The 57,671-nt window shown below is 61.8% G+C and carries 48 protein-coding genes, 4 tRNA genes and 3 pseudogenes (2 of these 55 cut by a window edge); 24 read left to right on the top strand and 31 right to left on the bottom strand.

The window, feature by feature from the left end:
- From J7655_RS09520 to J7655_RS09485, 8 genes and pseudogenes are all read right to left on the bottom strand, one after another.
- Positions 1–467, bottom strand: the start of a protein-coding gene (locus J7655_RS09520) for a M24 family metallopeptidase (RefSeq protein ID WP_230927540.1). It extends 781 nt beyond the left edge of the window; 467 of the gene's 1,248 nt are visible here — the first part of the coding sequence; it begins with the start codon at positions 465–467; its stop codon lies off the left edge, out of view.
- 87 nt (positions 468–554) lie between these two features.
- Positions 555–926, bottom strand: coding sequence for an ethanolamine utilization protein EutQ (locus J7655_RS09515; protein ID WP_045735386.1), 372 nt, complete (start codon positions 924–926; stop codon positions 555–557).
- Entirely contained in the window at positions 923–2,251 is a 1,329-nt protein-coding gene (locus J7655_RS09510) for an NAD(P)/FAD-dependent oxidoreductase (protein ID WP_230927539.1), read from the bottom strand. The genes J7655_RS09515 and J7655_RS09510 overlap by 4 nt, the downstream gene beginning before the upstream one ends.
- Before the next feature lie 10 nt (positions 2,252–2,261).
- Positions 2,262–3,515: an FAD-dependent oxidoreductase gene (locus tag J7655_RS09505; protein ID WP_230927706.1), complete on the bottom strand. Its 1,254-nt coding sequence runs from the start codon at positions 3,513–3,515 to the stop codon at positions 2,262–2,264.
- A pseudogene (locus tag J7655_RS09500) lies at positions 3,504–3,668 on the bottom strand (rubredoxin); the annotation flags it as partial. The gene J7655_RS09505 and the pseudogene J7655_RS09500, both read right to left, overlap by 12 nt.
- 5 nt (positions 3,669–3,673) lie before the next feature.
- The gene (locus tag J7655_RS09495; RefSeq protein ID WP_230927538.1) at positions 3,674–5,119 is read right to left on the bottom strand and encodes an aldehyde dehydrogenase family protein; all 1,446 of its coding nucleotides are present in this window, start codon (positions 5,117–5,119) and stop codon (positions 3,674–3,676) included.
- Between the two features lie 10 nt (positions 5,120–5,129).
- Positions 5,130–6,320 carry an aromatic ring-hydroxylating oxygenase subunit alpha gene (locus J7655_RS09490; RefSeq protein ID WP_230927537.1) on the bottom strand — a complete coding sequence of 397 codons (1,191 nt, stop codon included), beginning with the start codon at positions 6,318–6,320 and terminating at the stop codon, positions 5,130–5,132.
- Between the two features lie 414 nt (positions 6,321–6,734).
- Positions 6,735–7,661 (bottom strand): LysR substrate-binding domain-containing protein, encoded by a 927-nt coding sequence (locus J7655_RS09485; RefSeq protein WP_230927536.1) that lies wholly within the window; start codon positions 7,659–7,661, stop codon positions 6,735–6,737.
- A gap of 240 nt (positions 7,662–7,901) precedes the next feature.
- On the opposite strand from J7655_RS09485, the gene dusA reads away from it, so the two are divergent.
- The gene (gene dusA / locus J7655_RS09480) at positions 7,902–8,903 is read left to right on the top strand and encodes a tRNA dihydrouridine(20/20a) synthase DusA (protein ID WP_230927535.1); all 1,002 of its coding nucleotides are present in this window, start codon (positions 7,902–7,904) and stop codon (positions 8,901–8,903) included.
- 284 nt (positions 8,904–9,187) lie between these two features.
- A complete protein-coding gene (gene tal, locus J7655_RS09475; protein ID WP_230927534.1) occupies positions 9,188–10,114 on the top strand; it encodes a transaldolase in 927 nt (308 codons plus the stop codon).
- A 130-nt stretch (positions 10,115–10,244) separates the two neighbouring features.
- Here tal and rssC read toward each other — a convergent pair whose 3' ends face one another.
- Positions 10,245–10,727 carry an anti-sigma factor antagonist RssC gene (gene rssC / locus J7655_RS09470; protein ID WP_230927705.1) on the bottom strand — a complete coding sequence of 161 codons (483 nt, stop codon included), beginning with the start codon at positions 10,725–10,727 and terminating at the stop codon, positions 10,245–10,247.
- An 8-nt stretch (positions 10,728–10,735) separates the two neighbouring features.
- Entirely contained in the window at positions 10,736–11,920 is a 1,185-nt protein-coding gene (gene rssB, locus J7655_RS09465) for a two-component system response regulator RssB (RefSeq protein WP_230927533.1), read from the bottom strand.
- Positions 11,921–12,132: 212 nt separating this feature from the next.
- Between rssB and J7655_RS09460 the strand changes: the two genes are divergently transcribed.
- Positions 12,133–12,432 (top strand): PilZ domain-containing protein, encoded by a 300-nt coding sequence (locus tag J7655_RS09460; RefSeq protein ID WP_230927532.1) that lies wholly within the window; start codon positions 12,133–12,135, stop codon positions 12,430–12,432.
- Between the two features lie 134 nt (positions 12,433–12,566).
- On the opposite strand, the pseudogene J7655_RS09455 reads toward J7655_RS09460, so the two are convergent.
- Together J7655_RS09455 and J7655_RS09450 are read right to left on the bottom strand one after the other, a co-directional pair.
- Positions 12,567–13,992 (bottom strand): annotated as a pseudogene (locus J7655_RS09455) (IS1182 family transposase).
- A 109-nt stretch (positions 13,993–14,101) separates the two neighbouring features.
- Complete coding sequence (locus J7655_RS09450; protein ID WP_230927531.1) at positions 14,102–14,806, bottom strand: MlaA family lipoprotein; 705 nt, start codon at positions 14,804–14,806, stop codon at positions 14,102–14,104.
- Between the two features lie 103 nt (positions 14,807–14,909).
- Here J7655_RS09450 and J7655_RS09445 point away from each other — a divergent pair, with 103 nt between their 5' ends.
- The 3 genes from J7655_RS09445 (at position 14,910) to J7655_RS09435 (ending at position 16,474) form a co-directional block, all read left to right on the top strand.
- Positions 14,910–15,320, top strand: a complete 411-nt coding sequence (locus J7655_RS09445) for an acyl-CoA thioesterase (RefSeq protein WP_230927530.1) — start codon at positions 14,910–14,912, stop codon at positions 15,318–15,320.
- Between the two features lie 51 nt (positions 15,321–15,371).
- Positions 15,372–16,088: an HAD superfamily inactivated hydrolase PcrP gene (locus J7655_RS09440; protein WP_230927529.1), complete on the top strand. Its 717-nt coding sequence runs from the start codon at positions 15,372–15,374 to the stop codon at positions 16,086–16,088.
- A 119-nt stretch (positions 16,089–16,207) separates the two neighbouring features.
- Positions 16,208–16,474: a DUF4404 family protein gene (locus J7655_RS09435; protein WP_230927528.1), complete on the top strand. Its 267-nt coding sequence runs from the start codon at positions 16,208–16,210 to the stop codon at positions 16,472–16,474.
- A gap of 187 nt (positions 16,475–16,661) precedes the next feature.
- On the opposite strand, the gene queF is transcribed toward J7655_RS09435, so the two are convergent.
- From queF to J7655_RS09405, 6 genes are all read right to left on the bottom strand, one after another.
- A complete protein-coding gene (queF, locus tag J7655_RS09430) occupies positions 16,662–17,492 on the bottom strand; it encodes an NADPH-dependent 7-cyano-7-deazaguanine reductase QueF (RefSeq protein ID WP_230927527.1) in 831 nt (276 codons plus the stop codon).
- 169 nt (positions 17,493–17,661) lie between these two features.
- A complete protein-coding gene (locus J7655_RS09425) occupies positions 17,662–20,730 on the bottom strand; it encodes an efflux RND transporter permease subunit (RefSeq protein ID WP_230927526.1) in 3,069 nt (1,022 codons plus the stop codon).
- Complete coding sequence (locus J7655_RS09420) at positions 20,727–21,749, bottom strand: efflux RND transporter periplasmic adaptor subunit (protein WP_230927525.1); 1,023 nt, start codon at positions 21,747–21,749, stop codon at positions 20,727–20,729. Before J7655_RS09420 ends, J7655_RS09425 begins: the two co-directional genes overlap by 4 nt.
- Positions 21,750–22,017: 268 nt before the next feature.
- A complete protein-coding gene (locus J7655_RS09415; protein WP_230927524.1) occupies positions 22,018–22,812 on the bottom strand; it encodes an ABC transporter permease in 795 nt (264 codons plus the stop codon).
- Entirely contained in the window at positions 22,809–23,741 is a 933-nt protein-coding gene (locus tag J7655_RS09410) for an ABC transporter ATP-binding protein (RefSeq protein ID WP_147812108.1), read from the bottom strand. Before J7655_RS09410 ends, J7655_RS09415 begins: the two co-directional genes overlap by 4 nt.
- Positions 23,742–23,895: 154 nt before the next feature.
- Positions 23,896–24,558: a transglutaminase-like domain-containing protein gene (locus tag J7655_RS09405; protein WP_230927523.1), complete on the bottom strand. Its 663-nt coding sequence runs from the start codon at positions 24,556–24,558 to the stop codon at positions 23,896–23,898.
- 138 nt (positions 24,559–24,696) lie between these two features.
- Here J7655_RS09405 and J7655_RS09400 point away from each other — a divergent pair, with 138 nt between their 5' ends.
- Both J7655_RS09400 and J7655_RS09395 read left to right on the top strand, forming a co-directional pair.
- The gene (locus J7655_RS09400) at positions 24,697–27,144 is read left to right on the top strand and encodes an acyl-CoA dehydrogenase (RefSeq protein ID WP_230927522.1); all 2,448 of its coding nucleotides are present in this window, start codon (positions 24,697–24,699) and stop codon (positions 27,142–27,144) included.
- Positions 27,145–27,287: 143 nt separating this feature from the next.
- Positions 27,288–27,695, top strand: a complete 408-nt coding sequence (locus J7655_RS09395; protein ID WP_230927521.1) for a PA2817 family protein — start codon at positions 27,288–27,290, stop codon at positions 27,693–27,695.
- 111 nt (positions 27,696–27,806) lie between these two features.
- Here the strand turns inward: J7655_RS09395 and J7655_RS09390 are convergent.
- The 5 genes from J7655_RS09390 to J7655_RS09370 form a co-directional block, all read right to left on the bottom strand.
- Positions 27,807–27,882 (bottom strand) — tRNA-Gly (locus tag J7655_RS09390).
- A 14-nt stretch (positions 27,883–27,896) separates the two neighbouring features.
- Positions 27,897–27,972: transfer RNA gene (locus tag J7655_RS09385), tRNA-Glu, on the bottom strand.
- Between the two features lie 45 nt (positions 27,973–28,017).
- Positions 28,018–28,093: transfer RNA gene (locus J7655_RS09380), tRNA-Gly, on the bottom strand.
- A 14-nt stretch (positions 28,094–28,107) separates the two neighbouring features.
- A tRNA-Glu gene (locus tag J7655_RS09375) sits at positions 28,108–28,183 on the bottom strand.
- 325 nt (positions 28,184–28,508) lie between these two features.
- A complete protein-coding gene (locus tag J7655_RS09370) occupies positions 28,509–29,594 on the bottom strand; it encodes an IS5-like element ISPst12 family transposase (RefSeq protein ID WP_011913346.1) in 1,086 nt (361 codons plus the stop codon).
- A gap of 169 nt (positions 29,595–29,763) precedes the next feature.
- On the opposite strand from J7655_RS09370, the gene J7655_RS09365 reads away from it, so the two are divergent.
- Together J7655_RS09365 and J7655_RS09360 are read left to right on the top strand one after the other, a co-directional pair.
- Positions 29,764–30,510, top strand: a complete 747-nt coding sequence (locus J7655_RS09365) for a hypothetical protein (protein WP_230927520.1) — start codon at positions 29,764–29,766, stop codon at positions 30,508–30,510.
- Between the two features lie 64 nt (positions 30,511–30,574).
- Positions 30,575–31,237, top strand: coding sequence for a glutathione S-transferase family protein (locus tag J7655_RS09360; RefSeq protein WP_230927519.1), 663 nt, complete (start codon positions 30,575–30,577; stop codon positions 31,235–31,237).
- Positions 31,238–31,341: 104 nt separating this feature from the next.
- Here J7655_RS09360 and J7655_RS09355 read toward each other — a convergent pair whose 3' ends face one another.
- Complete coding sequence (locus tag J7655_RS09355; RefSeq protein ID WP_230927518.1) at positions 31,342–31,824, bottom strand: GAF domain-containing protein; 483 nt, start codon at positions 31,822–31,824, stop codon at positions 31,342–31,344.
- The gene (locus J7655_RS09350) at positions 31,821–32,711 is read right to left on the bottom strand and encodes an ATP-binding protein (RefSeq protein WP_230927517.1); all 891 of its coding nucleotides are present in this window, start codon (positions 32,709–32,711) and stop codon (positions 31,821–31,823) included. The genes J7655_RS09355 and J7655_RS09350 overlap by 4 nt, the downstream gene beginning before the upstream one ends.
- Before the next feature lie 109 nt (positions 32,712–32,820).
- Between J7655_RS09350 and J7655_RS09345 the strand changes: the two genes are divergently transcribed.
- The gene (locus J7655_RS09345; protein ID WP_230927516.1) at positions 32,821–35,142 is read left to right on the top strand and encodes a response regulator; all 2,322 of its coding nucleotides are present in this window, start codon (positions 32,821–32,823) and stop codon (positions 35,140–35,142) included.
- Here the strand turns inward: J7655_RS09345 and J7655_RS09340 are convergent.
- From J7655_RS09340 to pdxB, 3 genes are all read right to left on the bottom strand, one after another.
- A complete protein-coding gene (locus tag J7655_RS09340; protein ID WP_230927515.1) occupies positions 35,132–35,590 on the bottom strand; it encodes a MarR family winged helix-turn-helix transcriptional regulator in 459 nt (152 codons plus the stop codon). The two genes, J7655_RS09345 and J7655_RS09340, sit on opposite strands and share 11 nt — an antisense overlap.
- Complete coding sequence (locus tag J7655_RS09335) at positions 35,587–36,072, bottom strand: glutathione peroxidase (protein WP_230927514.1); 486 nt, start codon at positions 36,070–36,072, stop codon at positions 35,587–35,589. The genes J7655_RS09340 and J7655_RS09335 overlap by 4 nt, the downstream gene beginning before the upstream one ends.
- A gap of 277 nt (positions 36,073–36,349) precedes the next feature.
- Complete coding sequence (gene pdxB, locus J7655_RS09330; protein ID WP_230927513.1) at positions 36,350–37,480, bottom strand: 4-phosphoerythronate dehydrogenase PdxB; 1,131 nt, start codon at positions 37,478–37,480, stop codon at positions 36,350–36,352.
- Between the two features lie 149 nt (positions 37,481–37,629).
- Here pdxB and J7655_RS09325 point away from each other — a divergent pair, with 149 nt between their 5' ends.
- Together J7655_RS09325 and J7655_RS09320 are read left to right on the top strand one after the other, a co-directional pair.
- Positions 37,630–39,003 carry an MATE family efflux transporter gene (locus J7655_RS09325; RefSeq protein ID WP_230927512.1) on the top strand — a complete coding sequence of 458 codons (1,374 nt, stop codon included), beginning with the start codon at positions 37,630–37,632 and terminating at the stop codon, positions 39,001–39,003.
- Positions 39,004–39,042: 39 nt separating this feature from the next.
- Complete coding sequence (locus J7655_RS09320) at positions 39,043–40,116, top strand: DUF3080 domain-containing protein (protein ID WP_230927511.1); 1,074 nt, start codon at positions 39,043–39,045, stop codon at positions 40,114–40,116.
- 90 nt (positions 40,117–40,206) lie between these two features.
- On the opposite strand, the gene tusA is transcribed toward J7655_RS09320, so the two are convergent.
- Positions 40,207–40,458, bottom strand: a complete 252-nt coding sequence (gene tusA, locus J7655_RS09315; RefSeq protein ID WP_147809841.1) for a sulfurtransferase TusA — start codon at positions 40,456–40,458, stop codon at positions 40,207–40,209.
- Positions 40,459–40,526: 68 nt separating this feature from the next.
- Positions 40,527–41,582 carry a 23S rRNA (cytidine(2498)-2'-O)-methyltransferase RlmM gene (gene rlmM, locus J7655_RS09310; RefSeq protein WP_230927510.1) on the bottom strand — a complete coding sequence of 352 codons (1,056 nt, stop codon included), beginning with the start codon at positions 41,580–41,582 and terminating at the stop codon, positions 40,527–40,529.
- 267 nt (positions 41,583–41,849) lie between these two features.
- Here rlmM and acnA point away from each other — a divergent pair, with 267 nt between their 5' ends.
- From acnA to tnpC, 5 genes and pseudogenes are all read left to right on the top strand, one after another.
- Positions 41,850–44,591, top strand: a complete 2,742-nt coding sequence (gene acnA, locus J7655_RS09305) for an aconitate hydratase AcnA (protein ID WP_230927509.1) — start codon at positions 41,850–41,852, stop codon at positions 44,589–44,591.
- Between the two features lie 180 nt (positions 44,592–44,771).
- A complete protein-coding gene (locus J7655_RS09300) occupies positions 44,772–46,337 on the top strand; it encodes a methyl-accepting chemotaxis protein (protein WP_230927508.1) in 1,566 nt (521 codons plus the stop codon).
- 252 nt (positions 46,338–46,589) lie between these two features.
- Positions 46,590–47,129 (top strand): annotated as a pseudogene (locus J7655_RS09295) (IS30 family transposase); the annotation flags it as partial.
- Positions 47,130–47,196: 67 nt separating this feature from the next.
- Positions 47,197–47,556: an IS66 family insertion sequence element accessory protein TnpB gene (tnpB, locus tag J7655_RS09290; RefSeq protein ID WP_230927507.1), complete on the top strand. Its 360-nt coding sequence runs from the start codon at positions 47,197–47,199 to the stop codon at positions 47,554–47,556.
- An 18-nt stretch (positions 47,557–47,574) separates the two neighbouring features.
- Entirely contained in the window at positions 47,575–49,131 is a 1,557-nt protein-coding gene (gene tnpC / locus J7655_RS09285; protein ID WP_230927506.1) for an IS66 family transposase, read from the top strand.
- 47 nt (positions 49,132–49,178) lie between these two features.
- Here tnpC and csiR read toward each other — a convergent pair whose 3' ends face one another.
- Entirely contained in the window at positions 49,179–49,871 is a 693-nt protein-coding gene (gene csiR / locus J7655_RS09280) for a DNA-binding transcriptional regulator CsiR (protein WP_230927505.1), read from the bottom strand.
- A gap of 170 nt (positions 49,872–50,041) precedes the next feature.
- Between csiR and glaH the strand changes: the two genes are divergently transcribed.
- The 6 genes from glaH to J7655_RS09250 all read left to right on the top strand — a co-directional run.
- Positions 50,042–51,019, top strand: coding sequence for a glutarate dioxygenase GlaH (glaH, locus tag J7655_RS09275; RefSeq protein WP_230927504.1), 978 nt, complete (start codon positions 50,042–50,044; stop codon positions 51,017–51,019).
- Positions 51,020–51,112: 93 nt separating this feature from the next.
- A complete protein-coding gene (gene lhgO / locus J7655_RS09270) occupies positions 51,113–52,354 on the top strand; it encodes an L-2-hydroxyglutarate oxidase (protein WP_230927503.1) in 1,242 nt (413 codons plus the stop codon).
- Positions 52,355–52,513: 159 nt separating this feature from the next.
- Complete coding sequence (locus J7655_RS09265) at positions 52,514–53,884, top strand: aspartate aminotransferase family protein (RefSeq protein ID WP_230927502.1); 1,371 nt, start codon at positions 52,514–52,516, stop codon at positions 53,882–53,884.
- Positions 53,885–53,953: 69 nt separating this feature from the next.
- A complete protein-coding gene (gabD, locus tag J7655_RS09260; protein WP_230927501.1) occupies positions 53,954–55,402 on the top strand; it encodes an NADP-dependent succinate-semialdehyde dehydrogenase in 1,449 nt (482 codons plus the stop codon).
- Positions 55,403–55,743: 341 nt separating this feature from the next.
- Positions 55,744–57,105 (top strand): purine-cytosine permease family protein, encoded by a 1,362-nt coding sequence (locus tag J7655_RS09255; protein WP_230927500.1) that lies wholly within the window; start codon positions 55,744–55,746, stop codon positions 57,103–57,105.
- Between the two features lie 134 nt (positions 57,106–57,239).
- Positions 57,240–57,671 carry the 5' portion of a porin gene (locus J7655_RS09250; RefSeq protein WP_230927499.1) on the top strand. The gene runs 747 nt beyond the window's last position, so the window shows 432 of its 1,179 coding nt (coding positions 1–432); the start codon lies at positions 57,240–57,242; the stop codon falls past the right edge of the window.

Genomic DNA, 57,671 nt, shown 5'->3' with positions numbered 1-57,671 from the left:
TCCAGGTCGGCCTTGTCCACCGCCAGGCGCACCTTGTCGCCGGCATGCCGACGAATCACCGTCTGTATATCGTCGGCCCAGGCCAGCACCTTCTCGCCGATGCGCGAGCCGGCACCGAAATAGCTCCAGTTGATCGCTTGGCGTATCTCGTCGAGCAGCTCGTTGCCCTCGTGCAGGTGCTCGCAATTGTGGAACTCGAACAGCACCACAGGCCCATCGGCGAATACCAGCGCATAGCGGGCGTAGTTATGCAGCGTCCACACCTGCATGTTGGAGGTGTCGGTGGCGTAGCGGATGTTCACCGGGTCATACAGCAGTATGGCCGCGCAATCGGCGGCCTTGAGTTGCTGACGCACTCGCTGCAAACGATAGCCGCGAGCAGCCCTGTGGGTCTCGCCGCTGACCGGATTGCGCAGTGGCTGCGTGGCGACCTCGTCGGCTAGATACTTATTCTTGTTTTCGAACATGGCTAGACTTCCTGAGGGATGAAAGTGGACGCCGCCGGAGCCTGAGTGCTCCATCTGCGCGCAGAACCATCGGCAACGCTCCCCTGGCTAAGCCAGACCATGCCGTTGCTTCCAGTCACCCGGATGGACCACATAACCGAACAGCGCATGTCCGCCGTAGACCAACTCGGTGCCTTCGGGAATCCACAGCAGTTGCCCTGGCTTAACGCGATACAGCTCGCCGTTGGCCTTGAGCTCGAAGCAGCCCTCGATCACGAAGATCACCTCGTCATACAGCAGGGTCCAGGCCACCTCGGCGCCCTCCCAGCGAGCGAAGCCGATGCCGATATTCGGCGAGATCTCGTTGCTGATCGCCCGCGCCACGAAGGCTGCGCCGGGCGGTCCGCCGCGCGGGAGGAACTCCAGATCATGGTGATCGACCAGCAGCACCGGGCCCTTCCCGGAAACGGCCTGGTTCATAATTCGCTCCGACTGTTCCAGGCCGCCAGGCGAATGCGCGAACGCACGCCCAAACCGAGGAACGGCTCCGGAGGATTGAGCGACGGCATGCCGGTGACCGCCTGGATATCGCGCAACTGCGCCGAATCGCTGCCCACCGCCATTTCCGCCAGCAGCGTGCCGGAGATGGTGCCCCAGGCCGCGCCGACGCCGTTGTCGCAGGCCGAGGCGAACACGCCCGGCTCCAGCTCGCCGAAGAAGTTGGTGAAGTTGCGCGAGATCGCGTAAACGCCACCCCAGGTGTGGCTGAACGGTACATCGGCCAGTTGCGGGAAGCGCGCCAGGAAGGCCTTGCGATGATCGGCGCGCACCGACTCGCGCATGCCGTCGCTGGTGCTCTTGCCGTACTTGGGCACGTGCTTGTAGGTGTTACGGATGATCAGGCGGCGATCCTGAGTCATGCGCACCGTGGTGCCAGCGTGATCGGCCGGGGTCAGGCCCCAGTCGAGCTGACCGCCGTAGGCCGCCAGCTCGGCATCGCTCAGCGGACGCGTCCAACTGGCGAAGGTCATCACCGGCAGCAGGCGGTTGCGCAGGTAACCGAACTCCTGGGTGAAGATGCTGGTGCCGAGCAGCAACTGCTCGGTGCGAATCGTGCCCTGACTGCCCTGCAGCAGCCAGCCGCCGTGACCGTCGCGTTGCAGACCGGTGATGGGCGACTCCTCCAGCAGCTCGACGTTGTCCGGCAGCGAACGTGCCAGCCCAGTGACCAACGCCGCCGGCTGCATCAGGTAGCAACCTGGAGTGAAGATCGCGCGGCTGTAATAGTCATTGCCCAGCACCTGCGCCAGCTCGTCGCGCTCGACCAGGCGGAAGGGTTCGCCAAGGTTCGTCAGCAACTGCTCGAAGTGCTGCAGATACGCCAGGCCGCGCTGGCCCACGGCGCCCTGATACTTGCCGGCATGCGACCATTGGCAGTCGATGCCGTGACTCTCGATCAACCCCTGCAGCTGGGCGATGGCAGCGCGGTTGAGCGACAGCAGACGCTGTTTGTGTGCCGGGTCGGGATGTTCCAGGGCGAACTTGTGCGGCAGGTCGATGACGAAACCGGAGTTGCGTCCGGAAGCGCCCTGGCCAACACGCTGGGCGTCGACCAGGATGATGCGTTTGTCCGGCAGCAACTCGCCAAGGCGGCGCGCAGCGGCCAGGCCGGCGAAACCGGCGCCGATCACTGCGTAGTCGGCGCGTTGCTCGCCGTGCAGGCGCTTGCAAGCGGGTTGCTGCGGCAGTGCGGCGTACCAGCCGCAACTGCTGTCGTCATGGGGCAGATTGATTTGCTTGCTCATGTGCGTGCCCTCAGGCCACTGATCGTTGTGCGTTCTGGCAGCTTTGCAGCCAGCTGTTGCGTTGGGTCTGTGCCTGTCGTCCGAGCAGGACGAAGCCGCACGCCAGCCCCTGAGCATCGTAGAAACCGGCGCTCAGACCATCGGCGCTCGGTGTGCAGCGCCACTCACCGGCGGTGCCAGGTGCCGGCGCCAACAGGCACAGCGGCGCGGCCGGGGTTTTCACCGTCACCGGCATCAGCGGATAGCTCACCGCCGTCGGCTGGCCGAGCAAGGTCTTGCTCAGCGCGGCGATGCCCTGGTTGATTGGCGCCAGATAAGGCAGCAATTGCCCATCGACCTCGATGCAGTCACCCAGCGCGTAGATGCCCGGCTGCGAGCTTTGCAGCTGAGCATCGACCTGAATCCCACGGCCCACGGCCAGCCCGGCACACTTGGCCAGGCCCAGATTGGGCTGCAGGCCGACGGCCGAGAGCACCAGATCGGCCTCCAGGCTTTCGCCATTGGCCAGGGTCAGGCAGTAGCCCTGCTCCAGCGCATTGACGCGGCGCAGGGTGTTCTGCAAGTGCCAGCTGACGCCCAGCGCGGCCAGCGCACTTTGCAGATGTTGCCCAGCTTCGGCCGGCAGCAGGCGCTCCATCGGCCATTTACCGAGGCCGATGACGCTGACCTGGAAACCGCTGGCCGCCAGGTCGTTGGCGAACTCGCAGCCGATCAGGCCGTCGCCGAGAATCGCCACGCGTCGCACGCCGACCAGGCGTTCGCGGAAGCTGCGGTAGTCATGCAGATTGTTGACGCTGATCAGCGCGTCGCTGGCCCCTTCGATGGGCAGGCGAATCGGCGCCGCACCGCTGGCCAGCACCAACTGTCCGTACTCCATCTCACCGATATTGGTGTGCAGGCGCCGCGCCGTGGTGTCGATGCGCTCCACCGTGCAATGCGGGTAGACACGAATCTTCAGGCGCTTCTCGATGGCCAGCGCCGACTCACCGGCCAGCGCGTCGGCGCTCTTGCCCTGAGCCAGGCCGATGGACAGCGCCGGCTTGGAATACAGGTGCCCGGATTCCTGAGTCAGCACACGTATTTCTACCTCGGCATCGGCGCGGCGCAGGGCCTGGGCCAGGCCATAACCGGCATAACCGCTGCCGATGATGACGATGGGCTGACGCACGTCGGCCGCCAGCGCCTGCAGCGGTTGCGGCGGCACCGGCAGCGGCGTGCTGAGCGGCGCTGCGGCGGCAGCGACGACCGGGCTGATATCGAGCATCTCGAAATCTTCCTTGCCGACTTTGCATTCCGGGCACTTCCAGTCCGCCGGTACGTCTTCCCAACGGGTGCCAGCGACAATGCCGTCGTCCGGCCAGCCCAGGGCCTCGTCGTAGATGAGGCCGCAAACCACACACAGCCAGGTCTTGAACATTGCGCTCACTCCCCCGCCACGCGAATGGCGATGTTCTTGGTGCGTACGTAGCTGTACAGCGCTTCCTGGCCCTTCTCGCGGCCGAAGCCTGACAGGCCAACACCGCCGAACGGCGTTTCGATGCCACCGGCATACCACTCATTGACGAATACCTGGCCAGCGCGCAGGCGCCGCACGCAGCGCATGGCGCGGCTGATGTCCTGAGTGAAGACGCCGGCGACCAGACCGAAATCGGTGCCATTGGCAATCTCGATGGCCTGCTCTTCACTGTCGAAGGGGATGACCGCCAGCACTGGGCCGAACACCTCTTCCTGGGCGATGCACATGTCCGCGCGCACATCGCGAAATACTGTCGGGCGCATGAAGTGCCCGGCCAGTTCGCTATGAGCCTCGCCACCGGTGGCCAGTACCGTGCCTTCATCGACTGCGCGCCGACACAGGGTTTCGATTCCAGCAAGTTGAGCAGCACTGACCACCGGGGTGAGGTCCGGGTTGTCCTGACCGAGGCCGACGCTGAGCCCTTCGGCCAGCTCGACCACCGCCTGGACGATGTCTTCGTAGATCTCGCGCTGCACCAGCAGGCGCGACATGGCCGAGCAGACCTGCCCGGCATTGAAGAAGATGCCGTTCTTGACACTGGCCAGTAGTTGCTTGCGGTCGACGTCGGCGAAGGCGATGGCGGCCGACTTGCCGCCCAACTCCATGACGCTGGGAATGGCGTTGGCGGCCGCATCACGGAGGATCGACTGGCCGGTGGGCACCGAGCCGGTGAAGACGATCTGGTCGACCTTGGCGCTGCTCACCAGATGCGCCCCGACCTCGCGACCGCGGCCGCAGATCAGGTTGATCGCCCCCTGCGGCAAGCCAGCCTTGACGATGGCGCGTACCAGCACGCACATGCCCAGCGGCGACAGCTCCGGCGACTTGATCACCACCGCGTTGCCGGCAGCCAGCGCCGGCGCCAGGGAACGCGCGCAGATGGACACCGGAAAATTCCACGGCACGATCTGCGCCGATACGCCCATGGGGTCGTAAACGGTGAAGTCCATGTAACCGTTGCCCAGCGGGATCGAGGTGCCCTCGATCTTGTCCGCCATACCGGCGTAGTACTCGAAGTAGCGCGCGGCTTCGATGAACTCATCGCGGGCATCGTTGATGCTCTTGCCATTTTCCTGGCACAGCACCCAGGCGCCCTCATCCGCCACCGCTCGGATTTCCTCGGCGATACGCAGCAACCAGCTGACCCGTTGCGCCGGGCGGGCGCGGGTCAGCTCACCGTTGTCGGCGCAGCGACGCGCCGCCAGCAGCGCGCGCTCGGCGTCTTCGACGGTGGCCTGGGCAATGGTCGCCAGCGGCTCGGCAGTACCGGGGTTGTTTACGCTCAGGTGCTGGGCGCTATCGACCCAGGCACCATCGATGTAATTGAGCCAGTGAGAGGCGATCGGATACATGACGGCCTCCTCAGGCGTTCTGCGCGATGGTCAGCAACTTGCGCGCGGCCCACTGGTGGAAGTAGTGCGTCGGAATGTCCATCTCCGGGGAGAACGCGCCGCCGCCGTAACCCGGCGAATGACGGCCCTTCTGCATGCCTTCGACCGAGGCGATGTCCTCGGCGAACACCACTTTCCACGATTCCAGAATGGCGTTGCGGCAGGCGGCGTACTCGTCGCTCAGTGCCTCGTCACCGACATAGAACAGGCGCAGGTGCTCGATGGTACGACCCGGTGCGACCGGTTCCAGCTGCATGGCGAAGGCGTGGTCGGCCTGGATGCCCAGCAGCACGTTGGGGAAGAAAGCCACGTACTCGGCGTTGCGCAGGCGGTCCTGCGGCCAGCTGGGGAACTGCGGCAGGTGGGTGCCGGCAACGTCGGAGAGGTTGTAGGCGTAGCTGCCCTGGCCGGCGAACTGCTCGTCGAACAGGATGTTGTAGTGATCTTCCAGGCGCGAGTATGTGTTCAGGCTCGGGTGCACCCACGGCAAGTGGTACGCCTCGCAGTAGTTCTCCACGGCCAGCTTCCAGTTGCAGGCGATGTCCAACGTGGTCGAGTCCATGTTGGCGCGGCGGCGCATCAGGCTCATGCCGTCATCACCGAGGAACTGGCTCCAGCGCGCGGTCAGCGGCGCCAGCATCTCTTCCAGCGGCTGCGCGTCGCCAGACAGGTTGACGAACACCATGTCCATCCAGATGGCGCTGCGGATGGCCTTGAGGCCGTGCTTCTCGCAGGCGAAACGCTCGTCCTTGTGCTTTTCGATGCCGCCCACGTGCGGCGTGCCCTTGAGGCCGCCATTGAGGTCGTAGGTCCAGGAGTGGTAGGGGCAGCGAATCACGCCCTGCACGGTGCCGGCCTCTTCCACCAGCTTCATGCCACGGTGGCTGCAGACGTTGTGGAACACCTGCACCAGGCCTTCGCGGTTGCGCATCAGCAGCAGCGGCAGGCCCATGAAGTCGACCGGTTTTACCGAGCCGTTCTGGCTGAGGTCGCTGGCGAAGCCGACACAGGCCCAGGTCTTGCCCATGATCTGGTCGCGTTCGAGCTCGAACAGCTTCTGGTCGGTATAGAACTCGTTGGACAGGCCGGTAGCTTGGTGGATCGGCGCGAGTACGGTTTCCAGCTGGTGCACTGGGATTTGCTGAGAAGTGGCTTGAGTCATTGTTGTTATCCCCTGCAAGGCACGGTGGTGGTGATTGGCAGTCGCTACGGCGCTGCTCGTTGGTCACCAGTGTCGAAAAGCAGGGGATTGTTCGACAAACGATTTTTTGCACTGATATTTATGATAAAAAATCATAAATAAAGGGAATGGCGGGTGAATAAACCCAGTGAATTCGCGGGCTGATGCATGTTGTTAACTCATCGACTCATGACGAGAAATGGTTTGTCCGACGTTGCCGCCGGTGCCATCTTGCCGCCACTGCGCAACGCTCTGCAGGCACTTGCCAACCCGGCAAGCGCTGCCTGCTGCGCAGCGGTTCTACGCCAACAGCCGCGAAACCACCCTTCTCACTGATTGCCCACGCTGGGGCAACGTACGAGCTGCCTCAGGCCAAAAGCCTGCGGCAGCCTCGTTTCAACCTGCCTGAACCTCATCACCGGGCTCGCTGGTGACCTGCTCCATCAACCAGTTGCGAAAGCGCTGCACGCTCTGCCGACTGCTGCGCCCGACGGGCTCGAGCAAGCAGAACTGCGCATCGGTGTGCAGCGTGACATCGATGGGCCGCACCAATGCCCCGGTCTGCAAATAGTTGTCGACCAGGTTCGACCAGGCCAGCGCAATACCCTGCCCGCTCAACGCCGACTGGATCAGCATCGAATAGCTGTTGATATTGATTCGGTGCCGCGGCTCGCGCGCCTTGTAGCCCAAGCGCTGGAACCACTCCGGCCAGCTGATCCAGTCACGCTGCGGGTCTTCCAGCCACAGCCAGGTGCCGGTGGCCAGCTGCGCCGGGTCGCAGAAATCCGGGTGCTTGGCCAGGTAGCCAGGGCTGCACACGGGGAACACTTCTTCAGCGAACAGCGGCGTCACCTGCATGTTCTTCGGCGGCGTACGGCAGTAGTACAGCGCCAGATCGCAGTCCAGGCGGGAGAAATCCTTGACGTGGTCATAGGCGATGATGCGCAGGTCCACTTCTTCGTTGTCACGCTGGAACTCGGCGACCCGCGGCAACAGCCAGAGCGAGGCCATGGCGGTACTGGTCACCACCGTGACCTGTTGCGCGCCACGCCAATGACGAATCTCGCCAGTGGCATGGGCCAACTGCAGCAGGGACTCACGCACCGTGTCGTAGTAGTGGCTGCCGGTCGGGCTGAGGTTGATCTCGCGGGTCGTGCGCTCGAACAGGGTCTTGCCGAGGTAGTCCTCGAGCAGACGAACCTGCCGGCTGATCGCACCCTGGGTAACGTTCAGTTCCTTGGCCGCGAGGGTGAAACTCAGGTTTCGCGCGGCTGACTCGAACGCCACCAGGCTGTTGAGTGGAGGCAGAGGTTGAATCTTCATGCAGGCAATTCACGCAGGCGTTGTTGTTATTTGGCCGCTGTCTGGAGAGCGACTCGACCTAAAGCATGCAGCTTGTAGCGTTAAACCGATACGCGTCGCGAGAGAAAAGTCACAGCTCTGGTAGACTTGCACGCCGCTGCCAGCAGTTGCGCCACTGCGCGACGGATACCAGTAGAACAGCGCCGCGCCAGAGTTTCTTGCCTGAAAACCCCGTCAACACGTCAGAACGCGTCATCCCACATGTCTTTAGAAAATGCTGTAGCCACGCCGTCCGCCCTCTCCCGCCGCTTTTCCGTTGCCCCGATGATGGATTGGACTGACCGCCATTGCCGGTACTTTCTCCGTCAGCTGTCGCGCCATGCCCTGCTCTACACCGAGATGGTCACCACCGGTGCGCTGATTCATGGCGACCGCGAGCGTTTCCTGCGTTACAGCGAGTGCGAACACCCGATTGCCCTGCAGTTGGGCGGCAGCAACCCGCAAGACCTGGCGGCCTGCGCGAAAATGGCCGAAGCACACGGCTATGACGAGGTGAACCTGAACGTTGGCTGCCCCAGCGACCGCGTGCAAAACAACATGATTGGCGCCTGCCTGATGGGCCACCCGGCGCTGGTAGCCGACTGCGTGAAGGCCATGCAGGACGCCGTGGACATCCCGGTGACGGTCAAGCACCGCATTGGCATCAATGGCCGCGACAGCTATGCCGAGCTGTGCGATTTCGTCGGCCAGGTGCGCGATGCCGGTTGCCGCAGCTTCACCGTGCATGCGCGCATCGCCATCCTCGAAGGCCTGTCGCCGAAGGAAAACCGTGAGATTCCGCCGCTGCGCTACGACGTCGCCGCTCAACTCAAGCAGGACTTTCCCGACCTCGAGATCATCCTCAATGGCGGCATCAAGACGCTGGAAGAATGCGAGCAGCACCTGCAGACCTTCGACGGCGTGATGCTCGGTCGCGAGGCCTATCACAACCCCTATCTGCTGGCGCAGGTGGACAGCCGCCTGTTTGGCAGCGTGGACGCCGGCACCACCCGCATGGACGCCCTGCTCGCACTCAAACCCTACGTCGAGCAACACCTGCGCGAAGGCGGCACCTTGCATCATGTCAGCCGCCACGTACTCGGCCTGGCCCAGGGCTTCCCCGGTGCACGGCGCTTCCGCCAGTTGCTGTCGGTGGACATCCACAAGGTTCAGGATCCGCTGGGGCTGCTCGATCAGGCCGCCGAACTGCTACGCGGGCATTAATCCGGCGCACTGAGGCGATAGTGGCCGCGTCCCATGCCCGCAGCCACTGTCGACACTGACCGCGCTGCCGATGCGGCTGCAACTGAACAAGCAGTCGGAGTCGAGCGAACGCTGACAGACGCATTCCAGATACTGCGGCACGTGCCGTTATACGTTATGGGTCAAGACGAATGAACCCGAGAAAAGCGCAGCCCTGAATCGCTAAATATTGTCAGTGATCCGACCGTTGAGCGCCCGCTGCGCCTCGGGTAAGGTCATGCCATCTGTAACGACAAGGCTACGTCATGACCTCCAAGCTGGAACAACTCAAGCAGTTCACCACCGTAGTCGCCGATACCGGCGACCTCGACGCCATCGCCCGCCTGCAACCCGTGGATGCCACCACCAATCCTTCGCTGCTGCTCAAGGCCGCCGCCCTACCCCGTTACGCCGACCTGCTGAACCAGGCCATGAGCGCCGGTCAGGGCGATCTGGGTCTGGCCTGCGATCATTTCGGGGTTGCCGTCGGCCAGGAGATTCTCAAGGTCATTCCCGGACGCATCTCCACGGAGGTCGATGCGCGCCTGTCGTTCGACACCGACGCGACCCTGCGCCGCGCAGAACGCCTGATCGGCCTGTATGAAAAGGCCGGTATCGGTCGCGACCGCGTGCTGATCAAGATCGCCTCCACTTGGGAAGGCATCCGCGCCGCCGAGCAGCTGGAAAAAGCCGGCGTGCAGACCAACCTGACCCTGTTGTTCGCCTTCGCCCAAGCGCAGGCCTGCGCCGATGCCGGTGTATTCCTCATATCTCCGTTCGTGGGGCGCATCTACGATTGGTACAAGAAAGCCGAGGGCCGCGATTTCGCCGGCAGCGAAGATCCGGGCGTGCAATCGGTCACGCGTATCTATGACTACTACAAGGCCAACGGCTACGACACCGTGGTGATGGGGGCGAGCTTCCGCAACCTCGGCCAGATCGAAGCACTGGCCGGCTGCGACCGGCTGACCATCAGCCCCGACCTGCTGCAGAAGCTGGCCGAGGACGATGGCCAACTAAGTCGTCAGCTACAGCCCGGCGCAAGCGGCGAGCCTCGCCAAAGCCTCGACGAAGGAGCCTTCCGCTGGGCCCTGAATGAGGATGCCATGGCCACCGAGAAACTGGCCGAGGGCATCCGTTTGTTCGCCCGTGACCAGGAAAAACTCGAAGCCCTGCTGGCCGCCAAGGCCTGAATGACAAAGGGGCGTCAGCTTGGCTGACGCCCCTTTTCATTGCGAACTCGAAGGTAGGGTGCGCTGTGCGCACCCGGGATTTTCTCGGCAGATATCAGTGCGCACAGCGCACCCTACGCAATGCACTCGATCAGTGCCGCTCGAGTGCGCTGACCAGATCGCGAAAGGCTTCGCGATTGGAATCGTTGAGCCCCATGAGGATACGGTGCGCTTCCAGCACCTTGGCCTTGACCACTTCCTCAGATTGATCCTGAGACGGCAAATCGTCCAGGCAATCCGGGCACGGAACCGGCCGGTCGACGATGTTGAACACCTGATCGAAGCCCATGGATTCCAGCAGGCGCGTGATGTCGTCGTGCGTGGTAACCAAGGTCGGCAGCAAGCCCACCTTCTGCCGAGACAGAATGGACAGTTTCGCCAGCAAGCCCAGGGTGGTGCTGTCGATGCTGCGGGTTTCGGTCAGGTCGATGACGATGGCCGAAAAATTCAACGCGGTGAAAATCTTTTCAATCGTGGCATCCAGTGCTGAACACAGGGTCAGACGGACTTCACCGACGAACTTCAGGACGAAGGTTCCATCCTGCTCGGCAAATTGGATGCGACCGGGGCTAATCCCAGGATTCATGCAAGGTTCCTGCTCAACACCAGCAAGGCGATATCATCCGGCATCTCGCCCAGATTGGCCAGACCGAGAACTTGACGCAAACCGATCAGCGTACCGCCAGCCTGGCTAACCAGTTGTGGCAACGCCAGTTCCTTTTCTTTCAGGGTGTCGCCTGGCAACAGATCGAGAATGCCGTCCGAGAGCAGGGTCAGGCTAAAGGACGCCGGCAAGTCCATGAGCAAATCACCGTATTCGGCCTCTTCGAACAGGCCAACCGGTAAACCGCGACCTTGCAGATACCGCGCCTGTCCGTTCTCGAACAGCACCGGCAGTGGCAGATGCCCGCCAATGCTGTAAGTCAGCGTGCCCTTTGCCTGATCGATGACACCACCGAGCATGGTCACGTGCTTGCCCAGCTTGCAATTGATCAGCCCGCGATTGATATGCCCGAGCACGTCAGAAGGCTTGAATTCCGGCAGCGTACCGCCGCGCCGCCACTCATAGAGCAAGCGCGTGGTCATGAACTTCAGCAGCACGGTGACGAACGCCGAGGACGCGCCATGCCCGGAAACATCGGCCAGGTAAAAAGCGATACGCCGCTCATCGATACGGAAGTAGTCGACGAAGTCACCAGACAGGTACAGAGACGGGATAATCTGGTGTGCAAAGCTGAGGTCATCGACCTGCCAGGGCGTCTCCGGGAGCATGTTCATCTGCACCTGGCGACCGGCGTTCTGGTCTTCCTGCAGGAGATGCAGGCTCGCCTGCAACTCACGGTTGGCGGTTTCCAGCTTCTCGCGATAGCGCTGGTTCTCGACGCGCAGGCGCGAGCGATCCAGCGCACGACGCACCGAATGCTCCAGCACGGCAAGGTCTTCGAGTGGTTTGATCAGGTAGTCGGCAGCCCCCAGGCGCAATGCCTCGACGGCATCGTTCATCACCCCGGCACCGGAGAGGACGATCACCGGCACCTCCACGCCCAGAGCATTGATACGCCGAATCAGCTCAAGACCATCGACCTGAGGCATGCGCAAGTCACAGATCATCAGCTCCGGACTTTCCTGCTGGAACACTTCCAGCCCCTGCAAACCGTTGTTGGCCTGCAACACCTTGAAGCCACTGTCTTCGAGATAGGCCGCGAGGCTTGCACGCACGACATCGTCGTCGTCGATGATCAGCAAAGTGGCACTGGTTTTGTGCATGGGATATCCAGGCAAACTGCGCCGGGGCAATTAATGATCACTGCCCGTGGCGCGGCACCTCATCAGGGTGCCAGGGCGATTTCAGGGGCAGACGGTACTCCCATCTGCCGCCCGATTCAAGCTGGAACCGGTCGTCGCCCGGCGGCTTTACAGGTCAAATCGGCGGGAGTTATAAGGGCCGCAGGACAGCTCATAAGAAGAGGACAGGGTCGATGAGTCAGAATGATCGAGCGTACAGCGAGAAGCGCGACTACATCCGCATGCGATTGGAAACTGCAGTCATCCTCCATCATGCTGGCCAGGAAATTCCTGCACTGTGCCTGGATCTGTCGAGCACTGGCATGCAGATCGAGGCTGAAGTCGCACTGAGCACCGGCGACAAGGTCAAGGTTCACATCCCCTCGGAACACAGTGAACTGGCAGGCCTGGATGCCCATGCGGAGGTGGTTCGGATCAGTGATCTTGGCGATGGCCGACAATCACTGGGCCTGGCGATCATTTCCATGAGCTGACATCAGCATTTACGAAAAAGCCGCCTGTTCCAGGCTGTGTGAAAACGCTCTGAACTGAACCGGTTCAATACAAACGCCTCGATTGATTCGGGGCGTCTGTGTTTTTACTGATGCAATGATGCAAAGTGCAGCGTTCAGGTCAGTAGCTCGATCATGCGGCGCGCCCCGAGTACCGAAATAGCACGTTTGAGGTTGTAGGCTTGCACGGCCATCGCCATCTCAGCTCTCACCCCGCTGAAATGGCGCACTAGAAAACGACCGTTGCCCAGAATCCATTGTTTGAGATTGCCAAAAGGGTGCTCGACGATTGCTCGTCGCCGTCCCATCATCTCAGGGTGAGTTTCGAGTCGTTTCTCCATCCGCGCGAACGCCTCTTCGTTGGGATGGCGGCTGATATGACGCCGTTGGGCCTGTGTGCACTTGGCTTTTAATGGGCAGTTCCCGCAGTCCTCGGCACGGGCTGCGTAAAGGCGAGTGCCACGATTGAGCTGTTTCAGCGACAGGGTCTTACCCGCAGGACATTGGAAACTGTCGGTCGCAGGATCGTAAGTGAAGTCCTGACGCACAAACAGCGTGCCGCCGCCCTGGTTGTTGGGCGCGCGATTCACGGGGACGAAAGCCGTAATGCCCGCTTCTTCGCAGGCCTGAAACTGCGCCCCGTTGGAATAACCTGCATCAGCCGTGACGGTCAGCTCAGGCTGCTGCAGAACCGCCTGAGTCGCTTTGGCCATCGGCTCCAACTGCTGGTTGTCGGTGCAGTCACTGGTCACTTCGTGATGCACGATCAGGCCATGCTCGGCATCGACAGCGCTCTGCACGTTGTAGGCCACGCAAGGGCTCTTGCCGGAGCAGCGCATCTTCTTGGCATCCGCTTCGCCTTCGACGAACTGTTCCAGGCCCTGCGCCTCCATCAGCGCTTTTACGGTCAAGTTATCGGCATGGCGATCCTGTAGCTGGCGTAGCGCCTGTTTCACCGCTGCCCGGTCAATCGTCTCTTGCGCGTCTTGTGCATCACCCTCATCAAGCTGGGCCAGGTACTGGGCAATGTGTTTTTCCAGCTTCGCTTGTTGACGCTTGAGCTTCTCCACGCTCAGGTGCTTGCGCAGCGAAGCTACCGCTTGGAACTTGCTGCCATCGATGGCCACCAGCTCCCCACTTGATCAAGCTCGCCTGGCGACAGAACTGGACGAAAGCCTTGCAAGTCGCCTGAAAGGCCATGCTGTTGTCTTTGCGAAAATCCGCGATGGTCTTGAAGTCCGGCGCCAGACGACCCAGCAACCACATCACCTCGATATTGCGCTGGCACTCCGCCTCCAATCGACGAGAGGAGCGAATGCGCTGGAAGTAGCCATATAGGTATAGCTTGAGCAAATCAGCTGGATCGTAGCCAGGGCGCCCAGTCTTGAGCGGCTCAGCCTTGCTGAACCCCAGTACCTTCAGATCCAGACGAGCCACATAGGCCTCGATGACTCGAACTAGATGATCCTCAGGAACCAGCTCTTCCAATGTCGGCGGAAACAGGCTGCTTTGTTGCCGATCTTCACCTTGGATATAGCCCATAAACGACAATGCCCCTATCGACCGATAGAGGCATTGTCTTCACCTTGCACTCAGACTGCTAGGTTTTCACACAGTCTGCCAGGGCCGCCTTTTTCACATTTCTCAGGGCTTAGAAATCGTCTTCCACCTGCCCGTCCCTGACCTTGAACTCGCGGTTCTGCAGGTAGGCATTGCGGATGAAGATGTACTTGTCGCCACTGATCAGGCGCTCGGCCTGCAACAGCTTGGCGCGAGTATCGACGATCTGAACGCCACGGGTGACATTACGGGTCGGGACATGATCCATGTACCCATAGGGAGCCAGAAAGCTGTCCGGGATGCGCCCACCGGCATCACGCACGGTGCTCGGGCCGAGGAATGGAATCACCAGGTAAGGACCGCTGTTTAGGCCCCAGACACCGAGGGTCTGACCAAAGTCTTCGTCGTTCTTGCGCAAACCCATATGCTTGGCCACGTCGAAAAAGCCCAACAGGCCGAAGGTGGTGTTGAAGATCAGGCGCCCGGTATCGACACCTGCGTTGTGCAGCTTGCCCTGCAGCAGGTTGTTGGCCAGGTTGCCAACATCGCCGATATTGCCGAAGACGTTATGCACGCCATCTTCGAGAAACTGCGGGGTAACCGCGCGATAACCCTGCGCGATCGGCTTCAGCGCATAGGTATCAACGGTATCGTTGAAACGGAAGATGGGGCGATTGAAACTTTCCCAGGGATCGTCTTCCGAAGCGGCCTGACTCATCGCAGGCAGCAGGCTCAGGCCGACGAGGGCCATCAGGCCACTCAGACGCGCGATCCAGCGAGCACCGATCACATGCATTTAAATCTCTCCTTGAGGAATCAATATGGCCACCGCCAGCGGGCCGAATGCCGCGTAGTATAAAGCCTGGAGCCCTGATTGGGCAGCATAGCGAAGAAAAGCGATGACCGAGAAAATCCTGCTGCACACGGCACATATCAGCGTACGCTGGGGCGACATGGACAGCTACGAGCACGTCAACAACATCATTTACATGCAGTATCTGGAAGAAGCGCGTATTGCCTGGTTCGAGCAGATTGGCGTGCCGATGAGCAACGTACCCTTCGGCCCGGTGGTCCTGCAAACCCAACATACCTACCTGAAACCAGTGGTTCACCCGGCCACCGTGGTAGTGGAGCTGAGGGCCGGCGCGGCGGGACGCAGCAGCCTGGTGATCGAACACCGACTGACCACGAGCGAAGACCCGCATACGCTCTACGGCGAGGGTTACTGCAAACTGGTGTGGATCGATTATCAAAGCGGCCGATCGGTGGCCCTGCCGGAGCATGTACGCACCCCGTTCAACGTCATCTAACGGTCACCCTCGAGCATTAGATTGGCCTAGACCAATGCCACGGATGATCCCATGCCCGCCCCCTGCACTGCCCTGATCTTTCAACTGTCCGGCTGCCTGGTCGACTTCGGCGCCCGCTTGCTGCCCGGCACCCTGCAACGGCTGCATCCCCGCGACACCACTGCGAGCCTGGCGGCTACCCCGCAACAGGCACTTGACGCCTGGCTCGGTAAGCCGGCAAGCGCAGCACAGCTGCAAGCGCTGCTGCAGGCAATGAGCGAGGTCGCCGGCGAGCATGCCGAGTTGACTCCCGGTGCTGCACAGTTGCTGCACACCCTGCATGCCACCGGCATGTCCTGCGCCTGGCTGGATAACCTGCCCGCTGATACCAGCCTGCGCCTGGCAGAAGCGTTGCCCACCACCATCGAAGCGGTACTGATGCGTCAGGCCAGGCCATGGCCTGCGCCAGACAGTTGCTGGCAGGCATTGAGCCAACTGAAGGTCGAGCGCCTCGATGGCTGCGTAGTCGTCAGCGCGAATCCCCTGCTGCTACAAGCCGGACTCAATGCCGGCTGCTGGACCATCGGCCTGGCCGCTAGCGGGCCACTGTGCGGCTACAGCCTGGCCGAGTGGCAGACACTGGGTACGAGCGCACAGGAGCATTTGCGCGCCAGGGCCACGCTGCAACTCTATCGCCTGGGCGTGCATTCGGTCGTCGATCACCTCGGGGAAATCGAGGCCAGCCTGGATGATATCGGCGTACGCCGCAGCAAGGGCGAAAAGCCCTGAGCCATTGACTCGAATCAGGCAAAGCCGCCCCGCATGGATTAACCTTCAGCTACGGGATTGAAAACTTCCGGCCATGCCGGGAGTCACTGCCTATGCCGATTCCATAAGGAGAAAACGCTATGCCCGCAAGTGACCTGCAGCAGCAATTGGAAGCCCTCCATCAACATCTGGCTCAGGACACCCCGCTCAGCGAGGAAGAACGCGCATCGCTTTACCTGCTGACTCAGGAAATCGAAGTACAACTGGCACGCGAAGCCGCAGCAGCACCTGATGCAACGCTGGTCGATGGCGTCAATCTGGCAGTGGAGCGCTTCGAAGCCAGCCATCCCACGCTTGCCGGCACCCTGCGCAACATCATGCAGAGCCTGGCCAATATGGGCATCTGAATGCCCTGCTCCGGTTCAGACCTGGCGTTTCACGCCGCCTAGCCAATGCCTCCTGGCCAAGCGTCGACGCATCGAAGGTGTAGCAGCGGCGCCCCGCCGCGAACCAGGGCGTAGCTGACGGGAAAAGCCTCGCCCCGGGGCGGGGCTCCTACAATGGCCGCATTGTCCAAGCGGCATTTTTCACGGATCACTGCCGCGCCAGGCGGCAATTTTCCAGCGTGATCGCCCCAGTGCTGCGGTAAGGGTTGATATCCAGCCCGCCGCGACGCACGTAGCGCGCGTAGACGGTCAGCGACTGCGGCTGCAGCAGGCGCTGCAGATCGAGGAAGATGCGCTCGACGCACTGCTCGTGAAAATCGGCGTGCTGGCGAAAGCTCACCAGATACGCCAGCAGGCTGGCATGATCCAGCGCCGCACCGCGGTACTCGACGACCAGGCTGCCCCAGTCCGGCTGGCCAGTGACCGGGCAGTTGGACTTGAGCAGATGGCTGTGCAGACGCTCCTGCACCACACGACCGGCGTCGCAACGCAGCAACTCGGGCTGCGGGTGATCGTACTGGCTGACGCTGATATCCAGCTCATCGATGCACTGACCGGGTAGTGTCGCCACTCCTTCCTCGGAAACCTCAGCCAGAGAGCGCAGACGCACCGCCACTGGCTTGCCGGCCACCGCTGACAAATCACGCACCAGCGTCGCCTGTACCTCATCCCAAGAGGTGAAAACCGACTGATTCAGCGAGTTGAGATAGAGCTTGAACGACTTCGACTCGATGATGTTCGGCGAGTCAGCCGGGATGGCGAACTCACCGATGGCCACTACCGGCTTGCCGGACGGCAGCAGCCAGGACAACTCGTAGCAGTTCCAGTAGTCCACCCCCTGATACGGCAGACTGGTGCCATCCAGGCCCAGCTCCGCCCACTTGGTAGTGCGCGAGATGGGAAACAGCAGCTCGGGGCTGTACTCGGCGATGTACTGGCTGGACTTGCCCAGCGGGGAGTGTTCGGCAGGGTGCTGCATGGCGCGCAATCCAGAGTGGCGAAAAACCGCGCGAGTTTAGCGGGTTGGCCGTCCTACTGCACCCGCCGACCGAAGCTGAACGGTAATCCATGGGAGGGGCTTTCAGCTCGGGCATCCTGCATCCCGGCAGTCGTAGACGCGACTGCCGCCAAAGCCCCTCCTGGAGGATTCAGACCGCCACCGGCTCCTCCTCGATCTTGCGCAGTGGCGCCCAGCGGCGCAGCAGCAGGTACAGCGTCGGGATCACATACAGGGTGAAGAAAGTCCCGACTATGAGCCCGCCAACGATCACCAGGCCGATCTGCTGACGACTTTCCGCACCAGCGCCGGTGGCGATGGCCAGCGGCAACGAACCCAACACCATGGCGCCGGTGGTCATCAGGATCGGCCGCAGGCGCTGCACCGACGCCTCGATCACCGCATCGCGCAGCGCCTTGCCCTCACGCAACAGATGGTTGGCGAACTCGACGATGAGGATGCCGTGCTTGGTGATCAGGCCGATCAGGGTCACCAAACCAATCTGCGAATAGATATTCCAGGTGCCACCGAACAGCTTCAGCGCCAGCAAGGCACCGGCCATCGACAGCGGCACGCTGAAGAGGATGATCAGCGGATCGCTGAAGCTCTCGAACTGCGCCGCCAGCACCAGGAAGATGAAGGCCAGGGCCAGGGCGAAGATCAGCAGGATGCCCGAACTGGACTCCTTGAAATCACGCGACGTGCCGGTGTAGTCATACTGCGTCTCCGGCGGGAACACCTCGCGCGCCACGCTTTCCAGGTGATTGAGCGCCTCGCCCAGGGTGTAACCCGTACCGACGTTGGCGCTGATGGTCACCGCGCGCAACTGGTTGAAATGATTGAGCTCGCGCGGCGCCACGGTCTCACGCACCTCGATCAGGTTGGAGAGCTGCACCATGCCACCGTCGCGGTCACGCACGTAGACGCGATCCAGATCCTGCGGGTTGCTGCGGTCGACGTCCTGCAACTGCACCAGCACGTCATACTGCTCGCCATTCTGCTTGAAGCGGGTCACCTGACGGCTGCCGAACAGACTTTCCAGACTGCGGCCGATCACCGACACATCGGTGCCAACGGCGGCGGCCTGCTCACGGTTGACGGTAATCTGCAACTGCGGCGAGTTGAGCTTGAGGTCGCTGTCCAGGCCCTCGACCCCCGGATAGTCGCGCATGCGCTCCATCAGTTGATCGACGTAACCCTGCAGTTCGGCGTACTCCATGGACGAGCGCACGACGAAGTTGATCGGCTGGTTGCGCGCGCTCTGCCCCAGCGGCGGACGGTTGACCGGCGTGACGCGCATACCGGCAATATCCTGCAACTGCGGCAGCAACTCGTTGCGAATCTCGAACTGGTTACGCGAACGATCGCCCCAGTCCTCCAGCTTCATGAAGGAAATGCCCTGGGCCACGGTCGGAAAACCCGCAATGACCAGATAGCGATTGGTCTCGGGAATGCTTGCGTAAGCGGCCTCGACCTCCCGGGCGTAGCGCGCCGTGTAATCGATGGTGGCACCGTCCGGACCATTGAACACGCCGACGATGGTGCCGGTGTCCTCGGTTGGCGCCAGCTCGGAGCGCAAGCCGCCGAACAGCCAGGCGCACAGCACGAAAGCCCCCAGCAGTACAGCCAGCACCAGCGGCCAGGCACTCAAGGCACGATCCAGGCTGTGCTTGTAGCTGTAGGTCAGGCCGTTGAGGAAACCTTCGATCAGGTTGTACACGCGACCATGGCGCTGCTCGTGCGAGTGAGGTTTGAGCATCACCGCGCACATCATCGGCGTCAGCGTCAGGGCAACGAAACCGGAGACCAGTACCGAGCCAGCCAGGGTCCAGGCGAACTCGGTGAACAGCTTGCCGGTAGTCCCCTGCATGAAGCCGATGGGGGCGAACACGGCAGCCAGGGTCAGGGTCATGGCGATCACCGCGAAGGCGATCTCGCGGCTGCCCTTGAAGGCCGCCTGCATGGGTTTCATCCCCGCCTCGATATGGCGATGGATGTTTTCCAGCATGACGATGGCGTCGTCCACCACCAGACCGATGGCCAGCACCATGGCCAGCAGGGTCAGGGTGTTGATGGTGAAGCCCATCAGCGACATCAGGGCGAAGGCGCCGATCAGCGACACCGGAATGGTCACCAGCGGGATCAGCGTCGCGCGCAACGAGCGCAGGAAGATGAAGATGATCAGGATGACCAGCGCCACGGCTTCCCAGATGGTGGTGAAGACGTTGTCGATGGATTCGCGGATGAACTGCGAGTTGTCGTTGGCCACGGTCATGTTCATGCCGTCGGGCAACAAGGCCTGAACGTCGTCCCAGGCCGCTTCGAGCCCGTCGGAGATATCCAGCGGGTTGGCCGTGGCCTGCTTGACCAGGCCCAGGGTCACCGCCGGCAGACCGTTGAAGCGCACCACGGTGCGCTCGTCGCGCGGCCCCACTTCAGCGCGGCCAACATCGGACAGGCGCAGCAGATAGCCTTGCGAATCATCGAGAATCAGCTCGTTGAACTGCTCCGGCGTGCGCAAGTCGGTTTCCGACAGCACGCTGAACTCGCGCTCGCGCGACTCGATGCGCCCGGCCGGGATTTCCACGTTCTGCCGGCGCAAGGCATCTTCCACGTCCTGCACGGTGAGGTTGTGCGCGGCGAGTTTCTCCGGATCGAGCCAGATACGCATGGAGAAGGTACGGGCACCACGCACCTGTACTTCGGAAACACCGGGAATGGTCTGCAGGCGATCCTTGATCACCCGCTCCAGCAGGTCGGTGATCTCCATGGCACTGTGCTGCTGGCTATGGAAGGCAATCCACACCACTGGCTGGGCATCGGCCTCGACCTTCTGCACGATGGGCTCGTCGACTTCGTCGGGCAGCAGGTTACGCACCCGCCCCAGGCGGTCACGCACATCGTTGGCGGCCTCGTCGGCGCTGCGGCCAAGACGGAACTGCGCGGTGATCTGGGTGTTTTCCGCACGGCTGATGGAGGTGACGAAATCCAGCCCTTCGATACCCGACAGCACGTCTTCCACTGGCTGCGCCACCTGCGACTCCATGATCTCCGGGCTGGCACCGGGATAGGTAACCTGCACGGTGACGATGGGCACGTCGATATTGGGGTATTCACGCACATTGAGGCGGTCGTAGGCCATCAGCCCCAACAGCACCACGATCAGCGACAGGACGGTGGCGAATACCGGCCGGCGAATGCAGACGTCAGAGAGTGTCACAGCTGGCGCTCCCCACTCTTGCTGCGCACGGCCAGCCCTTCGCGTACACGCTGCCAACCGGCGCTGATAATGGTTTCGTCGCCCTGCAAACCTTCACGCACTTCGACCAAGCCGTCGAAACGCTTGCCCAGCGTCACTTCACGGCGCTCGACCTTGCCATCGACCAACAGATTGACCAGCAACTTGTCACCCTGCGGCATCACCGCCTCTTCGGGAATCACCAGCGCGTTGGGCCGTTCTTCGAGAATCACCGAGACACGCACGAACTGCCCCGGACGCAGGCGGCGGTCATCGTTGGCGATATGTGCACGGATGGCCTGGCTACGCCCGGCTTCATCCAGGCGCGGGTTGATGGCGAAGATTTCGCCACGAAAACGTTCATCCGGGTAAGTATCGAGGGTGATTTCCACGGTCTGCCCCAGGCGCACCTGAGCCACGGCCTTCTGCGGAATACGGAAATCGACCTTGAGCGGGTCGAGCACCTCCAGATTGACGATGTTCTGCCCGGCACTGAGGTAGTCGCCAACACTGGCCTGGCGCAGGCCGAGCGTGCCATCGTAGGGCGCCTTGATCTGGGTCTTGTCGAGCCGTGCCTGGGCCAGCGCCTGACTGGCACGCGCGGCCTGGAGCTGGCTTTGCGCCTCGTCCCGCGCCTGGGCGTTGCTGGCGCCACGCTGAAACAGCATCTGCGCACGCTGGTAGTTTTTCTCGGCGAGGTCGAGGTTGGCCCGAGCCTGGGCGAACTCGGCACGGGCAATGGCATCGTCAAGGCTGATCAGCAGATCACCCGCCGCTACCGCCTGACCTTCACGAAAATGCAGGGTAGCCAGGCGCCCCTCCACTTCCGGGCGGATCATCACCGACTCATCGGAACGCAGCGAACCAAAGGTAATCAGCTCGTCACGTACCTCCATCTGCCGGACTTCGACGACTTCGACCATTGGCCCTTCGGCAGCCACTGCAGGTAGCACCAGCGCCAGCGGTAACAGCCATGGAAGAGCACGCAACAGCATCGTCATGATCGCCCCCTTTTTCTTGGTAGAGGGGAAGTCTAACCGGCAGCTGTGTCAATGAGAGGTACGCAAGTTATTTCGCTATGTTTTTTCGGGCGCCACCACAATCTTAAGGAGCGGCTTTGGCCGCGAGCATCCAACGCTCGCCCGGATGAAATCCGGGGAGCACAGCGGCCATCCCCCGGACTTCATCCGGACTGCATATTGACGTCTAGGGGCGGTTACGCCGCGAGAATCGCGGATAAATCCGCGCCTACTACAGACGCGGAAAATGTCACTGACGCATGCCGCGACCGCTGATCAGCAGACGGATGCACAGGGTGTAGAGCACGGCGGTGGCCAGCAGCATGAAGCCAATGGCCACGCCAATGCGAATGTCGGACACCCCGAGAATGCCGTAACGAAAGGCATTGACCATATGCAGGATGGGGTTGCCCAGCGACACCGTCTGCCAGAATGGCGGTAACAACGTGATGGAATAGAACACCCCGCCCAGGTAGGTCAAAGGCGTCAGCACGAAGGTGGGGATGATCGAAATGTCGTCGAAGTTGCGCGCAAACACCGCATTGACGAAGCCACCGAGAGAAAAGATGGTCGCCGTCAGCAACACCACCAGCACGGTCACACCCAGGTGATGCACCTGCAACTGGGTGAAGAACAGCGATAGCAGCGTGACGATGAAACCCACTGCCAGCCCGCGCAGCACGCCACCGACGACGAAGCCGATGAGGATGGTATGCGGCGACACTGGCGACACCAGCAGTTCCTCGACGTTGCGCTGGAACTTGCTGCCGAAGAAGCTCGACACCACGTTGCCGTAGCTGTTGGTGATCACCGACATCATGATCAGCCCCGGCACGATGTACTCCATGTAGCTGAAACCGCCCATGTCGCCGATTTGCCGGCCAATCAGGTTACCGAAGATGACGAAGTACAACACCATGGTGATCGCCGGTGGCAGCAGGGTCTGCGGCCAGATACGCAGGAAACGGCGCACCTCGCGGTGAACGATGGTGCGTAGCGCCACCAGGTTGGCGGCGAACTCGCTGTTGAGGTACTGGGTATTCATTGCGCCACCTTGGCCAGGTTCTTTTCCACCAGAGAGACGAACAGCTCCTCCAGGCGATTGCTCTTGTTGCGCAGGCTCAGCACCTGCACCTGCTGCTGGGCCAACTGCTGGAACAGCGCATTGAGCCCCTGACTCTTCTCCACCTGCACTTCCAGGGTGTGGTGGTCGACCAGGCGTACGGGGTAACCCAGCAGGTTCGGCGCCTCACTGTAGGAGTCCTTGAGGTCGAGCAGGAAGGTCTCGACATGCAGCTTCTTGAGCAGATCCTTCATGCTGCTCAGCTCGACGATACGCCCATGGTCGATGATGCCGATATTGCGGCACAGCTGTTCGGCCTCCTCCAGATAATGCGTGGTGAGGATGATGGTGATGCCCTGCTGGTTCAGTTCGGTGAGAAAGCTCCACATCGACCGGCGCAGCTCGATGTCAACGCCGGCGGTGGGCTCGTCGAGGATCAGCAGACGCGGCTGATGCACCAGGGCGCGGGCAATCATCAGCCGGCGCTTCATGCCGCCAGACAGCTCGCGCGAGGCGACGTTGCGCTTTTCCCACAGGCCAAGCTGAGTCAGATACTGCTCGGCACGCGCCTTGGCGATGGAGCGTGGAATACCGTAGTAGCCGGCCTGGGTAACGACGATGTCGAACACCTTCTCGAACTGGTTGAAGTTGAACTCCTGCGGCACCACGCCCAGGCAGCGCTTGAGCGCATAGGGCTCGCGGTCGAGGTCATGGCCGAACACGCTGACCGTGCCGCCGCTCTTGTTCACCAGCGTGGAGAGGATGCCGATGGTGGTGGATTTGCCAGCGCCATTGGGGCCGAGCAAGGCGAAGAAGTCACCTTCGGCAACGTCCAGGTCGATGCCATGCAGGGCCTGGAAGCCGTTTCCGTAGGTCTTGGTCAACTGCCGAATGGTCAGGGCGGAGCTCATGAAGAAGGGGTTTCCCGCGCGAGAGTGAGATCGTTATAGATGAGGATGAAGACGCACGATTGCAACCGCGTGTTACGTCCGCGCTTTACTGGCATGCACCCTACCGGCCCTGACGCACGGAGAAAAGGCCGTGATGGCGATCTTGATTATCGACTCAGTCGATAACACAGGCCTCACGCTGCATGTCGCCACTCAGTTCCAGCGCGCCGACCTCGAACAGATGCGGGTAGCGCCCGCGCAGGTGCTCGAAGAACAGTTGCTCGGGCAGATCCTCGAACTGGCCGTGATCCTGCAGGTACTCCATATAGCGCTCGCCCCTGTCGTTGTAGGGATGGAAGACGCTGTCATGCACACCGTCGAACGCCAGCGGTGCCACCTTGAACACCCGGCACAGCGCTTCGTTGAAGGCCGGCGTGGCCTTGACCCAGCACCCATCCAGATACAGCTCGGTGTAGCCGTGCATGGCGAACACCTCGCTGCGCAGCAGCTCCAGCAGGCGCGGCGTGGACAGGTGATTGCGCACATCGGCCAGGCCGATACGCGCAGGAATGCCGCAATGCCTTGCGCATGCCGCGAGCAGATTGGCCTTGGGCACGCAGTAGGACTCCCCGGCCGTCAGCGCGTGGCTGGCCTTCAGCGTCTGCGCATCGAGGCTGAAGGCATAGGGGTTGTAGCGAATCTCGTCGCGCACGGCGAGGTAGAGTGCGATGGCCTGATTACGCGGCTCTCGTGAAGCGCCACGCCAACGCTCGGCGAACTCGACTACCAATGGATGGTCACTGTCAATGAAGCGGCCGGGGCGAAGATAGATCTGCATGACGGGGCTCCTGAAGTTCGCTTCAGTCTAATCCGCCAATTGCGTGATGCTCACGACGATCCGGCCAAGCTCACCGCCCCTCTCGCCATTTATGGCTATGCTCGGGGCGTCGCCCGCTCGAATCATGGAGGAATGCACATGCTCGTCATCTGGTTATTGGGGCTACTGCTCGGGGTCGCCTACCTGGCCCATCGCCGCACCGCCGCCCACACCGCTCTCGGCATCAGCGCAGCCTACCTGCTGACCATGGCATTGTTCAGCCCGGTACCGGGCTGGCTGCAACTGCTGCTGTGGATCATCACCGGCGCCGGCGCCGCCTTCATTCTGCTCGGTGATCTGCGCCGGCAACTGTTCACCCGCCCGCTGTTTGCCTGGTTCCAGCGCGTACTACCGCCGATGTCAGCCACCGAACGCGATGCCATCGAAGCCGGTACGGTGTGGTGGGACGGTGAGCTGTTCAGTGGCAAGCCCGACTGGGACAAGCTGCTGGCCTACCCCAAGGCCAGGCTGACCGAGGAAGAACAGGCCTTCATCGACGGCCCCACCGAAGAACTCTGCGCGATGATCAGCGACTGGCAGATCGGCCAGGAGATGGACCTGCCGGAGAAGGCCTGGGCGCACATCAAGCAGCATGGCTTCTTCGCCCTGATCATTCCCAAGGAATATGGCGGCAAGGGTTTCTCCGCCTACGCCCACTCACAAGTGGCGATGAAGCTGGCCACCCGCAGTGGCGATCTGGCCTCCACCGTAATGGTGCCCAACTCCCTCGGCCCGGCCGAGCTGCTTCTGCACTACGGTACCGAAGCACAGCGCAACCATTACCTGCCACGCCTGGCACGCGGCGATGACATCCCCTGCTTCGCCCTTACCGGCCCGCTGGCCGGCTCCGACGCCGGCGCCATGCCGGACACCGGGATCATCTGCAAGGGCCAGTACAACGGCGAAGAAGTGATCGGCCTGCGCCTGAACTGGGAGAAGCGCTACATCACCCTCGGCCCGGTGGCCACCCTGCTCGGCCTGGCCTTCAAGGCCTACGACCCGGATCACCTGCTGGGCGACCAGGAAGACCTGGGCATCAGCCTGGCGCTGATCCCCACCGATACACCCGGCGTGGACATCGGCCGCCGTCACCTGCCGCTGGGCGCCGCCTTCATGAACGGCCCCAACTCGGGCAAGGACGTCTTCATTCCGCTGGATTACCTGATCGGTGGCCAGGAATACCTGGGCAAGGGCTGGATGATGCTGATGAACTGCCTGTCGGTGGGCCGCTCCATCTCGCTGCCGGCAGTCGGCACCGGCGCGGCCAAGTTCACCAGCCTGGTCACCGGCCAATACGCGCAGCTACGTGAACAGTTCAACGTACCGCTGGCCGCCTTCGAAGGCATCCAGGAAGCCCTGGCACGCATTGGCGGCAACGCCTGGCTGATGGACAGCGCGCGGATCCTCACCGCCAACGCCGTCGACCTGGGCGAGAAACCCTCGGTACTGTCGGCAATCCTCAAATACCACCTGACCGAACGCGGCCGCGAGTGCATCGGCCACGCCATGGACGTACACGGCGGCAAGGGCATCATCATGGGCCCGAACAACTACCTGGCCCGCTCCTGGCAGGGTGCGCCGATTTTCATCACCGTCGAGGGTGCCAACATTCTCTCGCGCAACCTGATGATCTTCGGCCAGGGCGCCATCCGCTGCCATCCCTACGTGCTCAAGGAAATGGCCCTGGCCGACCGCGAGGACAAGGACCAGGCACTGACCGAGTTCGACGCCCTGCTGATGAGCCATATCGGCTTCGCCGTCGGCAATGCCGCCAGCAGTTTCCTCCTCGGCTTGACTCTAGGCCGCCTGGGCCTGGTGCCCGGTGATGACCTCAGCCAACCCTACTACCGTGCGCTCAACCGCCTGGCCGCGGCCTTCGCCCTGTGCGCCGACAGCAGCATGATGCTGCTCGGCGGTGACCTGAAGCGTCGCGAACGCCTGTCTGCGCGCCTGGGTGATGTGCTCAGCTATCTCTACCTGGGCTCGGCGGCACTCAAGCGCTACCACGATTTGGACTATCAGGAATCCGTCAGACCGCTGCTGCGCTGGGCCATGGAGGAAAACCTCTACCACGCCGAGCAGGCACTCGATGACCTGCTGAGCAACTTCCCCAACCGCCTGTTCGGTTGTCTGCTGAAAGTGCTGGTGTTCCCGCTGGGTCGCCGCCATCACGGCCCGAGCGATGCGCTGGACGCCGAGGTAGCCGCGATCATCTGCCGCCAGGCCGGCGACCCGGCGCTGGAGTCGGTGCTGGAAGGCTGCTATCGCCCGCAGGCCGACCAGGATTCGGTCGGCGCCCTGCAGCATGCACTGAGTCTGGTGCAAGCCAGCCGAGACGCACGCAAGCGTCTGCATCAGGCGCTCAAGGACGGCAGCCTGCAACCGGCGCCGGGCCAGGACGCCATTGAGGCCGCGATTGCTGCCGGCATTCTCGACGGCGAACAGGGCCAGCGCCTGCAAGCAGCCGAAGCGGCGCGGCGTCGGGTGATCGACGTCGACGACTTCGCCAAGGACGAGCTCAAGCTCGGCCGCGGCAAGGTGCGCTGACGCTACCGTTTGTGGGAGAGGCTTCAGCCGCGAGTTTCTGGCATCGCGGCTGCCCCCTCCCACGCAAAGGCCAGCCGAACGGGACAGCGGGCGCCAGGAACTCTATACTCCTGCGCCCGTTTTACCCTTCAGGAAATCGCACCATGGCCAGCCACCTCGACCACCACCTCGCCCTGCTCAACCACCTGCGCGGCATTCTCGTCGCCCTAGGCGAAGCCGAACAGGTGCTCGACGACAGCCACGCCCTGTTCCTCGAGCGCTACGACGAACTGCTCGCCGAACTGCCGCGCGATCCGGTGTCCAGCCAGTACCTGGGCCAGGATCTGATCAGCCAGGTATTCCACCGCTATCCGCAGATCGCCCATCTGGTCCCACGCGACCTGCTGTGGTTCTTCGGCGGCGACTGCCTGCACTTCATGCCTGACGAGGAAATCTCCCTGTACCAAAGCCTCGACGAACGCCGCTTCGAAGCCGAAGAGAACGACGAACCCTTCGACTGGAACCAGGAAAAACAGCTGCTAGCCCTGCCCACAGACGGCTCCAAGCACTGATCAGCCAATAAACAAAAGGCCCGCACGGTAAACCGGCGGGCCTTTCGTTTTGTGCCTGTACAAACGACAGAAACGAAAACGCCGCTCGATTGAGCGGCGTTTTCGTTTATTTGGAGCGGGAAACGAGACTCGAACTCGCGACCCCGACCTTGGCAAGGTCGTGCTCTACCAACTGAGCTATTCCCGCAGTGCAACTTGAATTGGCGTCCCCTAGGGGACTCGAACCCCTGTTACCGCCGTGAAAGGGCGGTGTCCTAGGCCACTAGACGAAGGGGACCTGGAACTTCGCTTGAAACCCTGCAAAAGCAGCATTTCGAAATTTTGGAGCGGGAAACGAGACTCGAACTCGCGACCCCGACCTTGGCAAGGTCGTGCTCTACCAACTGAGCTATTCCCGCAGTGCAACTTGAATTGGCGTCCCCTAGGGGACTCGAACCCCTGTTACCGCCGTGAAAGGGCGGTGTCCTAGGCCACTAGACGAAGGGGACACACCCCGGAACATCAAGCAACTTTCCGGCTTCCTTCGCTCTGCATCTGGCTTTGCGCTGGAAGTGGCGCGCATTCTATGGAGGCTTTTGGAGGTCGTCAACCACTCTCTAAAAAATTTTTAAAATCAAAGACTTCAGGTCATAAATCGATATGCCACTAGCAGGCCGTTGAAAAACTCGGCTTCAACTGCCCCAACCCGTCCGGTTTGGCGCTTTTTCAAGCGCTTTGGCCTAACGGAGTCCACACAAGGCCTGACTTCAGGCCTTTTTGACAGGTTTCAGCACCACGCTCACGCCTTTCGGCGTTTTTTGGGCGTAACTCGCCCTATACATGCGATCCTCGCCACCAACCCGACAGGCTACCCAGTCGGATCAGGTTGTAGACCGAGAAACCCAGCAATAACTGAGCACTCAGCTTGGCGCGACCGATCAGCTTGGTCTTGCGCAGGCCGCCAACCGTCTTCAGCCAGCCAAAACCTTCTTCGATCCGCTTGCGGATCTTCTGGCTGGCGGCATACCCCGGATGCCGCGTGGTGCGCCCATCGATGGCGCTGCCCTTGCGCTTCTGCGCCACATGCGGTGTCACTTTCAGCTCGCGCGCCCTCTGCACGAAACGCTTCTGGTCGTAATTCTTGTCTGCACCTACCGTGCTGCCCGGCTTGGCCGTGCGCTCCAGCATCTCCAGCGCCGCCTCTACCTCGGCACGTCCATTGAACTCGGTGCATTCCACATCCACGATCAGACCGTTGCGGTGCTCCATCATCGTGTGGGCCATGTGCGCCAGACGACTGGCATCGCCATTGCTCTTGCGCGCCAGCCGGGCCTCGGGATCGCTGGTCGATTGGTGGGTCGCGTTGCTGCGCTTCTCGCCCTTGAAGTCGGCATCGGGGTTGCGCGTGCCATCCTCCGGTGGGTCGCCGCCATCCTTCTTGATAAAGGACTTGTGCGAGGCCCAGGCGTCGATCAGCGTGCCATCGACGCTGAAATGCTCGTTGCTGGCGTACTCGGACCATGCGGCCAGCGACTTGATGCGCTGGAAGAACAGCCGCGCTACATCCTGGTTGAACAAGCGGTCACGGTTCTGGCTGAAGGTCGAGTGATCCCACATGCGCTCGTCCATCGACAAGCCGACGAACCAGCGAAACAGCAGGTTGAAATCAATCTGCTCGACCAACTGCCGCTCGGAGCGAATGGTGTAAATCACCTGCAGCAACGAGGCGCGCAGCAGCCGCTCCGGCGCAATCGAGGCCCGTCCCAGGGTGGAGTACAGCCCGTCGAAGTCCCGATCCATCGAAGCCAGAACGGTATCGACCAGGCCTCGCAGGGGACGCAGCGGGTGATCGTTCGGGATGCGCTGCTCCAGCGTCGTATAACTGAACAGCTCGTTTTGTTTGAGGTCGAGTCCACGCATCGGCTTGGGCTGGCTTCGGCAGAAGAGGATGGCCGCCATTTTGCCAGAGCCACGCGGGCTCTGGCTTTTTTCAACGGCCTGCTAGGAGTCATGCAGCCAAGCCACTACACTCGGTCGAAAAGCCAGATTCTCGAGAGGTTCCCAAGCTGTGTCCGCACTCGTGATAACCATGTTGATCGTCGGAGGCATCGCCTTGTTGATGGTGATTGCCTACGTCAACCATGCCGTCGAGAGCAGCAAGCTGGAAAAGGCGCGCCAACGCGCTGATCTGCTCGACCGCATTCGGCGCTGTCAGGATATTTCCGAGCGCATGCCAGGCCAGTTGATGTCGCCTCAGCTGAAGTTGCTGCTGAGCCAACTACAGCTGCAGGTCAGCGAACGCCTGCTACCCCTGGATAAACAGAACGCCACGCTGCAGAGCGATATCGCCACCCTGAAGACTGAGATCGCCAAGGGTGAGTCCATTACCGTGCAAAATCCGCCCCAGGCCATCAATAACGAAGCCAAGGCCAAGGAAATACGTTTCCTCCTGGAAAACTTCCATGCATTGATCACTGGTTCGGTACAGGGCGGCCTGCTCACTGCCACTGTGGGCAAACATTGGCTCAAGCAGGTTCGTCATATGCTGGTGCAGGTGCACATCGACCTGTTCACCACCCTGGGTCAGGCGGCGCTGCAACAGAATCAGCCGGGGCAGGCTCGCCTGGCGTTCGAGCGGGGCGTGCAATATTTGCGTAAGCAACCCGAACCGGCAGCCTATCAGGCGCAACTCAAGCGTCTCGAGGAACAACTGGCACGCGCCAACGCCATGGTTCTCGACAAGAATGCCCCCGCAGCAGCCGAACCCAGCCAGTTGACCGAAGGTCTGAAAGACCTGGAAGAAAACGGCTGGAAGAAGAAGAACATCTATGACTGAGTGATGGCAGAGCAGCCTTCGCCAGCGCTCGGCCCGATACCTTGACCGAATATTAGGAGCGGCAATGAGCATGACCGTATACGGGGCGCCCCTTTCCCCCTTCGTCCGTAAACTCCGTTTGTGCCTGATCGAAAAAGGTCTGGATTACGAACTCGAAGTGATCATGCCCTTCGGCCAGCCTGACTGGTATCGCGAACTCAATCCTCTGGGCCGGATTCCCGCCTTTAGCGACGGCGACGTCAAACTGGCCGACTCCAGTGTGATCTGCCAGTACCTGGAGGAACGCTATCCAGAACGCCCCTCACTCTATGGCGAAAGTGCCGAGCAACGCGCCAGAGTGCGCTGGCTGGAAAAGTATGCGGATTACGAGCTGGCGCCACTGTGCACCTTCAGCGTATTTCGCAATCGAGTCCTGAAAGCCAGCATGGGCCAGCCATGCGACGAACAGAAAGTGCAGGAGACGCTCCAGCAAGCCCTACCCAGCCATTTCGATTATTTGCAAAGTACCCTGGGTGATGCACCCTTCTTCCTGGGCGAGCAACTGTCGATGGCGGATCTGGCGCTGGCTTGTCAGCTGATCAACATGGAGCACAGTGGTGAAACGCTGGATGCCAGCCGATGGCCAAAGCTGGCGGCGCACTATCAGCGCATCAAGAGCCGTATGTCCGTGCAGCAACTGCTACCGGGCGAGCTGCGCACGCTGGAGAAGCTCAGCGCCAGGCGCTGAATACACCGGCTGCCCAAGGTGCACCCTTTGTCCAGCCTGGCTGAACACATGGCGCACCCTATGGGATCGGCTCGAAACCACCCAGAACGGCAGCCAAGGCCTACTCAGCAATCGCTGGCGGCCAGAAAGATCGCTGCCAAGCCTTCGATACCCGCCTGATCCACCTCGCTGAAGCGCCCCAGCGACGGGCTGTCCAGATCCAGTACGCCGATCAGGCGTCCCTCCTTCAGCAGAGGCACCACCAGCTCGCTATTCGAGGCGCTGTCGCAGGCGATGTGCCCGGCGAAGGCATGCACGTCTTCGACACGTTGCGTCTGCAAGCTCGCCGCGGCAGCACCGCAGACACCACGCCCAAAGGGAATGCGCACGCAGGCCACCTTGCCCTGGAACGGGCCGAGTACCAGCTCACCGTCCTTGACCAAGTAGAAGCCAGCCCAGTTCAGGTCAGGCAACTCGTGAAACAGGAAGGCAGAAAACTGCGCGGCATTGGCGATGAAGTCACGCTCACCGCTAAGCAGCGCCTGCAGTTGCGCGCTCAACAGGGGATAGCCGTCGAGGTCAGCCCCGGCCTGGGAAAGGTCAATCATATCTGTTGCTCCAGCAGTTGCAGCCCGACCCAATGGCGGGCAAATTGATAGGCGCAGCGGCCGTTGCGGTTACCACGACCCAGCGCCCAGCGGATGGCGGCCTTTTCCAGGGCCTCGTCCCAGCTCCAGTCCAGTCCGACCTGGCGCGCCTGTACGCCGACCCAGTGGCGCACGACGATCAGGAAGTGCTCCTGACTGAAGGGATAGAACGACAGCCACAGGCCAAAACGGTCGGACAGTGCGATCTTGTCCTCAACAGCCTCGTTGGGGTGCAGTTCGCCGTCGACCCTCGTCCAGTTCTCGTTATCACTCTGTTGCTCAGGCACCAGATGGCGGCGGTTTGAGGTGGCGTAAAGCAGCACATTATCCGTCGCCTGCTCCAGCGAGCCATCGAGCACACTCTTGAGCACCCGGTAATCGCCCTCGCCCGCTTCGAACGACAGGTCATCGCAAAACAGCACGAAACGCTGTGGCAAACCGGCCAGCAGCTCCACCACACGCGGCAGGTCAGCCAGATGATCGCGCTCGATCTCGATCAGGCGCAGACCGGCCCTGGCATGCTCGGCCAGCAAGGCACGCACCAGCGAGGATTTGCCGGTACCGCGCGCGCCCCAGAGCAAGGCATGATTGGCCGGCAACCCCATCACGAACTGCCGCGTGTTACGTGCCAGTTGCTCGCGCTGAGCATCCACCCCCAGCAAGTCACTCAGCGACAGATCGAGGCTGACCTGCAAAGGCCGCAGATAACCACTGCGACCATCACGCACCCAGCGTGCGGCCATGCAGGTGTTCCAGTCCAGCTGGGGACGCTGCGCGGGCAGCATGGGCTCGAGACGCGCCAGCACCTGTTCGGCACGGGCCAGAAAGTCCAGCAATCGCGAATCCACTCTCTAGTTCTCCTGTTATGCACGGCCGTATCGTGCAGCATCTGCCAGTGAAGGGTCGCGATCAGCTATGCTTGGCACGAGCCAAGGATCAGAGACCACGCGCGCATACATGGATATTTCGCTCACCCAACGCCTGTCATTCAAACAGGCCGGTCTGACCGTGCTGGTGGCATTTATCCTTGGCACGCTGCTGAGCGTCACCCAGGTGGCCGTCGATTATGCCAGTGAAGAGGCCTCCATCAACCGCGAGATTCGTGCGCTGCTGGAAATCAGCCACAACCCCGCTGCGCGCATTGCCTACAACATCGACGCCGAACTGGCGCAGGAGTTGGTCCTCGGCCTGCTGCGCTCGCCAGCCGTAACCCGCGCCGAACTGATCGACAGCAGCGGCCTGGTGCTGGCCAGCGTCAGCCGTCCACGCAGCGAGAGCCGCTACCGCTTCCTCAGCGACAGCCTGTTCGGTGCCGAGCGCGCCTTCGACGATCCGCTGTTCGTCTCCCATGCACCTGACGAAGCGCTCGGCCTCCTGCGCCTGGAGATCGACACCTACGCCTTCGGCAGCCACTTCCTGAAACGCTCGCTGCTGACCCTGCTCACCGGTTTTGCCCGCAGCCTGCTGCTGTCGCTGATTCTGCTGGTGCTGTTCTATTTCATGCTGACCAAACCGCTGACCGGCGTGATTCGCGCCCTCAGCGAGCGCAACCCGCAAGACCCGCACCATCGCCCGGTGCCCTGCCCCAAGGGCCACAAGCGTGACGAGATCGGTACGCTGGTAGAGGTCACCAACCGCCAACTGTCGAGCATCGCCCAGGAGATCGCGCACAGGCGCAATGCCGAGGATCGCCTTACTCAGTACCTGAGTGAGCTGGAAAACATCGTCTCGGCGCGCACCGCCGAACTCAAGGCCACCAATGCCCGCCTCAGCCAGTCCAACAGCGAGCTGGAGACGGCACGCAGCATGGCCCTGAACATGGCGCAGGCACGCTCGGCCTTCCTCGCCAACATGAGCCATGAAATCCGCACGCCGCTCAATGGTCTGCTCGGCATGCTGGCACTGGCTCTGGACGGCCCGCTAAGCACTGAACAACGCCAGCAACTGGGCATCGCCCATGACTCCGGCAAGGTGCTGGTGGAACTGCTCAACGACATTCTCGACCTGTCCAAATTCGAAGCCGGCCAGCTAGAGCTGGAGACGATTCCCTTCGACCTCGGCGCCCTGGCCGAGGAAACCGCCAGCCTGCTGTCGCAGAACACCGCCAGCGCAGTGGAGCTGACCTGCCTGATCGACCCGGCACTGCCGGCACAGGTGCTGGGCGATCCGACGCGGGTACGCCAGATCGTCAGCAACCTGCTGTCCAATGCGCTCAAATTCACCCGTTTCGGTCGCGTCGACCTCATCGTCGAGCGCAACACGGATGGTATCTGCATCCGTGTGCGCGATACCGGCATCGGTATCGCCGAAGATGCCCAGGCACGCATTTTTCAGCCCTTTGCCCAAGCCGAAATCGGCATCACCCGTGAATATGGCGGCACCGGCCTTGGCCTGGCCCTGACAAGGCGCCTGTGCGAGGCCATGCACGGCAAGCTGAACCTGCAATCGAAAGAAGGCTTTGGCAGCGAGTTTTGCGCCGAGCTGCCGTTACCCGCCCATACGCCTGCCAGTACACAGCCGGTACTGGAGGGTCGCATCGTCGCACTGACCCCGGCCAGCAGCGGTTTGCAACAGATGCTCAGCCAATGGCTGCCAACCTGGGGACTGAGCTATCAGCGCCTGGATACCGATGCCAGTCTGCTCGGTGTGCAAGCCGACCTGCTGATCAGCGATTGCCCGGAATGCCTGCCGGGTATGCGTCCGGCGATAGGCACAGCCGTGCTGCTGGTCACTGCCTATGGCAACTTCCTGCCGCTCGAACAGGCGCAGCGCCTCATGCCGCTGCTGCAAATCGCCCGCCCACTGGCACGCAACGGCTTGCTTCAGGTATTGCGGCATACGCTCTACAGCGACGACAGCGCCCTGCAGGGCAGTACCCAGACACAGCCTGAACGGGAGGGCACTGCACGCGTGCTGCTGGTCGAAGACAACCCGGTCAACCAGATGGTCGCCAAGGGCATGCTGGTCAAGCTCGGCTATCAGGTTCAGGTCGCAGCCCATGGCGCTGAAGCCCTGGAGATGCTGGAGCAGGAACCCATCGACCTGATCCTGATGGACTGCAACATGCCGGTGATGGACGGCTATGAAGCCAGCCGCCGCATTCGCAACAACGGTCGCTGGCTACAGCTGCCCATCATCGCCCTGACCGCTAATGCGCTGTCCGATGAACGTGAACGCTGCCGCGCCGCCGGCATGAACGACTACCTGGCCAAACCCTTCCGCCGTGAAGAACTGGCAGCCATGCTCGACACCTGGCTGCCTGGCGAAGTTACTCGCTGAGCCGCGTCAGCAAGCGATCCAGACTACGCCGCAGCCCCTCCATTTCCAGCAGATCCTGATCCGCGAACTGACACAGCAACTGCACCTTGAGCGGCAACACTTGCGCCTGCAGCACTCTGCCGGCATCGCTCAACGCCAGGTGAACCTCACGCTCGTCAGCCTGCGCGCGGCGCCGCTGCACCAGGCCCAGCTGTTCCAGGCGCTTGAGCAGCGGCGTCAGGGTGCCCGAGTCCAGTTGCAGGCGTTGCCCCAGTGCCTTGAGCGTCGGCTGCCCGGGCGCCTGCTCCTGCCACTCCCACAGCACCAGCATCACCAGATACTGCGGGTAGGTCAGACCGAGGGCATCGAGCATCGGCTTGTAGGCACGGATCACCGCGCGCGAGGCGGCGTAGAGCTTGAAGCACAGCTGGTTATCCAACTGCAGCCCGGCGGTATCGAACGCACTCATTTCAGCAGGGCTTCGATCTCACTGCTCAATTCTTCCGGCTTGGTGGTCGGGGCGAAACGCTTGACCACCTGGCCGTTTTCGCCAATCAGAAACTTGGTGAAGTTCCATTTGATGCCCTGGCTGCCCAGCAGGCCTGGCGCGCGCTTTTTCAGCTGCACGAACAGCGGATGAGCGTCTGCACCATTGACATCGACCTTCTTGAACAGCGGGAAGCTGACGCCGAAGTTCAGCTCGCAAAACTCGGAAATCGCGCCTTCATCACCCGGCTCCTGCTTGCCGAACTGATTGCAGGGGAAGCCGAGCACGACCAGCCCCTTGTCCTTGTATTGCTGCCAGACATTCTCCAGGCCCTTGTACTGCGGGGTGAAGCCACATTTGCTGGCGGTATTGACCACCAGTACGGCCTTGCCGCCGAAGTCGGCCAGGGTTTTCTGCTCGCCCTTGATGGTGGTAACCGGGATATCGAACAGTGCATTGCTCATGGGGGGATCGTCCTGAATGGGCTGAAAGTGACGAACAAGATAGCGAGCAATTAAATTGCATACAATTTAATTAATGCAAAATAAGGTATGCGAATACACGCTATTTCGTGGGTTAGCAGCGCCGAGTGCCGAGTTTCCAGACGCAGATGAGCTCAACGCGCGCGGATGGCCGCCCCACGTAGCCCACCGGGCGATGGATCGCGTTGCGCCGATGGTGGGTCGCGCCGCACCGGCCTTAGCAAACTGATTGATAGACCTGACAGGCGGCTAACTCACCCTACGAAACGGTGGCGCCCAACGCTCGTACTAGTGCTGCCAACTGCGGCGCATCACCCTGCACACGTACGCGTAAGCCATCGATTTCGCGGCGCATCGGGTAATGCTTGCGCAGGCGATCGAACGCAGCGCGACGCGCATCGGCATCGCCGCCCAGGCTGCGGCGAAAATCCGCATCGTCGCGGCGCGGGTCGTACACCGCGCGGCAGATGCTGGCCAGCGCCCAGGCAGGGGCCGCGCTGCCATCGATGCTCAGCTCGCTCAACCAGGGCGCAGGCAACAGATCGGCCAGATGCACCTGCTCGGCCACACCCAACGCCCGACAGCAGGCCTGATAGATCTGCGCCGTGCCGCGCAGCTTGCCGTCCAGGCTGTAGCCGGCGATATGTGGCGTTGCCAGTTGGCACAGGGCAGCCAGCTCGACATCGGCCTGCGGTTCACCCTCCCAGACGTCCAGCACGGCCTGTAAATCCGGTCGTTGTGGCAACAGGCTTCGCAGCGCGGCGTTATCCACTACTGCACCACGGCTGGCGTTGATCAGCCAGGTGCCCGGTTTCAATGCCGCCAGGCGAGTCGCGTCGAACAGGTGACGGGTCGATGCGTCCAGCGGCGTGTGCAGGCTGATCACATCGCATTCGGCGATGATCTGCTCCAGGCTGACGAAGTCGCCGCCCTCGGCGGCCTGGCGCGGCGGATCACAGACGTGCACCTGCCAGCCGAGACCACGCAGCAGCTTGACCAGGCGCCCACCCACCTGCCCCGCGCCCACCACACCGTACACGCGCGCAGCCGGGTCAACGCCCTCACGCTCGGCCAGGGTCAGCACGCTGCCCAGCACGTAATCCACCACGCCACGGGCGTTGCAGCCCGGTGCGCTGCTCCAGGCGATGCCGGCTTCGGCGAAATAATCGAGATCCAGATGGTCAGTGCCAATGGTGCAGGTGCCGACGAAACGCACCCGACTGCCTGCGAGCAAGGCGCGATTGACCGGGGTTACCGAACGCACCAGCAACAGGTCGGCATCACGCACATCGGCCGCACTGATGCTGCGCCCCGGCAGGCGACGGATGCTGCCGAACGCGGCGAAGAACTCATCGAGCAGGGGAATGTTTTCGTCGGCGACTATGTGCATGTTGGGCTCCATCAGGCAGGTCGCCATTCTAAGTCAGCTGACACCTCAGCGTCGCCCACAGGCCGCCAGACAGAGGGGCAGATCGTTCTTTCCTGACCGCTGCGTCAAAGCGTAGGCTACGCGGTTTCCTGCTATCCCTAAGAGTCGACATGTCCACCGACACCCGCCTTGGCCGCGTGCGCACGGAACTGCGCAGCCTGCTCATCCTGGCCACCCCCATCATCATCGCTCAGTTGGCGCACACCGCCATGGGCTTCGTCGACACGCTGATGGCCGGGCGCGTCAGCCCGCAGGATCTGGCCGCCGTTGCGCTGGGCAACTCGATCTGGGTGCCGGTATTCCTGCTGATGACCGGCATCCTGCTGGCCACCACCCCCAAAGTGGCGCAGCGCTTCGGCGCCGGCGAGGAAGCTGCCATCGGCCCACTGGTGCGTCAGGCGCTTTGGCTGGCGCTGGCAGTCGGTGGCGGTGCCGCCGCCCTGCTGTGGAACGCCGAATTCATCCTGCGCATCACGAATGTCGACCCGGCGCTGATCACTCCGGCGATGGGCTATCTGCGCGCTGTGGCCCTGGGTTTCCCGGCTGTGGCGCTCTATCACGTGCTGCGCTGCTTCAGCGATGGCCTCGGCCACACCCGCCCGAGCATGGTGCTGGGCATTCTCGGCCTGCTGCTGAACATTCCCGCCAACTACATCTTCATCTACGGCAAGTTCGGCCTGCCGGCCATGGGCGGCGTCGGCTGTGGCTGGGCGACCGCACTGGTGATGGGCTTCATGCTGATCGGCATGCTGGTCTGGGTGAAGTGGGCGCCCTACTACCGCGCCAGCGCATTGTTCACCGGCTTCGACTGGCCGCAGTGGACGGTGATCAAGCGCCTGTTGAGCATTGGCGTACCGATTGGCGTGGCGGTGTTCGCCGAGTCGAGTATCTTCGCGGTCATTGCCCTGCTCATTGGCGGCCTCGGTGCTACCGTGGTCGCCGGGCACCAGATCGCGCTCAATTTCAGCTCCATGGTGTTCATGATTCCCTACTCGCTGGGCATGGCCGCCACGGTACGCGTCGGCCAGGCACTGGGCCGTGGCGAGCCGCGTGAGGCGCGCTTCGCCGCCGGTGTGAGCATGGCCGCGGCGCTGGGCTATGCCTGCATATCGGCCAGCCTGATGTTCCTGCTGCGCGAACAGATCGCACACATCTACACCCCGGACAAAACCGTGATCGCAGTCGCGGCCACGCTGATCGTCTATTCGGCGCTGTTCCAGTTCTCCGATGCCATTCAGGTGACCGCTGCCGGTGCGCTGCGCGGCTATCAGGACACCCGCATCACCATGCTGCTGACCCTGTTCGCCTACTGGGGTATCGGCCTGCCGGTGGGGTATGCGCTGGGGCTGTCCGACCTGTTCGGTGAACCGAGCGGCCCCAGCGGCCTGTGGCAGGGCCTGGTGGTTGGCCTGACCTGCGCTGCCGCGATGCTCACCGTGCGCCTGGCACGCAGCGCGCGCAAACGCATTCGCCAGGCCGCCTGAGTGATTGGATAGGCAGGCAATCAGCTCTAGACTGAGCAAATGATCCGACCTGCCCTACTCCTCTGCCTTACTCTGCTTGCCGGTTGTGGCCCAGCCAATGACGGCCTGGCCCTGCAGAGCGACTACCTCGAACGCCTGCAACGCTCGCTCGATGCAGCCGACACCCCTGCTTTCGACAGCCGCAGTGCCAGCCAGTATCGCCTGCCGCCCAGGCGTGAACGAATCAGCGAGATTCCCGAGCTGCGCATCAGCCTGCTCGATCTGGTGATCGATGCGCGGCGCTGCCCACACTTGCAGCAACTGATCAGCCAGCGCAACAGCAGCCTGGGCAAGCAATTGATGCCCAGTCAACGCCTGGGTTACGAAGGCGAGCTGCTACGCGCCCTGGATGCCTGCCTGCCGCATCTGCAGGACGACTCCAGCCTCAAGGCCACGCTACAGCGCCTGGCCAGCGACAAGCGCCAGCAACTGCAAGCGGTGTTCTGGAACGCCCTGAATGGCAGCCAGGAGTTCGAGCACTACCTGCGCTTCGCCGACCAGGCCCTGCCGGTGGATACCCAGGAAGACAGCGCCGCCCTCAATGCCCTGCAGCGGCTGGCGAGCATCGGTGCTAGCCTGCCGGAGCAACTGCCGCCGAGCGCCAGCGAGCTGGAGCCGCTGTTCTTCGCCCTCTACGCCAGCGAACAGGGCGGCCAGCTGATCACCAGCCTGGCCAGCCTGCGCCATACGCTCAATGCCGGCAGCGAACTGCTGGAACAACGCCTGCAGAATCGCCCGCTGTGCCCACTGGGTCAGGCGACGCCCCGCGGGCGCATCCTGCAGAATATCTTCGTCAAGTTCTACGCGGGCGGTCTGCAGCCCTACCTAGCGCAGGTCGACCAGCGTGGCCAGCAGTGGCAGGCGGCGCTGCTGCAGTTGCAGCGCATCGACGGCATCCCTCCAGCCACACGCGAGCACTTGCAGCGGCTGGCCGGCGAGCAGGAGTCGTTATGGCAGGAGTTCCGCGCCGCCACGGCGCGTCACGTCAAGGCCTGGCAGACGTTACTGAACAGCTGCGGCCTGGCACCGGGACAGGCAGGATGGAACAACGCTGAAAACGGTGCAGAGCCGTAGGGTACGCCGCGCACACCAATAACCACAGCTAAGACGGATCAAGGCACATCACCGGTGCGCACGGCGCACCCTACATGCGACATGCGTCGCCTAGTCGGCCTTCTTGCGAATCCAGTACAGGTAGGTGCCGTCTTCCTCGGCCTGGCCGAGCAGCTCGTGGCCGAGAAACACGCAGAACTTGGGAATATCACGACGGGTCGAAGGATCAGTGGCGATCACCTTGAGCAGACCGCCCGGCGCCAGGTCGCGCACCTTGTTGTGCAGCATCATTACCGGTTCCGGGCAGTTCAGGCCGCTGGCGTCGAGCAGGTCATCGTGATTGAGGGTCAGGGCTTCAGACATAAGGGGCTCCACGAACAAGCGCGCATTGTCGCGCAAAGCTGACCTTCAGGTCACCTGCGCGCAGACCATCACTTGCCATGCCGACGCAGGTGGCAGGTCACTTCCTCACGGTCGTGATACAGCTGCTTGCAGCCGATGCTGACCTTCAGGCCGCGCTCGACCAGCCCCGATTCGATGCGATCGAGCAGACGCCGCACTTCGGCATAGCGCTGCTTCATCGGCAGCTTGAGGTTGACCACCGCCTCGCGGCACAGCCCCTCGCCCAGCCAGGTCTCGATCATAGCCGCTGTGCGTGCCGGCTTCTCGACGATATCGCAGACCATCCAGTGCACCGGATGCCGTGGGCGGAAGGTGAAGCCATCAGCGCGCTGGTGCACGACGAAGCCGGAATACATCAGGCTTTCGGCCATCGGCCCGTTGTCCACGGCAGTGACGCGAATTTCCCGATTGACCAGTTGCCAGGTCCAACCGCCCGGTGCTGCGCCCAGGTCAACGGCGGTCATCCCCGGCGCCAGGCGTTGATCCCACTGTTCGCGCGGGATGAAATGGTGCCAGGCTTCCTCCAGCTTGAGCGTGGAACGGCTCGGCGCCTCGCGCGGGAACTTCAGACGTGGAATGCCCATCGGCCACATCGCCTGGTTGTCTGCCTCGGCGATGCCGGCGAACACCTCACGGCCGCTCTTGAAGGTCAGCAGCAGGCGTGGCTTCCTCGCATCGTCCACCAGTTTGCCGGCCTTGAGCAGTGCCTTGCGCAGCGGCGCCTCGAACTTCTTGCAGAAGGTCGAAAGTTCCTTGCCATCGTTGGTATCCACCACCTCCAACCACAGGCTGCCGCACACCGGATAATCAGCCAGGGCGTCGAGCAACACGCTGATACGGTCGCTTTCCGGCAGGCTGCCGTAGGCCCCACGTGCCCACTGCCGGGGGAAGATCAAATGGTTGAAACGCACGCTGCGCATCAGCCGCTCAGTATCGGCTGCTTCGCTGCAGACGAACTCGGCACAGGCGCTGTCAGGCTTGGTTTTGGAGTAGCCCGGCACGTCCAGACGTGCGGCAAGGTCGGCGATCTCGGCGCAAACCTTGCCTTCGAAACCGGGGCGGCAATGTAGAAACAGGGTATTCATCAGAGGGGCTCCTTGAGGCGCGCATGATACCCGAGACAGGAACCCCGAGCCGCTAAACCTGTCCAGTTACATATGCGCTGCCCACAAGTACGGCTCGGCAAACTGACCGCCAGCGAATGCGGTTCGGTAAAAACCGGCCCTCCCGAAACCGGCAGCGCGTCACAACCGATAAAGGATATGCGCTCGCCAGACCGCCCAAGCCGAACTAGCTTGAAGGTCTGCGCCATCAGACACAGCCCGAACCGTGCGGGCCCAAGGAGATGTGCAATGCCCTCCATCGATAGCCTGAACTGCCGCCGCGAACTGCACGTCGGCGATGCCACCTACCACTATTTCAGCCTGCCCGAGGCTGCCCAGCGCCTCGGCAATATCGACCGCCTGCCCAAGTCGCTCAAGGTGCTGCTGGAAAACCTGCTGCGCAACGAAGACGGCCAGACCGTGCAACCGCAGGACCTGCAGGCCATGGTCGACTGGCTGGACAAGCGCGCCTCCGACCGCGAGATCCAGTACCGCCCGGCGCGCGTTTTGATGCAGGACTTCACCGGCGTGCCAGCGGTGGTGGATCTCGCCGCCATGCGCGATGCCATGGCCAAAGCCGGTGGCGACCCGCAGCGGATCAACCCCTTGTCGCCGGTCGATCTGGTCATCGACCACTCGGTGATGGTCGACCGCTACGCTTCCTCCAGCGCCTTTGCCGACAACGTCGAACTGGAAATGCAGCGCAACGGCGAGCGTTACGCCTTCCTGCGCTGGGGCCAGCACGCGTTCGACAACTTCAGCGTGGTGCCGCCGGGCACCGGCATCTGCCACCAGGTCAACCTCGAGTACCTGGCGCGCACCGTATGGACGAAGGAAGAGGACGGCATCACCCTCGCCTTCCCTGACACCCTGGTCGGCACCGACTCGCACACCACCATGATCAATGGCCTCGGCGTACTCGGCTGGGGCGTTGGCGGCATCGAAGCGGAAGCAGCCATGCTCGGCCAGCCGGTGTCGATGCTGATTCCCGAGGTGATTGGCTTCAAGCTCAGCGGCAAACTGAAAGAAGGCATCACCGCCACCGACCTGGTGCTCACCGTCACCCAGATGCTGCGCAAGAAGGGCGTGGTGGGCAAATTCGTCGAGTTCTACGGCGACGGCCTGGCCGACCTGCCGCTGGCCGACCGCGCCACCATCGCCAACATGGCCCCGGAATACGGCGCCACCTGCGGCTTCTTCCCGGTGGACGAGATCACCCTCGGCTACCTGCGCCTGTCCGGCCGTCCGGATGCCACCGTGCAGCTGGTCGAGGCCTACAGCAAGGCCCAGGGCCTATGGCGCGAGCCAGGCGACGAGCCGCTGTTCACCGATAGCCTGAGCCTGGACATGGGCAGCGTTGAAGCCAGCCTGGCCGGGCCCAAGCGCCCGCAGGATCGCGTCGCCCTCGGCCAGGTTCACCAGGCCTTCGACGACTTCGTCGGCCTGCAACTCAAACCGGCGGCCAAGGAAGAAGGCCGTATGCTCAACGAGGGCGGCGGCGGTACTGCCGTCGGTGGCGACCAGCAGAGCGGTGGTATCAACTACGAAGACGACGGCCACACTCATCGTCTGCAAGACGGCGCCGTGGTGATCGCCGCCATCACCTCCTGCACCAACACTTCCAACCCCAGCGTGATGATGGCTGCCGGCCTGCTGGCCAAGAAGGCGGTGGAAAAAGGCCTGCAGCGCCAGCCCTGGGTGAAGAGCTCGCTGGCACCGGGCTCCAAGGTGGTCACCGAGTATTTCAATGCCGCTGGCCTGACGCACTATCTGGAGAAACTCGGTTTCAATCTGGTCGGCTACGGCTGCACCACCTGCATCGGCAACTCCGGCCCGTTGCGCGAGCCCATCGAGAAGGCCATCACCCAGGCAGACCTGACCGTCGCCTCGGTGCTCTCCGGCAACCGCAACTTCGAGGGCCGCGTGCATCCGCTAGTGAAAACCAACTGGCTGGCCTCGCCACCCCTGGTGGTGGCCTATGCCCTGGCCGGCAGCGTGCGCCTCGATCTGACCCGCGACGCCCTTGGCACCGGCAAGGACGGCCAGCCGGTGTACCTGAAAGACATCTGGCCGACTCAGGCCGAAATCGCCGAGGCCATCGCCAAGGTCGACACCGCCATGTTCCGCAAGGAATACGCCGAAGTCTTCGCCGGCGACGCGAAATGGCAGGCCATCGCCGTGCCCAAGGCCGACACCTACGCCTGGCAAAGCGACTCCACCTACATCCAGCATCCGCCGTTCTTCGAGAACATCGCCGGTGACCCGCCGCGCATCACCGATATCCGCCAGGCGCGCATCCTTGCCCTGCTCGGCGACTCGGTGACCACCGACCACATCTCACCAGCCGGCAATATCAAGGCCGACAGCCCGGCTGGGCGCTACCTGAGCGAGCACGGAGTAGACAAGGCCAACTTCAACTCCTACGGCTCGCGCCGTGGCAACCATGAAGTGATGATGCGCGGCACCTTCGCCAACATCCGCATCCGCAACGAAATGCTCGGCGGCGAGGAAGGCGGCAACACCCTGCACGTACCCAGCGGCGAGAAGCTGGCGATCTATGACGCCGCCATGCGTTACCAGGCCGAAGGCACGCCGCTGCTGATCATCGCCGGCAAGGAATACGGCACAGGCTCCAGCCGCGACTGGGCGGCCAAGGGCACCAACCTGCTGGGGGTCAAGGCGGTGATCGCCGAGAGCTTCGAGCGTATCCACCGCTCCAACCTGGTGGGCATGGGCGTGCTGCCGCTGCAGTTCAATCCCGGTACCGACCGCAACAGCCTGAAACTGACCGGCAAGGAAGTGCTGGCCATCGAAGGGCTGGAGGGCGTGGAGCTGCGCCCGCACATGCCGCTAACGCTGATCATCACCCGCGAAGACGGCCAGCACGAGGAAGTCGAAGTGCTCTGCCGCATCGACACCCTCAACGAAGTCGAGTACTTCAAGGCCGGCGGCATCCTGCATTACGTGCTGCGGCAGATGATCGCCAACTGAAGCAGTTGCCCTGCCGCCCCGCGCGGCAGGGCTCTGCCTGGAACCATGACAGCGCCAAGGGCGCGACATAAACGTGCCGTCCGTCATAAAGCGTTTACACTCGCAGCAAAACGGATTCGCCCTCAACTTCACCGCTTGTCGGCCGATTAAGAAAGGGCATAACAATGACGGACACTTGCCATGCGTAACAACCAGCCGGTCACCCAACGTGAGCGCACCTTCCCTGCGCAACAACGCCTGATCTCCACCACGGATCTCAAGGGACAAATCACCTACTGTAACGATGCCTTCGTCGACATCAGTGGTTTCAGTCGTGAAGAGCTGTTGCGCGCGCCACACAACATCGTGCGTCACCCCGACGTGCCGTCCGCCGTGTTCAGCCACATGTGGACGACCCTCAAGAGCGGGCTTCCGTGGATGGGTATCGTCAAGAACCGCAGCAAAAATGGAGACCATTACTGGGTCAACGCCTACGTCACACCCATCACCGAAAACAACCAGGTTGTGGGCTACGAGTCCGTCCGGGTCAAGCCGACCGCCGAACAGATACGTCGTGCCGAGACGCTGTATCGACGCATCAACACCGGCAAGTCTGCCGTGCCTGCCAGCAACCAGTGGCTGCCCGTCGTGCAGGCCTGGATGCCCTTCATCCTGGTCAGCCAGATCGGCTTTATGATCGGCCACTGGATGGGCAGCAACTGGGGTTTCATCCTCGCCGCCTGCCTGTCCGTACCGCTGGGCCTGGCCGGTATCGCCTGGCAGACACGAGGCACCAAGCGACTGCTGAAGCTGGCAGAGCAAACCACCTCGGATCCGCTGATCGCGCAGATGTACACCGACAGCCGTGGCGCCGAGGCGCGCCTGGAAATGGCCATGCTCAGCCAGGACGCACGCCTGAAAACCTGCCTCACCCGCTTGCAGGACACCGCCGAACATCTGACCCAGCAAGCGCGCGAAGCCGACAAGCTGGCGCACAACAGCTCGGCCGGCCTCGAACGCCAGCGCCAGGAGACCGAGCAGGTCGCCACCGCCGTCAACGAAATGGCCGCCACCACACAGGAAGTGGCCAGCAACGTCGCCCGCACCGCCATCGCGACCCAGGAAGCCAACCGCCTGACCAGCGAAGGTCGCAGCATCGCCGCCGAAACCCGCGAAGCCATTCAGCGCCTATCGCAATCGGTGGGTGACACCGGCGAAACCGTGACCCGCCTAGCCCGGGACAGCAGCGAGATCGGCGGCGTGGTCGACGTGATCAAAGGCATCGCCGACCAGACCAACCTGCTCGCCCTCAACGCCGCCATCGAAGCCGCACGCGCGGGTGAAATGGGCCGTGGCTTCGCCGTGGTAGCCGACGAAGTACGCTCACTGGCGCAGCGCACCGCCGAATCCACCGAACAGATCCACGGCCTGATCGCCAAACTGCAACGTACTGCCGAAGAGGCCGTACTGACCATGGAAATCGGCCGCAAACAGGCCGACGAAGGTGTCGAGCGCGTGCTGCAGGCCGATCAGGCGCTATCCGGTATCAGCGACTCGGTGGCCAACATCGCCGACATGGCCAACCAGATCGCCGCCGCCGCCGAGGAACAAAGCGCCGTGGCCGACGAAATCAACCAGAACATCACCACAATCGCCCAACTGTCCGACCAGACCGCCGGCGAAGCGCAAAGCACCGCCAAACTCAGCGAAGCCCTGACCAACACCGCACAGGGCCAATACGCCCTGGTCGAACGCTTCAACCGCTGAAACAAAATGCGCAGCGGTTTAACCGCTGCGCCTTTCTCCACCCTGCCCGCCGTCGTGTAATTGCCACTTCCCAGCGGTTATCCGACAGGGTGTATACCTACCGAACACCCCACCGACTCGCTGCAGGCCGCGGGATAGAGAAGAATCTTGAAAATGGCAAGGAAAATTGTCCACCAAAGCCACCCGCAGGTTATGCACGGCGGCGGCAAAAACTGAGTGCAACACCTGACCTTCCGGTACGGTGCTGCCCCTATGTCATATGCCGAACTCAGCGTTGAAGAGCACGCCACCATTCAAATCGGTCATGCCCAAGGCTTGGGCCTGCGCAGGATTGCTCGTCTGTTCAAGAGATCTCCCTCGACAATCAGTCGAGAGGTGCGCCGCAACCGAGATGTCCGTTGCGTTTATTCGGCCCGTTTCGCTCAACAACAGATGCAGGCCCGGCGTCAGGTATGCCGGCCGATGCGTAAGCTGTTGCCGGGTAGCGAGCGCTTTGAGTTGGTGGCCCATATGCTGCGTGAGCGTTTGTCTCCCGAGCAGATTGCCGGCAAGCTGCGCAGCATGAACATACCCAACCTCAGAGATGCCTACTTCTGTCGCGAGACGATCTACAACGCGATTTATGCCTTGCCCGTCGGCGAGCTGCGCAAGGAGCTGATCATCTGCCTACGCCAGGGTAAGACTGCGCGCAGACCTCGTACTGGCGGTGTAGACCGCCGCGGTCAGATATCCGATATGGTCAGTATTCATGTGCGTCCGCCAGAGATCGAAGATCGCCAGATGCCAGGACATTGAGAAGGCGATCTGATCAAGGGCAAAGCTGATGCTGCGCTCCCGATTAATTCTGGAGCCCGTGGTAATGATACGTCCCGACGCGAAAGTCGAAAAAGTCTATCTCTACCCCAAACCGGTGGATTTCCGAAAGTCTATCGATGGCCTGGCCGCCCTGGTCGAGTTGGATATCGAGGTCGCGGTGTTCGACCCGGTGCTGTTCGTCTTCCTCAACCGGGCGCGCAATCGCGTGAAGATTTTGTATTGGGAGCGCAACGGCTTTTGCCTGTGGCTGAAGCGACTGGAGGCTGAACGCTTCAAATCGCATCCAGAGCCCGGCGATGATGCCATCGTGCTGACAGCCCAGGAGTTGAACTGGTTGTTGGACGGTATCGACCTCTGGCGCAACCGGCCGCACCAGGTTTTGACCCCGCGATTCGTCACCTAAGCCGGTATAATCAACGGCATGATTTCCATGCCCGAAACCCTTCCTAATGACCCCGCCGCGCTTAAACAGTTGCTCGCTGGGGTGTTGTCGTCGGCGCAGGAATTAGCCAAGGACAAAGACGGGCAAATCGAACGCCTGCGTGAACAAAACGCGCTGCTGATCCAGCGCCTGTTCGGTCGCAAATCCGAGCAGAGCAGCGACCCGGATTCACCGCAGTTGGCGATGTTCAACGAGACCGAGGGCTTGGCCGAAGCGGCGCCTGAAGCGCCTGCCGATGAGGTCGAGGAGGCAGTCGTTGCAACGAGCACGCCTCGCGGTAAGCGCAAACTGTTGCCGGCCGAGCTACCGCGTGTCGAAGTCATCTACGAGCTGCCCGAGCACGAACTGACCTGCGAATGCGGTTGCCGCAAACAGGTGATCGGCGAGGAGACCAGTGAGCAGCTGGAAATCATCCCAATGCGGGTTCAGGTGATCCGCCATATCCGCAAGACATACGCCTGCAAGGCCTGCGAAACCGCCCCGGTCACCGCCGACAAGCCGGCACAACTGATCGAGAAGAGCCTAGCCAGCCCCAGCGTGCTGGCCATGCTGCTGACCACCAAGTATGTCGATGGCCTGCCCCTGCACCGCTTCGAAAGGGTACTGGCTCGGCACGGTATCGACCTCTCCCGGCAGACCCTGGCGCGCTGGGTGATCCAGTGCGGCGAGCAGTTGCAGCCACTACTCAACCTGCTGCGCGATCAGCTGCTGGACAGCCCGGTGATTCACTGCGACGAGACTCGTGTGCAGGTGCTGAAGGAGCATGGGCGCGATCCTGATAGCCAATCCTGGATGTGGGTGCAAACCGGTGGCCCACCAGGCAGGCCAGTGATCCTTTTTGACTATTCCACCAGCCGCGCGCAGGAGGTGCCGTTGCGCCTGCTGGCGGACTATCGCGGTTATTTGATGACCGACGACTACGCCGGCTACAACGCTGTGGCCGCCCGGGAAGGGATAGAGCGCCTGGCCTGCTGGGCGCATGCGCGGCGCAAGTTCGTCGAAGCGCAGAAAGTGCAGCCCAAGGGCAAGACCGGCCGGGCCGACGTGGCGCTGAACCTGATCAACAAGCTATACGGCATCGAGCGTGAGCTGAAAGAGGCCAACGATAACGAGCGACTGGCCGCCCGCCAGCAACGCAGCCAGCCGCTACTCGCCCAACTCAAGGCCTGGCTAGACAAGACCCGGCCGCAGGTCACGGCGCAGAATGCCCTGGGCAAAGCAGTGAACTACCTGGCCAGCAACTGGAGCCGGCTTGAGCGCTACGTCGAAGGTGGACATCTGCCGATCGACAACAACCGCGCGGAGAACGCCATCCGCCCGTTCGTTATCGGGCGCAAGAACTGGCTGTTCAGTGACACGCCCAAGGGGGCCACGGCCAGCGCGCAGATCTACAGCCTGATCGAAACCGCCAAGGCCAATGGCCAGGAGCCTTACGCCTGGCTGCGCCACATCCTCGAACGCCTGCCGACCGCCAATAGCGTCGAGGATTACGAAGCGCTGCTGCCGTGGAATTGCTCGCCAGTGAGCGCATCCTGACAGACCCGCTCCATCAGCAGTAGGTGGGGTTTATGGAGCGGTTACATCTAACCAGCCAGACCGCGTTGCCTCATCAAAGCAGTGATGATCGGCACGGGCCCGAGCAGGTGCTCACGCATAATGCGGCTGGCACGCACGGCATCACGCGCGAGGATCGCCTCGACCAAAACCGCATGCTCCTGACGCTTGGCTTGTAATGCCTGGTCGGAAAAGACCGTGTGCTGCAACCAGAGATGGCGATAGCGCTCAGCCTGATCGAACAGCGATGCACGCACTTTCAATAAGTGGTGTGAGCCGCAGCCTGCCACGATGGCCTCATGGAAGGCCTTGTGCCGGGCATCCCAGAGGCTGAGCATTTCTTCAGCGTTACGCACCTCGACAACCTTGGCCAGGGCATAGTCGCGGGCCAGAATCTCTGCTTCCCAACTGTCGTCGCCGCGCTCAATCGCCAGGGTCAGGAGCATCGCCTCCAGATGGGCACGGGCATCGTAGATGTCCGCCAGTTCTTGCAGCGACATGGCCGCAACACGGTAGCCACGCTGACTGATGGCCACCACCAGGTGCTCTGCCACCAACTGTGACAACGCTTCGCGCAACGGCCCAACCCCCAGCCCGTAGCGCTCCTTCAAACCACTCATCAACAACTTTTCGCCGGGCTTGAACAGCCCGCGAATGATGTCTCGCTTGAGCACGTCATAGCCACGCACAGCGGAGTTTTCCCGAGAAACTGGTGCTTGCATCTAAACAGCCCTTTTTTCATACCCCGCCATCATACCGAATCACGCCCCAAGAGCGGCTGACATCCGCGCGGACGGTTTTATTGACACATACTTAAAATGTCGATATTTTTGCACTTAGTCGAAATTAATCCGACCCCACACCGCCGCACTCCCCGCCTAGGAGAATCGCCATGACCCGTTTTGTTCCCGTCAAAGATCTCGTCGTTCCGCTGCCGCAGGAGCTCAAGGGTTTCACCCTCGAACCGAGCCAGTGCTCGCCGCGTCTGCTGGAATTGACGTTCCATCAAGCCACAATCGAAGCCTTCCTCACGGCGCTGGCCGATGTGCCAGTGCAGGCGCTTGAATACAAGTCGTTCTTGCGCTTTCACGTGGCCAAAGTGCTTGATGAATTGTGCGAAGGCACCCTGCAGCCGGTGCTGGTGAACACCCTGGTCGATCGCGGCACCGGTGGTTTGCTGATCAAGCCGACCGGACTGGACAACGTCGAGCAGGCCGAAGACATGGTGAAGCTGGCGACGGCCGTGGCCCACCTGTTTGGCCGCTCCAACTACGACGCGATGAGTGGCCAGTATTACGCTCGCTTTGTGGTGCAGAACGTCGATAACTCCGACAGCTACCTGCGCCAGCCACACCGGGTATTGGAACTGCACACCGACGGCACCTTTGTCGAGCAAGACACCGACTACGTGCTGATGATGAAGATCGACGAGCAAAACATGGAAGGCGGTAACTCCCTGCTGCTGCACCTTGATGACTGGGAGCACCTTGAAACCTTCAATAGCCACCCCTTGGCCCGTCGCGATATGCGCTGGAGCGCACCGCCCAGCAAGCGCGTTGACAAAGATGTGTTTCACCCGGTGTTCGACACCGACAACCAGGGCCGTCCGATCATCAGCTACATCGACCAGTTCGTGCAGCCGCGCAATTTCGAGGAAGGCAACTGGCTGACAGACCTGTGCCAGTCGCTGGAAAACAGCCAACACAAGATTTCGGTCGAAGTGCCGGTGGGCAGCTTCCTGCTCATCAACAACCACTTCTGGCTGCACGGCCGCGACCGTTTCACTGCGCATCCGGGCCTGCGCCGTGAGCTGATGCGCCAGCGCGGCTACTTCACCCACGCCAAAGTGCTGCGTAACCCGCGTCAGTAACGCTGCGGCCTTGACTTCCGCTGCTCTGTCCGAAGCCTGCCGGCCGCCAGGCCAAGGCTTTCGGACAATCACCTAAAGATCGCAGGTAACGGCATGTACGACTTCATCATCATTGGCGGCGGCATCATCGGCATGTCCACCGCCATGCAGCTGATCCAGGCCTATCCCGACAGCCGCATACTGCTGCTGGAGAAGGAGCAGGCTCCGGCAATGCACCAGACCGGCCACAACAGCGGCGTGATTCACGCCGGTGTGTACTACACGCCGGGCACCCTGAAATCCCGATTCTGCCTTGAGGGCAACCGTGCCACCAAAGCCTTCTGTGATCAGCACGGGATTCGCTTCGACAATTGCGGCAAGCTGCTGGTCGCAACCAATGACCTGGAAATGCAGCGCATGCAGGCGCTGTGGGAACGCACAGCCGCTAATGGCCTGGAGCGGCATTGGCTGAGTGCGGGCGAACTGCGCGAACGCGAGCCGAATATCAGCGGCATCGGCGGCATCTTCGTGCCCTCAAGCGGCATCGTTGACTACAAAGAAGTCGCGTCCGCCATGGCGCGCGAGTTCCAGCGTCGTGGTGGCGAAATCCGCTATGGCTGCGAAGTGACCGGGCTGCAGGAGCGCCCCACGGAAATGCAGGTGCAGACCTCCGCCGGTGACTTCAACTGCCAGTTGATGATTTCCTGCTCAGGCTTGATGGCTGACCGCATCGTACGCCTGCTCGGACTGGACCCCGGCTTCAGCATCTGCCCCTTCCGCGGCGAATACTATCAGCTGCCGGAACAGCACAATCAGATCGTCAATCACCTGATCTACCCGATCCCTGATCCGTCCATGCCGTTTCTCGGGGTTCACCTGACACGCATGATCGACGGCAGCGTGACCGTCGGCCCGAACGCGGTACTGGCATTCAAGCGTGAGGGCTACCGCAAGCGCGATATTTCCATCAGCGACACCCTGGCCATGCTCGGCGATCCGGGTATCCGCAAGGTGTTGCGCGACAATCTGCGTCCCGGTCTGGGCGAGATGAAGAACTCGCTGTTCAAGCGCGGCTACCTGCAGCAGGTTCGCAAGTACTGCCCGAGTATCAGCATCAAGGACCTGCAGCCCTACCCGGCCGGGGTGCGCGCCCAGGCGGTGTCCAGGGATGGCAAGTTGATCGAAGACTTCCTGTTCCGTAACACCCGCCGCAGCGTCAACGTCTGTAACGCGCCGTCGCCGGCCGCAACGTCGGCGCTGCCGATTGGCGCCTACATCATTGATCAGGTCAACACACAGGTCCTGGACCTGACGGGCTTCAACAGAACCCGGCAAACAGCTGCCGTGCCAGCTTGAAACCGGCAGTACCGCCGGTGCAAAAAACACTGCACCCAGCGACAAGCCCGGCGCCACTGCCTTGCAGTAGCCTGCGGCGCATGTGCCCAACAGGGCACTCATTCTAAAAAAATCCGAGCCGGGCCAGCCCTGCCTAGTCACTCAAGTCGAGATCGTGCCATGAACCAGCCAGTTTCTTCTTCGTTGCAAAGCAAAGACATTCAGTACCAACTCCACCCCTACACCAACGCACGCCTGCATCAGGAAGTCGGCCCCCTGATTATCGAGCGGGGAGAAGGTGTGTATGTGTACGACGAGCAGGGCAAAGGCTACATCGAGGCGATGTCAGGCCTGTGGAGTGTCGCCCTGGGCTTCAGCAACCAGCGCCTGATCGCGGCCGCGGAGAAACAGCTGCATACCCTGCCGTTCTATCACCTGTTCAGCCATAAATCGCACCAACCCAGCATTGAACTGGCCGAGAAGTTGGTTCAAATGGCGCCCGTACCGATGAGCAAGGTGTTCTTTACCAACTCCGGCTCAGAAGCCAACGACACCGTGGTGAAGATGGTCTGGTACATGAACAATGCCATGGGGCGCCCGGCCAAGAAGAAGTTCATCAGCCGGGTCAACGGCTACCACGGCATTACCGTCGCCAGTGCCAGCCTGACCGGCCTGCCGGTCAATCAACGCGGCTTCGATCTGCCGCTGCCCGGTTTTCTCCATGTCGGCTGCCCGCACCACTATCGCCATGCCCTGCCTGGCGAGACCGAGGAGCAGTTTGCCGACCGTTTGGCCGCTGAACTTGAACAGAAAATCCTCAGTGAAGGCCCGGAAACCATTGCCGCCTTTATCGGTGAGCCGGTCATGGGCGCCGGTGGCGTGATCGTTCCGCCGCGCACCTACTGGGAAAAGATTCAGCGCATCTGTAAGCGCTACGACATTCTGGTGATCGCCGACGAAGTCATCTGTGGTTTCGGCCGAACCGGCAATATGTTCGGCAGCCAGACCTTTGATATCCAGCCAGACATCATGGTGCTGTCCAAGCAGCTGTCGTCTTCCTACCAGCCTCTGGCCGCCATCCTGATTAACGAGCAGGTGTTTCAGGGCATCGCCGACCAGAGCCACAGCCTCGGCACCCTTGGCCATGGCTTTACTGGCAGCGGCCATCCGGTGGCTACTGCGGTGGCGCTGGAAAACCTCAAAATCATCGAAGAAGAAAACCTGGTCGAGCATGCCGCCGAGATGGGCAAGCTGCTGCACAAGGGCCTGCATCAGTTTGCTGACCACCCACTGGTGGGCGAGATCCGTGGCTGTGGGCTGATTGCGGCAGTCGAACTGGTGGCTGACCGCACGACCAAGGCCCCGTTCCAGAGCCTCGGCACCCTGGGCAAACACATGGCCGCACGGGCGCAGGAACACGGCATGATCAGCCGCGCCATGGGCGATGCACTGGCCTTTTGCCCGCCACTGATTGTCCAAGAGGCGGAGATCGGCCTGATCCTGCAGCGTTTTGCCCAGGCCCTCGATGACACCGCTCAGCTGATCCGCTAGCGCCGGGCAGGCTGCGGCCTGCCGGACTCACTCCAACAAAAAACGGTGCACATGCCTCCGGAGTCCCTTATGCAACTGAACAACGCTGCCCTGTTTCGCCAGCAAGCCTATATCGACGGTCAGTGGCTGGATGCTGATAACGGCCAGACCATTGCCGTCAACAACCCCGCCACCGGCGAGATCATCGGCCATGTACCGAAAATGGGCCGGGAAGAAACCCGCCGTGCCATTCTCGCCGCCGAACGCGCCCTTCCCGCCTGGCGTGCGCTGACCGCAAAAGAGCGGGCTGGCCGCCTGCGTCGCTGGTTCGAGCTGATAATGGACAATCAGGATGACCTGGGTCGGCTGATGACGATCGAACAAGGCAAACCCCTCAGTGAAGCCAAGGGCGAGATTGCCTATGCCGCGTCGTTCCTCGAATGGTTTGCCGAAGAAGCCAAACGTGTCTACGGCGATACCATTCCGGGTCATCAGCCGGACAAGCGCATCCTCGTGCTCAAGCAACCGATCGGCGTGACAGCGGCTATTACCCCGTGGAACTTTCCTTCAGCCATGATCACCCGCAAGGCCGGCCCGGCGCTGGCGGCGGGCTGCACCATGGTGCTCAAGCCGGCATCGCAAACGCCATACTCTGCCCTGGCGCTGGCGGCATTGGCTGAACAGGCCGGAATTCCTGCAGGGGTTTTCAGCGTTGTCACCGGCAGCGCCAGCGAAGTCGGCAGTGAGCTGACCGACAACCCCATCGTTCGCAAGCTGACTTTTACCGGCTCCACTGAAATCGGTCGGCAACTAATGGCCGAGTGCGCTCAGGACATCAAAAAGGTGTCCCTCGAACTGGGTGGAAACGCGCCCTTTATTGTCTTCGAAGATGCCGATCTGGATGCCGCAGTCGAAGGCGCGCTGATTTCCAAGTACCGCAACAATGGCCAGACCTGCGTATGCGCCAACCGTCTCTACATTCAGGACAGTGTCTACGACGCCTTTGTTGAAAAGCTGCAGGCCGCGGTGGCGAAACTGAAAATCGGCAACGGCCTGGATGATGGCACCACCACAGGGCCGCTGATCGACGCCAAGGCCGTGGCCAAAGTCCAGGAGCACATTGCCGACGCGCTCGCCAAAGGCGCCCGCCTGGTCGCAGGTGGCCAGCCTCACGCACTGGGCGGCACCTTCTTCGAGCCGACCATTCTGGTTGATGTGCCCAACCATGCCGCCGTAGCCAAGGAAGAAACCTTTGGCCCCCTCGCCCCCTTGTTCCGTTTCAAAGATGAAGCCGAGGTGATCGCGATGGCCAATGACACGGAGTTTGGCTTGGCCTCTTACTTCTATGCCCGCGATCTGGGACGGGTATTCCGCGTCGCAGAGGCACTTGAATACGGCATGGTCGGTATCAATACCGGGGTCATTTCCACCGAGGTCGCACCGTTTGGCGGGGTCAAAGCCTCCGGTCTGGGTCGTGAAGGTTCCAAATACGGCATTGAGGATTATCTGGAACTGAAATACCTGTGCCTGGGCATCTGAACAACCGCCTGGCGCGTGTGCAAGCGCGTTTACGCGACGCGCCATCCTCGTTTTGACAGTGTCGACTCACGGTATTGGTAAACCGCTTACCGACTCTGCTTCAGCACTGAAAATGCGGCCACGGCGAACGTGAGCCGCATTTTTTATGGCCGGAAAGCTCCGCGCCGGGCGCACATGATGCAGCCACCAGCGGCTGAACAGGGCCGGTTTGTCTCCGTGCATCGGCGCTCAAACCGAGTTCACTGGATGACAAAAAACGGGGCCGCCAGCTGCAATTTTTTAGGCAAGGCCCGCCCTAGGATCATGACTCCAATCTCTCCCACAACAACAAGAGAAGAGTCATGGCCGCAAATATCAAGAAACAAGGCGAAACTGCCGACTGTGCCCTCGTGGCGGTTCCCGCCACTCAACGCATGAGCAAAGGCTCACTCACCATGGCCTGGTGGGCACTGTGCAGCGCCATGTTCTGGCTGGTGGTGTCCGCCACCCTGGCCATGAACTTTGGCACGCAGAACGCCATTATTGGCTTGCTACTCTCGGTGGTCACTTACGCCGCCATCAATGGCGTCATTGCCCGCTATGCCATCAAGACCGGGCTGTCAGTAGCCCTGTTTTCCCGCGTCTTATTCGGCAAAACGGGGGCCGCACTGGCCACCCTGATCTTTTTCGCCACCGCCATTTACTACAGCGTGTTCGAGGGCTCGGTCATTGCCATTGCCATCCAGAACTACTTCTCCGGCTTAAGCCTCGGCCAGGCCTATTTCCTGGTGGTGCTGTACAGCGTGCCCCTGGTGTTTGGCAGCGTGCAAACCTGGCTGGACAAGTTCAACGGCGTACTGCTACCGCTTTATCTTGTAGGCCTGGTTGCCGTGGTCATCATGGCTGTCGGGGAGTACGGCTACAGCAATGCCTGGCTGGAGATGGGACCCGAGAGCGGCCCTGTCAGCAATGGCTGGTGGGATTGCTTCACCTATTTCATGGGCGTGTGGATTCTCATGATGTACACCTGGGACTACGCCCGTTTTGGCCGCCAGGAAGATGCCCGCTACCACGCCACCTTCAACTTCGGTTTGCCGTTTTACGTCTTTACCTTTCTGGTCAACGGGCTGGTCGGGATTTTCCTGGCGGCGACCATTCCCACTCAGGGCGGTCTATCGGAAGTTTCGGTGGTGCTGGCCATCGTCGAGCTTATGGGGGTTTGGGGTCTGCTGTTCGTCTGGGTCAGCCAGACGCGAATCAATACCGCCAACTTCTTCTTGGCCGCCAGCAATATGCAGGCATTTTTCAGCCGCTTTGGCCTGGCCAGCGTGCCTTATGTGATGTGGGCGGTTGTCGTGGGCGTCGTGGTCTATGCGCTGATGCTGCTCAATGTATTCAGCTACATCCTGCAAGCGCTGGCGTACCAGAGCATCTTTGTCGTGGCCTGGGTCGCTATCGCACTGGCGCACATTTTCTCGCCCAAATACGAGCAACTGTTCGACGGCAAACTGGAATACCAGAGCGACCGTGTTGCCTCGTTCAACTTCTGCGGCCTGTCTGCATGGTTTTTTGCCGCCGGCCTTGGCATTGCGCTGCTCAATCTCAACGGAGCGGCCTTGGCCTCCTACTCAGCCCCTGTGACCTTTATCAGTGCCTTTGCCGCTTACTGGCTACTGCTGGGCAATGCAAAACGCAGCTGGTTTCTGAGTCCTCATTGCAGCTGACTTCGCCGTCTCTGCCACCGGCTTAGCCGGTGGCCTTCTCCCTGAACACAGCGATTGAGCCCAGACCTCGGCAGGTGCCGCGGTTTGCCGCTGCATTGCAAAAAACAACACAAATAATGCAAAGGAGTCGCCCCATGACCACACGCAACGCCCGCCCCTTCCTGATCATGACTGCCCTGCCGCTGGTCGCCAGCATCGCACTGCCGGCAGGTGCTGTTGCCATCAACGACAACCTGGATATCGGGGGCGCGGTACGCGCCCGCGTTGATATCGATCCTGATCGCAACATCGACAAGCTCAGTTTCGATACGGCGTTCATCACCGCGACCTACACCTCAGACAGCTGGATAGGCGCCGCCAAATACCGTTTCTACGGCGATGCCTATCCTTACCAGTACACGCAGGAGGTGGGTGATATCTCCTTCGCCGAGTACGCATGGGTTGGCTACAAGTTCGATGCGGCAGGTGAAATTCATGCTGGCTTGAACAAGATTCCCTTCGGCCTGCAACCCTATATCGGCAGTACCTTTTTTCAGTCGCTGGGCAACGTAATCGGTATCGAGGAC

It is taken from the genome of Pseudomonas wenzhouensis, assembly GCF_021029445.1.
Lineage (GTDB): Bacteria > Pseudomonadota > Gammaproteobacteria > Pseudomonadales > Pseudomonadaceae > Aquipseudomonas > Aquipseudomonas wenzhouensis.
This window is presented reverse-complemented; position numbering and strand designations above follow the sequence as displayed.

Coding starts and splice junctions, on each gene's coding strand:
- J7655_RS09515 (WP_045735386.1), bottom strand. CDS start 926: ATGAACCAGGCCGTTTCCGGGAAGGGCCCGGTGCTGCTGGTCGATCAC.
- J7655_RS09510 (WP_230927539.1), bottom strand. CDS start 2,251: ATGAGCAAGCAAATCAATCTGCCCCATGACGACAGCAGTTGCGGCTGG.
- J7655_RS09505 (WP_230927706.1), bottom strand. CDS start 3,515: ATGCTCGATATCAGCCCGGTCGTCGCTGCCGCCGCAGCGCCGCTCAGC.
- J7655_RS09495 (WP_230927538.1), bottom strand. CDS start 5,119: ATGTATCCGATCGCCTCTCACTGGCTCAATTACATCGATGGTGCCTGG.
- J7655_RS09490 (WP_230927537.1), bottom strand. CDS start 6,320: ATGACTCAAGCCACTTCTCAGCAAATCCCAGTGCACCAGCTGGAAACC.
- J7655_RS09485 (WP_230927536.1), bottom strand. CDS start 7,661: ATGAAGATTCAACCTCTGCCTCCACTCAACAGCCTGGTGGCGTTCGAG.
- dusA (WP_230927535.1), top strand. CDS start 7,902: ATGTCTTTAGAAAATGCTGTAGCCACGCCGTCCGCCCTCTCCCGCCGC.
- tal (WP_230927534.1), top strand. CDS start 9,188: ATGACCTCCAAGCTGGAACAACTCAAGCAGTTCACCACCGTAGTCGCC.
- rssB (WP_230927533.1), bottom strand. CDS start 11,920: ATGCACAAAACCAGTGCCACTTTGCTGATCATCGACGACGACGATGTC.
- J7655_RS09460 (WP_230927532.1), top strand. CDS start 12,133: ATGAGTCAGAATGATCGAGCGTACAGCGAGAAGCGCGACTACATCCGC.
- J7655_RS09450 (WP_230927531.1), bottom strand. CDS start 14,806: ATGCATGTGATCGGTGCTCGCTGGATCGCGCGTCTGAGTGGCCTGATG.
- J7655_RS09445 (WP_230927530.1), top strand. CDS start 14,910: ATGACCGAGAAAATCCTGCTGCACACGGCACATATCAGCGTACGCTGG.
- J7655_RS09440 (WP_230927529.1), top strand. CDS start 15,372: ATGCCCGCCCCCTGCACTGCCCTGATCTTTCAACTGTCCGGCTGCCTG.
- J7655_RS09435 (WP_230927528.1), top strand. CDS start 16,208: ATGCCCGCAAGTGACCTGCAGCAGCAATTGGAAGCCCTCCATCAACAT.
- queF (WP_230927527.1), bottom strand. CDS start 17,492: ATGCAGCACCCTGCCGAACACTCCCCGCTGGGCAAGTCCAGCCAGTAC.
- J7655_RS09420 (WP_230927525.1), bottom strand. CDS start 21,749: ATGACGATGCTGTTGCGTGCTCTTCCATGGCTGTTACCGCTGGCGCTG.
- J7655_RS09415 (WP_230927524.1), bottom strand. CDS start 22,812: ATGAATACCCAGTACCTCAACAGCGAGTTCGCCGCCAACCTGGTGGCG.
- J7655_RS09410 (WP_147812108.1), bottom strand. CDS start 23,741: ATGAGCTCCGCCCTGACCATTCGGCAGTTGACCAAGACCTACGGAAAC.
- J7655_RS09405 (WP_230927523.1), bottom strand. CDS start 24,558: ATGCAGATCTATCTTCGCCCCGGCCGCTTCATTGACAGTGACCATCCA.
- J7655_RS09400 (WP_230927522.1), top strand. CDS start 24,697: ATGCTCGTCATCTGGTTATTGGGGCTACTGCTCGGGGTCGCCTACCTG.
- J7655_RS09395 (WP_230927521.1), top strand. CDS start 27,288: ATGGCCAGCCACCTCGACCACCACCTCGCCCTGCTCAACCACCTGCGC.
- J7655_RS09370 (WP_011913346.1), bottom strand. CDS start 29,594: ATGCGTGGACTCGACCTCAAACAAAACGAGCTGTTCAGTTATACGACG.
- J7655_RS09365 (WP_230927520.1), top strand. CDS start 29,764: ATGTTGATCGTCGGAGGCATCGCCTTGTTGATGGTGATTGCCTACGTC.
- J7655_RS09360 (WP_230927519.1), top strand. CDS start 30,575: ATGAGCATGACCGTATACGGGGCGCCCCTTTCCCCCTTCGTCCGTAAA.
- J7655_RS09355 (WP_230927518.1), bottom strand. CDS start 31,824: ATGATTGACCTTTCCCAGGCCGGGGCTGACCTCGACGGCTATCCCCTG.
- J7655_RS09345 (WP_230927516.1), top strand. CDS start 32,821: ATGGATATTTCGCTCACCCAACGCCTGTCATTCAAACAGGCCGGTCTG.
- J7655_RS09340 (WP_230927515.1), bottom strand. CDS start 35,590: ATGAGTGCGTTCGATACCGCCGGGCTGCAGTTGGATAACCAGCTGTGC.
- J7655_RS09335 (WP_230927514.1), bottom strand. CDS start 36,072: ATGAGCAATGCACTGTTCGATATCCCGGTTACCACCATCAAGGGCGAG.
- pdxB (WP_230927513.1), bottom strand. CDS start 37,480: ATGCACATAGTCGCCGACGAAAACATTCCCCTGCTCGATGAGTTCTTC.
- J7655_RS09325 (WP_230927512.1), top strand. CDS start 37,630: ATGTCCACCGACACCCGCCTTGGCCGCGTGCGCACGGAACTGCGCAGC.
- J7655_RS09320 (WP_230927511.1), top strand. CDS start 39,043: ATGATCCGACCTGCCCTACTCCTCTGCCTTACTCTGCTTGCCGGTTGT.
- tusA (WP_147809841.1), bottom strand. CDS start 40,458: ATGTCTGAAGCCCTGACCCTCAATCACGATGACCTGCTCGACGCCAGC.
- rlmM (WP_230927510.1), bottom strand. CDS start 41,582: ATGAATACCCTGTTTCTACATTGCCGCCCCGGTTTCGAAGGCAAGGTT.
- acnA (WP_230927509.1), top strand. CDS start 41,850: ATGCCCTCCATCGATAGCCTGAACTGCCGCCGCGAACTGCACGTCGGC.
- J7655_RS09300 (WP_230927508.1), top strand. CDS start 44,772: ATGCGTAACAACCAGCCGGTCACCCAACGTGAGCGCACCTTCCCTGCG.
- tnpB (WP_230927507.1), top strand. CDS start 47,197: ATGATACGTCCCGACGCGAAAGTCGAAAAAGTCTATCTCTACCCCAAA.
- tnpC (WP_230927506.1), top strand. CDS start 47,575: ATGATTTCCATGCCCGAAACCCTTCCTAATGACCCCGCCGCGCTTAAA.
- csiR (WP_230927505.1), bottom strand. CDS start 49,871: ATGCAAGCACCAGTTTCTCGGGAAAACTCCGCTGTGCGTGGCTATGAC.
- glaH (WP_230927504.1), top strand. CDS start 50,042: ATGACCCGTTTTGTTCCCGTCAAAGATCTCGTCGTTCCGCTGCCGCAG.
- lhgO (WP_230927503.1), top strand. CDS start 51,113: ATGTACGACTTCATCATCATTGGCGGCGGCATCATCGGCATGTCCACC.
- J7655_RS09265 (WP_230927502.1), top strand. CDS start 52,514: ATGAACCAGCCAGTTTCTTCTTCGTTGCAAAGCAAAGACATTCAGTAC.
- gabD (WP_230927501.1), top strand. CDS start 53,954: ATGCAACTGAACAACGCTGCCCTGTTTCGCCAGCAAGCCTATATCGAC.
- J7655_RS09255 (WP_230927500.1), top strand. CDS start 55,744: ATGGCCGCAAATATCAAGAAACAAGGCGAAACTGCCGACTGTGCCCTC.